This is a genomic window from Paeniglutamicibacter sp. ORCA_105 (assembly GCF_045798545.1).
In the GTDB taxonomy this organism is placed as follows: domain Bacteria; phylum Actinomycetota; class Actinomycetes; order Actinomycetales; family Micrococcaceae; genus Paeniglutamicibacter; species Paeniglutamicibacter sulfureus.
This window is the reverse complement of record NZ_JBIXLM010000002.1, coordinates 1-55875: the sequence shown is the minus strand read 5'-3', so window position 1 is coordinate 55875 and position 55875 is coordinate 1. Positions and strand designations below refer to the sequence as shown.

Here is a 55875-nt window from a genome sequence, read left to right as displayed (position 1 = left end):
GGGCTCGGCCGAAAGCACCGGGAGGGCCGAGACGCCGTATTCGTTCATGACGCCGATGGCGTCGCGGACGGTTTCATTCAGGTGCGTGTGCACCAGGTCGGGCAGGTCGCTGGGCTTGGCGGAGAGCAGCTGGCCCACGGTGTCTGCGGAGTCGTCGCGCAGGAACCCGTAGGAGCGCATCCAGGCGTCGTTGAAGATCTTGCCCAGGTAACCGCGGCCGCCGTCGGGCAGGATCACCACGACGATGGCTTCGGCGGGAAGGTCCTTCGCTGCCTGCAGCGCCGCGACCACTGCCATGCCGGAGGAGCCGCCGACCAGCAGGCCCTCTTCCTTGGCCAGGCGGCGGGTCATGGCGAACGCGTCGGCGTCGGTCACCGCGATGATCTCGTCGGGCACCGCCGGGTCGTAGTTGCCCGGCCACATGTCCTCGCCGACGCCCTCGACGAAGTAGGGGCGGCCGGTGCCGCCGGAGTAGACCGAGCCGTCGGGGTCCGCGCCGATGATCCTGACCGGGCCGGAGGCGCGGTCGGCGGAAACTTCCTTCAGGTAGCGGCCGGTGCCGGTGATGGTGCCGCCGGTGCCGGCGCTGATGACCACGTGGGTCAGCGTGCCGTCGGTGTCGTTCCAGATTTCCGGGCCGGTGGTCTCGTAGTGGCTCACCGGGGCGGCGGGGTTGGAGAACTGGTCTGGCTTGTACGCCCCGGGGATCTCGCGCACCAGGCGGTCGGAGACTCCGTAGTAGGACTCCGGGGAATCGGGGGCGACCGCGGTGGGGGTCACCACGACCTCGGCACCGTAGGCGCGCAGCACGTCGCGCTTCTCCTCGCCGACCTTGTCGGGGGTGACAAAGATGGTCTTGTAGCCCTTCAGCTGACCGACCATGGCCAGTCCGACCCCGGTGTTGCCGCTGGTGGGCTCAACGATCGTTCCGCCCGGGAGCAGCTTCCCGTCGGCCTCCGCGTTTTCCACCATTTTCAAGGCAATGCGGTCCTTGATGGACCCGCCGGGGTTCAGGTATTCGAGCTTGACGAGGATGGTTGCCTCGATGCCGTCCGTGACCGAATTGAGCTTGACCAGCGGGGTGTTCCCAATCAGGTCCAGGATTGTGCGCGCATACTTCATGGCGATCACTCTACCGGCGGCCCGTCACATTCCGGACGCCGTTCGTAGTGAATCTTCATGCGTTGGAGGCGGGGCGCCGATGAGAGTATTGAGGCATGCCCGATTCCCCTTCGACCCCGTTGCCGTCATGCGACGCACAGGCTGCATGGACGCCGCGCGGCCCGTATTCCCTGCGCCAGTCCCTGGGCATCCTGCAACGCGGAGCCCGCGACCCCGCCACCCGGGTCACGGAAAACGGCGCTTGGTTGTGCTTCCACACTCCGATCGGTCCCGTCACCCTGTTGGCCACCCGCACCGCCGGCATCGAAGCCGACGTCGTGCTCCGCGCCTGGGGACCGGGTGCCGCGCACGCGGTGGAGCGCGGACTGCATCTGTTGGGCGCGTACGACGACTGGAGTGCCTTCGACGCCGCGGAAACCCGGGTCTTGCTGCACCCGATCGTGCTCCGCAGCCGAAAGTCGAATCCCGGGCTGCGGTTCCCGTCCACCGGGCGTATCTTCGATGCCCTGTTTCCGGCGATTCTCGAGCAAAAGGTCACGGTGATCGAGGCAAACTACGCCTGGCGCCACCTTTGCCTCGCCGTCGGCGACGTGCCGCCGGGACCCGCGCCGGAGGGAATGCGCCTGCCGCCGACGCCGGCTGCAGTCCGTTCGCTGCAGCCGTGGCAATGGCACCAGGCGCGCGTGGATTCGAAGCGTTCCGCGACAGCACGCCGTGCGGCGGCCGCAGCCAATGCCCTGGAGCGCTGGGCGTTGATGGACTTGGGTGCCAGGCGGGAGAACGCCATGGGCACCGGGACCCTGCATGCTGCCCTTGAATCAATACCCGGAGTGGGCCCGTGGAGCATTGCCGAGGTGCTGCAGCGCACCCATGGGGCTGCCGACCATGTTTCGGTGGGCGATTTCCACCTGGCTGCTTTCGTCGGGCAGGTGCTCACCGGTCGCCGGGTCGACGATGCCGGGATGCTCGAATTGCTGGCGCCCTTCACCGGGCATCGCCAGCGCGTGGTGCGCCTCATCGGGCTTTCCGGGCAACGCAAGCAGGCGTTTGGCCCGCGCCTGGCGCCGATGGACCACCGGCGCCGCTAGGGCGCGGCGGAACCTACTGGGCCTGGGCCTCTTGCTCGGCGATCTGCGCGTGGACATGCTGCATGTCGATGCCCTTGACGGCCACGATGAGGTCGTCCAGCTGCGAGGCGTTCATTGCGCCGGGCTGCGAGAAGACCAGGACCTTGTCGCGGAAGGCCATCAACGTGGGGATGGAGGTGATGTTCGCAGCGCGTGCCAGTCCCTGCTCCGCCTCGGTGTCCACCTTGGCGAATTTAACGTCGGGGTACTTCTCGGATATCTCGTCATAAACCGGGGCAAACTGGCGGCACGGTCCACACCACTCCGCCCAGAAATCTACGAAGACAATGTCATTCTCATCCAGCGTCGTCGTGAACTCAGACTCGGTGATATTGATAGTAGCCATATACCAACGGTACCGCGAGATGCCGAAGTCGCCGCAGTCGGCACCCCGTTTTTGGCTTTCCCGTGCTGTTTTCACGCCTCCGGATCCAGGTTATCCACAAGTTTGTCGGCCGGCGCCCGGCCGTGCGCACGCGGCCGTATGCTCGAGGTAATGCCACGGCCAACCAAGGAGGCAACCATCCACCAAAGCATCGGGCGAAAGGCGGGCAGCTGTGCTCCCGCCCGGTTCGCCGGCCAGTCCCGGTGCCCCGATCGGCGCACCGGGTTCCACGGATAACAGGAAGGATGCATCCTGACCCGGACCGAGTAGACGCGTTGCGGGTCGGCTGCCAACACGGACATGACACGCTGCACCTTGTTGCTGATAACGACCGGGGAATCCGGGCGCAAGGCACTCTCCGAAGGAATGCTGCTGGCGGAGCGCTACGTCGACGCACTGCCCATGGATTTGGCCATCGTTGAATCCACGCCCTTCGCAGTTGCACCCGCGCTGCGGATCCAGGAAAAGGTTTCCCGTCCCGTCCCCTTGGAAGACACCACCTCTGCGGCAACGGCCGTTGGACCGCTACAGGCCATCTGGAACGGCACACGGTGGCTGACTCCCGGTTCGTGCCCTCCCAAGCCGCTGGAAGACCATGGAGCCACAGAATGGCAGTGGGCGCACTACCACGCAGTGCTGTCCGCCCCGAGGGATTCAATCATGTTGCTCTGGGACATCTACGTGGTCCCGATGAACGAAAAGTTGGCAGCTTGAAACTTGGGTGGCGGGAATTTTGCGCTGGATGTTGAGTGGGTCACGTCCAGGATGGAAGCCCCGCCGCCCGACCCCCTTGATTCGGTCGAGCAATGATGGTGCCACCTGCACTGTTGGGGGGGGCGGGGCACGAAAAAGCCCGTGTCCAAATCTCTTGGATTTGAACACGGGCTTCATTCATTCGGTGGCAGATACTGGATTCGAACCAGTGAAGGCGTTGCCAGCTGATTTACAGTCAGCCCCCTTTGGCCGCTCGGGTAATCTGCCGAATTGTTCCCTTCGGAACGAGTAGAAACTCTACATGACCTTTTCCCAAGAGTGCAAATCGAGGGTTTCCCGGCGCGTCAGACCCCGGGTTTTCCGGGGTTTTGCGGTGCCCCGGTAGTCTTGTAGGCAAAGCACAATCACCACCCAAGGAGGCTCACATGGCGAGCGATTCAACTTTTGATGTTGTCAGCAAGGTCGACAGCCAGGAAGTGTCCAATGCACTGAACCAGGCGCAGAAGGAAATTGTCCAGCGCTACGACTTCAAGGGCATTGGAGCCGAGATCGACTTCAGCGGCGAGAAGATCCTGATGAAGGCCAACTCCGAGGAGCGCGTCAAGGCGGTTCTCGACGTGTTCCAGTCCAAGCTGGTCAAGCGCAACATCTCGCTCAAGTCCCTGGAAGCGGGCGAACCCTTCGCCTCGGGCAAGGAATACCGCATCGAGGCCGAGATCGTTGAAGGCATCGCCCAGGATGTGGCAAAGAAGATCAACAAGTTGATCCGCGACGAGGCCCCCAAGGGCGTGAAGTCCACCATCCAGGGTGACGAACTTCGCGTGTCCTCCAAGTCCCGCGACGACCTGCAGGCCACCATGACTCTGCTGCGAGGGTTTGAGGAAGCAGACCTGCAGTTTGTGAACTTCCGCTAAACGGACTTCACTGCGGCGGGGTTCGGCCGCAGACAAAGGGAGGCTGTCAGTTCACCGCAAGGTGACGACAGCCTCCCTTTGCGTTGACGCCTTGTCTTGACGCCCCGCATGGGGAAGGAAGCGGGCGGTCGCTTAGTAGCCCAGCGAGCGGCCAGCCATCCTTTCCAGCCGGGCAACGCGGTCGTCCATCGGCGGGTGGGTGGCGAAGAGCTTCTTGGCCCCGCCGAGGAACGGGTTGGCGATCATGAGGTGCGAGGTGTTGACCAAGCGCTGGTCATCGGCCGGCAGCGGGGCGCGCTGCACCCCGCTCTCGAGCTTGCGCAATGCCGAGGCCAGCGCCAGTGGGTCGTTGGTCAGCTTGGCGCCGTCTTCGTCCGCGTCGTATTCGCGGGTTCGACTGATGGCCATCTGGATGACTGTGGAGGCCAAGGGCGCCAGCAATGCCAGGGCGATCATGGCGAGGGGGTTGGCATTACGGCGGTCGCCGCCGCCGAAGAAGAGCATCATCTGGGCCACGGACGTGATGACTCCGGCGACGGCCGCGGCCACCGAAGAGGTGAGGATGTCGCGGTTGTACACGTGCATGAGCTCGTGGCCCAGCACCCCGCGCAACTCGCGTTCGTTCAGCAGCTGCAAGATGCCCTCGGTGCAGCACACCGCGGCATTTTCCGGGTTGCGCCCGGTGGCGAAGGCGTTTGGCGCTTGGGTCGGCGAAACATAGAGGCGCGGCATGGGCTGTTGGGCGGCAATGGAGAGCTCGCGGACGATCCGGTGCATCTCGGGCTGTTCTGCCTCGGTGACCGGGTAAGCCTGCATCGAGCGGATCGCCAGCTTGTCGCTGTTCCAGTATCCGTAGGCGGTGGTCGCCACGCCGATAAGGGCGAAGATCCAGATAAAACTGCTGCTTCCGGTCCCCGAGGCCAGCAGGGCGCCAATGGCCAGCAGCAGCGCGAACATGCCGCCGAGCAACCCCGCCGTCTTCAGGCCGTTGTTGTGATTGTGCACCGTGGTTCTCTCCTTGGGGTACGGTCCGGCCGCCGGGGGCCGGGTCTGGCATTCAGTCTAGTAAACGCACCTGAGAGCGTGCTTTGTTCCCGCCGGGCATTCTCTCTCAGGGAGCTGGGTGCCGCGCGTCGTACCGCAGGAATCCCGGCTCCCAGCGCATCAAAGCGGCGGCTGCAACGATGCAGGCGATGCCGCCCGCCAGCAGGGTCCACCCCTCGCCGATGCCCCCTGCCACCGAACCGGAGAGCATTTCCCCCAGCCGCGGCCCGCCGGCGACCACCACGATGAATACACCCTGTAGGCGCCCGCGCAGGTGGTCGGGGGTGGCGGTCTGCAGGATGGTGGTGCGAAAGACCGAGGAAACGGCGTCGGCGACGCCGGCCAGCGCCATGCAGGCGGCCGCGGGCCAGAGCCAGGCACCAGCCGAACCGTCGGACGGAACCGGGCTGCGTGCGGCCAGGATGACGACCATGCCGAAAAGCCCGATGCTCGCACCCCACGCGCAGACACAGAGAAACACCGCCGCGCCCTGGCGGTGGATCCGTCCCACGGGCCCGGAAAACAGTCCCGCCAGGAACGCGCCCATGGCTGTTGCAGCCAGGAGAACGCCCATGGTCAGTTCGCCGCCGCCAATCAGCACTGCGCCAATGGCGGGAAGCAGTGCCCGGGGTGCGGCCAGGACCATGGCCGCGATGTCGATCAGGAAGGTCATGCGCACATTGGGCTGGGTGCCCAGGAACCTGAAGCCCTCGATGACCGAACGCAGCCCTGCCCTGGCCGGTGTGCCCTCCGGGGGCAGTGCCGGCAGCTTGTAGACGGACCACACCGCGGCGCCGTAGGTCAGCACGTCGATGGTGTAGGTCCAGCCGAAGCCAATCTGGGCCACCAGCAGCCCGCCGAGCAACGGGCCGATCATCTGGGCGATGCCAAAGGTGACCATGTTCAGCGAATTGGCCGCCGGCAGGAGCTTGAGCCCGACGATCGCCGGGATGATGGCTCCGCGGGTGGACTGGTTGATGCCCCCGGCCCCGGAGTGGATGGCCACCAGCCCGTACAGCACCCAGACGTTGTCCACGCCCAGCCATGCCTGGGCGGCAATGGCGGCGGTGGTTGCCCACAGGACCATGGCGGAGGCCAGCGCGACCTTGCGGCGATCGTGCGCATCGGCGATGGAGCCGCCGTACAGGCCCGTCAACACCAGCGGCACCAGCGCGAAGGCGCCCAGCAGGCCGACGTAGAGGCTGGAGCCCGTCAGCGCGTAGACCTCGAGGCTGACCGCCACGAGGGTGAGTTGTCCGCCGACCGCCGAAAGCGTGTTGCCGATCCACAACCGCTTGAAGGCCGGGCTTTGGCGCAAAGGTGTCAGGTCGGCAAGGAGTCGGGCCACGGATCGAGTCTAGCGACATGCTCGACGACTCTAGCGACATGCTCGACGACACGCTCCTCTTATCTTGACATATTCAAAATAAGACGGTGGAATAGATCACATGGACTATTCGGCACAGATGCGCGAGCTGGGGCTGCGGGTTACCCGCGGACGCCTTGCCGTGCTCGATGCCGTGGAGAGCCACCCGCACTCCTCGGCGGAGAGAGTTGTCGCCGCGGTCCACCAGGCGTTGCCGGATGTTTCCATCCAGTCCGTCTACAACGTGCTTAATGATCTGACGGAACAAGGCATATTGCGACGGTTCACCCCGCCGCACTCAGCGGCCCTCTACGAGACCCGCGTCAATGACAACCACCATCACGCCATTTGCACCAGTTGCGGCCGGATCGAAGACGTGGAATGCGCGGTGGGCCACGCCCCCTGCCTGACCCCTTCGGACAGCCACGGCATGGAAATCCAGATTGCCGATGTCCTTTACCAGGGCATCTGTGAAGACTGCAGGAAAACCGGCGCGGCCTAGCCGCCCGCCGGGGAATCCGGCAGAAGAGTTACCAACCCACATGAAGAAGGAGAATCTCTTGAGCGAGAACTTCACCACCACCCAGAGCGGCGCCCCCGTTGCCAGCGATGCCCATTCGCTGACCTCCGGCCCGGACGGCATCACCGCCCTCCACGACCGCTACCTCGTCGAGAAGCTTGCCGCGTTCAACCGCGAGCGCGTGCCGGAGCGCAACCCGCACGCCAAGGGCGGCGGAGCCTTCGGTGAATTCACCGTCACCGAAGACGTCTCGAAGTACACCCGTGCAGCCGTCTTCCAGCCGGGCGCCAAGTCCGAGACGCTCTTGCGCTTCTCCTCGGTCGCCGGCGAACAGGGCTCCCCCGACACCTGGCGCGACGTGCGCGGCTTCGCACTTCGCTTCTACACCACCGAGGGCAACTACGACGTCGTGGGCAACAACACCCCGGTGTTCTTCATCCGCGATGGTCTTAAGTTCCCGGACTTCATCCACTCGCAGAAGCGCCTGGGCGCCTCCGGCCTGCGCGACGCGGACATGCAGTGGGACTTCTGGACCCACTCCCCCGAGTCCGCACACCAGGTGACCTACCTGATGGGCGACCGCGGCCTGCCGACCTCCTGGCGCGAAATGAACGGCTACGGCTCGCACACCTACCAGTGGATCAACGCCGAGGGCGAGCGCTTCTGGGTGCAGTACCACTTCCACTCCCGCCAGGGCGTGCACAACATGTCCAACGAAGAGGCCGAGAAGCTTGCAGGCTCCGACGCCGACTTCTACCGCCGCGACCTGTTCGACAACATCGAGGCCGGCAACTTCCCGACCTGGGACGTCAAGGTCCAGATCATGCCGTACGAAGAGGGCAAGACCTACCGCTTCAACCCGTTCGACATGACCAAGGTCTGGCCGCACGCGGACTACCCGTTGATCCCGGTTGGCCACTTCACGCTGAACCGCAACCCCCGCAACTTCTTCGCCGAGATCGAGCAGGCAGCGTTCTCCCCGTCGAACCTGGTCCCGGGCATCGACATCAGCCCGGACAAGATGCTGATGGCCCGCGTGTTCTCCTACCCGGATGCACAGCGCAACCGCATCGGCACCAACTACAACCAGTTGCCGGTCAACCAGCCGCACGCGGCCACGGTCAACAACTACATGCATGAGGGTTCCATGCAGTACCACTTCAACGACGCAGACGCCCGCGTCTACACCCCGAACTCCTTCGGCGGCCCGGCTGCACAGCCCGAGCGCGCCGGCGAGGGCGGCTGGGAAACCGACGGCGAAATGGTCCGCTCCGCGCAGACCCTGCGTTCCGAGGACGACGACTTCGGCCAGGCAGGCACCCTGTACCGCGAGGTCTACGATGCAGCTGCCAAGGAGCGCTTCCACGCGACCCTGCTGGGCCAGTGCCAGGGCATCACCATCGAGTCCATCCGCGAAGGCTTCTTCCAGTACTGGACCAACGTCGATGCGAACCTCGGTTCGATCCTGCGCAACGCCTACGCTGCAGGCGTTGCCGGCTCCACCGACGGTGCCGCGGAAATGGCCGGCAAGGCCTAACCTGCCACCTTTGGCATCTCAACGCCGATCAAGCGGCCCGTCCTCCTTCGGGAGGGCGGGCCGCTTTGTCGTCGATCCGGGCCCGAAAGTCAAAAAGAACAGGGACCCGCATTTTCCGCTACTTCGAAAAATACGGGCCCCTGCCCAGGTACAGCTTAGCCCGGCGAACTAGTCCCGGGAGATCCTGACCATTTCCTCGCGCTCCACGACCTTGATTCGGGCCCGGTCGACCGGTCCGTTGGAGGTCTGCGTGGGGGTCGCTGCGGTGCCGAGGGAAATCTCGTGCGCGTCCAGCTTCTTCCAGCCGTCCCAGGTCGTGTATTGAACACCGCGGGACTCCAGCAACTTGATGATCGCGTCCTCGTCGGGGTTGCCGGCAACCGGCAACGACAGGCGGTCCTCCAACAGGTTCCCGATGGTCTCCAGGGCATCGCCCTTGGTGTGGCCGATCAGGCCCACGGGGCCCCGCTTGATCCAACCCGTGGCGTAGAGCCCCGGCACGTGGGAGCCGGCGGCGTCAAGCACCCGTCCGCCCTCGTTGGGGATGACTCCGCGCTTCTCGTCGAACTCGATCTCCGCCAGTTCGGAGCCGAGGTACCCGATGGCGCGGTAGACCGCCTGGACCGGGTACTCGACGATCTCGCCGGTGCCCCGCACATTGCCGGTGCCGTCGAGCTCCTGGCGCTCGAACTTGATGCCGGCGACCTTGCCGTCCTCGCCGAGCACCTCGATCGGGTTGTGCAGGAAGTGCAGGTGCAGGCGGCGCGAGGCGCCGGTGTCCTGTTCCTCCACGATCCAGTTGGTCAACGTGTTGACCATGGTCTTGACCTGGTTGTTGGACTTGATCAACGCGTCGGAAGCCTCGTCGAACTCGAAGTCCTCCGGGTAGAGCACGATGTCGACGTCGCGGCTGTGGCTCAGTTCGCGCAGCTCCAGCGGGGTGAACTTGACCTGGGCGGGGCCGCGGCGCCCGAAAATGTGGACATCGGTGACCGGCGAATCCTTCAGGCCCGCAAAGACGTTGTCCGGGATCTCGGTGACCAGGAGGTCCTCGGCGTGCTTGGAGAGCACGCGGGCCACGTCCAGGGCCACGTTGCCGTTGCCCAGGACGGCGATTTCCTTGGCCTCCAGCGGCCAGTTGCGCGGCACGTCGGGCTGCCCGTCGTACCAGGAGACGAAGTCCGCGGCCCCGAAGGACCCCTGGAGGTCGATGCCCGGGATGTCCATGCGGGCATCCTTGATGGCGCCGGTGGCGAAGATGACCGCGTCGTACATGTCGCGGATGTCGTGCAGCTTCAGGTCGCGTCCGTAGGTCACGTTCCCGAGGAAGCGGATGTCTCCGCGGTCCAGGACCTTGTGCAGCGCGTTGACGATTCCCTTGATGCGCGGGTGGTCCGGTGCCACGCCGTAGCGGATCAGGCCATAGGGCGCGGGGTAGGCATCGAGCAGGTCGATGCTGACCTCGAATTCGCGCTCCGCCTTGGTGAGAATGTCGGCAGCATAGACGCCAGCCGGCCCTGCCCCGATGATGGCGACACGGAGCGGGCGAACTGCTGAATCGGACACGAGGGGTTCCTTCCGGAGAATGATCATTGGGCGCACAAATAGCGCACGCCACGCTAGTCTAATTGGCCACGGCCGCTAAACGTGAACCGGTGTGCGCATGCTCACGCTCCCCGGGGCCGGATCCGCACGAAGCAGGCCCCCGGCGTGCCGGGCCCGACAGGCCCGTCGTCCGGGGAATTCGGTCCCGCGATAGGCTCGGTTCGGCGCGCAGGCTGCGCACCGATCCCCGACCAGCGTGCACGCGCACCCGGAATGGAAACCATGCAATCCCGGTTGAAGAGACCATGACCTCCACGCCCTCCCCGGCCACGACGACCACCGCGGCTTCGAGCGCCCCCGCAAACGAACGCAACGCGGGACTGCTCCAGGGCCTGGGCGCCTACGGCCTGTGGGGAATACTTCCGCTGTACTTCCTCACCATTGCCATCGCCTCCCCCGTGGAAATCGTCGCCGGCCGCATCGTCTTTTCGCTGGTCTTCTGCGCGATCCTGCTGCTGGTGACCAGGAACTGGCGTCGGTTCATCGCGCTGGGCCGCGACCGCCGGGCCATGGCCCGCCTGACCGTGGCTTCCGTCCTCATTGCGGTGAACTGGCTGACCTACACCTACGCGGTGCTCAACGGTCACGCGGCGGAAGCCGCGCTGGGGTACTTCATCAATCCCCTCGTGTCGATCGCCCTGGGCGTGCTCTTCCTGAAGGAAAGGCTGCGCCGGATGCAGTGGGTGGCCATCGGGTTCGGCCTTGCCGCCGTCACGACGCTGTCGTTCGCCTACGGCAACGTGCCCTGGGTTGCGCTGGTGCTGGCGTTCTCCTTCGGCCTGTACGGCTTCGTGAAGAACCGGGTGGGCCGCACCGCCACCGCGTTGACCTCGCTGAGCATGGAGACCGCGATCCTGGCCCTCCCGGCCCTCGGGTTCATGGCCTGGTTGGTTGCCACGAACACCGACACGGTGCTGTCCGCCGGACCTGCGCACTTTTGGCTGATGGCCTCCAGCGGGGTCATCACCGCTGTTCCGCTGCTGCTCTTCGGGGCTGCCGCTCGCCGCCTGCCCCTGACCGCCATCGGCACCTTGCAGTTCCTGGCCCCCATCCTGCAGTTCATCGTGGCGCTGGTGGTCTTCAAGGAACCCATGCCGCCGGAGCGCCTCATCGGCTTCTCGCTGGTCTGGGTCGCGGTGATCCTGCTGTGCATCGACATGGCGCGCCTGCCCCGTCGCATCGTGCCCGTCAAGGTGGCCTAGGGAGTCCATTCCCGTGAGCGTCGACGTCGCAAGACGCGCCGGTCGCCCGTCCGTTTCCGAGCCGCCTCGCTTGGTGCCAGCCGCGCCCGGGAACGAAGAAAGGAGCCGGTCAGTTGTCCAAATGAACTGGACAACTTTCCGGCTCCTTTCCCGGTCTTGCGCTAGCGCAAGGGCTAGACGTTGGCGCGGATCGCCTTTTCGAGCACCTCGAACGCCTCCGCCAGCAACTCGTCGCCGATGACCAAAGGGGGAAGCAGGCGGATGACGTTGCCGTAGGTGCCGCAGGTGAGGATCAGCACGCCCTCGGCAAGGCAGTCGGCGGCAATCTTCTTGGTGATCTCCGCGTCCGGCTCGGTGCCTCCGGCCTTGACAAGCTCGATGGCCACCATGGCACCGCGTCCGCGGACATCCCCGATGACCGATACCTCGGACTGGAGCTTGCGCATGCGGGTGAAGAACTGTTCCTCGATCTCGCGGGCACGGGAAGCCAGGTCATGCTCTTCCATGTAGCGGATGGTCTCCAGCGCCGCTGCCACGGCAACCGGGTTGCCGCCGTAGGTGCCGCCCAGGCCGCCCGGGTGGACCGAGTCCAGCAGGTCGGCGCGGCCCACGATTCCCGACAGCGGCATGCCGCCGGCGATGCCCTTTGCCACGGTGATGATGTCCGGGACGATGCCCTCGATGTCCGAGGCGAACCAGGCGCCGGCGCGGCAGAAGCCTGCCTGCACCTCGTCGGCGACGAAGACGATGCCCTGTTCCTTGGCCCATTCGGCCAGGCGGGGCAGGAAGCCCTCGGCCGGGACGATGAAGCCGCCCTCGCCCTGGATCGGCTCGATGATCATGGCCGCGATCTGGTCGCCGCCAATCTGCTTCTCCATGGCCAGTATGGCGCGTTCGGCGGCTTCCTTGCCGGAGATGTTCGGGTTTTCCTCGCGGAAGGGGTAGCTCATCGGCATGCGGTAGATTTCCGATGCCAGCGGGCCGAAGCCGCGCTTGTAGGGGGCTGCCTTGGCGGTCAGGCCCATCGTCAGGTTGGTGCGGCCGTGGTACGCGTGGTCGAAGGCGACCACCGCGGTGCGGCCGGTGGCCACGCGGGCCACCTTGATGGCGTTCTCCACGGCCTCGGAACCGGAGTTGAAGAAAACGGCCTTCTTGGCGTGGGTGCCCGGGCTGATCTCGGCAAGCTTTTCGGCCAGTTCCACGTAGCCCTCGTAGGGGGTGACCATGAAGCAGGTGTGGGTGAAGCGGGACGCCTGTGCGGCGACGGCTGCTGCGACCTTCTCGTTGGACGCTCCGACGGACGTCACCGCGATGCCCGAGCCCAGGTCGATGATCGCGTTGCCGTCGACGTCCACGATGATCCCGCCGTCGGCGTCCGCCACGTAGACGGGCATGGCCGATGCCACGCCCAGGGCGACGGCGTTGGTGCGGCGGGCCGCGAGCTCCACCGACTTGGGGCCGGGGAATGCGCCGTTGATGTGTCGCTTTTGCTCGATGCGGTAGGTGATGTCCATGAAGGTTCAGTCCTTTCCCGGACCTGGCTCCCGGTGCCGGGACCACTGCGGTCCCTGCACCGGGGGCACCATGGAACCCGGTGTCTTGGTGGTCTTTACTACCCAGTAGCCTATGCCGCGCGCCACAGCACCCGCCAGTGAATTTGGCACAGTCGGAATCCCGGCTTCCAGTGCAAATGCACAGGCGGGATCGGACTCTGCCCTTAAGCACGATCGGTCCGTTGCGGCTGCAGGAGAATCCTGCTGCCGCAACGGACCGATCAATGGGTTGACGTATGGCTACACGTCGGAGCCTTTAGAGTTCCGGCGCGTTTTCCTGGGGCAGGTGGCCCTCGTCCTCGGGGTGCCTGGCCAGGTTGACCAGGGCGAGCCCCAGCCCGCCCCACACGGTCAGGATGGAGATCACCAGAAAGGTGATTGCGATGGGAGTCATCGTCCTTCCTCCTTTTCTTCCGCGGCGATCAGGGCCGCATATTCGGGGTCGTGGTGCAGCTTGGATTTGGAGCTCCACGGGATGAGTGTGAGCACCACGGCCACGACAACCAGCGCGGCGGCCATGCCCCAGCCAAAGACGCCGACAAACCAGGCCGGGTAGTCCTCGTAGGTTGTCCCGATCTTCGAAATGAACTCGTTGATCAGGATGTAGCCCAGCACCACCGGGGCCACCACTGCGACCAAGGCGATCCAGACGGTGCGCATGCGCACCGAGGAGACCTTGTTCAGGTGGTCCGAGAGCATGGGCAGCTTGCGCAGGACCCAGGCAACCAGGATTACGGCAACCAGCGCGCCGGCCAGGATGCCGAAGCTGTTCACGAAGGCGTCAAAGGTGTCAAGCAGATACAGGCCGGTGGCGGTTGGGAAGAGCAGCAGCGAAATGAACGCCACCGGGATGCTCACCGCCAGGGAGGCCTTCACGCGCGGCCAGCCCATCTTGTCCTGCACCGCGGCGACAATGACTTCGAGGATGGAGATCAGCGAGGTGATCCCGGCGAAGACCAGGGAACCGAAGAAGAGCACGCCCATGAGCCCACCCAGCGGTGCCTCCGAGACGATTGTCGGGAAGGCGATGAAGGCGAGCCCGATGCCGGGCACCGCGACGTCGCCCACGGCCGAGCCGGCGGTGAACGCCATGAAGCCCAGCGCGGCGAAGACACCGATGCCGGCGAGGATCTCAAACGCCGAGTTGGAGAACGCGACGACCATGCCCGAACCGGTCAGGTCGGTCTTGCGCTTGAGGTAGGAGGAGTAGGTGACCATGATGCCGAAGGCCACCGAGAGCGAGAAGAAGATGTGGCCGTAGGCTGCCGCCCACACGCCCGGGTCACCCAGTGCGGTCCAGTCCGGGGTGAAGAAGGCGTTCAGTCCATCGATGGCACCAGGCAGGAACAGCGACTGGGCAACCAGCAACACGAACATCACGACGAGCAACGGCAGGAAGAAGCCGTTGGCCCGCGAGATGCCCTTGCGCACGCCGGCGACCATAATGCCGATGACGGCGATCCAGGTGATCAGCAGCGGCCAGAAGACACCGGGCACGAAGTTGAAGCCGACGTTGACCGTCTCGGAGACCCCGAGGAATTCGCCGGTGAAGAAGGAGCCTGGATCGTCGCCCCAGGCCTGCGTCACCGAGAACCAGGTGTACATCGCAGCCCAGGCAATGATGACCGCGTAGTAGATGGCGATGATGAAGCAGACGAGTACCTGCCACCATCCCAGGACCTCGGCGCCGCGGTGCATGCGTCGGTAGGCCAGCGGCGCGGAGCCGCGGAACTTGTGCCCGATCGCGTAGTCGAGGAAGAGCAGCGGGATGCCCGCGCTCAGCAGTGCGGCAAGGTACGGAATGAGGAAGGCGCCGCCGCCGTTTTCGTACGCGATGTACGGGAAACGCCAGATGTTCCCGAGGCCGACGGCCGAGCCGATGGCGGAAAGAATGAAGAGTTTTCGCGAGGAGAAGGTCTCCCTGCCCACGGGTGCCGCCAGTGGCGTCCCGCCCGAAGATGCTGTGGTCATGCACCAACGTTAACCCAAAACTCGACCTGACTATAGGTGTTTGCCGTTTTCTCATCCCGCTCCGGGTGCTGCCCGTCGTACTAATGCACAAAATGTTTCATAGTATTGGTGCATGGCCATCACGCTGCTGAAACTTCTTGAGTCCCAAAACCTGGGCCTCAGGGCCCACACGGACTTTTCCGGCGTGGGCCAAACCCCCATCGAATGGGCGGCCGTCACCGAACTGCGCGACCCCTCGCCGTTCCTGACCACCGGGGCCATCGTGCTCACCACTGGCCTGCGGCAAACCACGATCGCCAACCAGGAATCCTTCGTCCAGACGGTGCATGGCGCCGGTGCCCTCGCCCTGGGCTACGGCACCGGCCTGAGCCACCGCAGCGTGCCCGCGGCGGTGATCCGCAGGGCCACCGAGCTGGGGCTGCCGGTCTTTGAGGTCCCCTACGAAACCCCGTTCATGGCCATCACCAAGCTCATTGCCGATGCCCTGAACGAAGACCACCTACAGCGGCTGGAACAGCTCCTCAAGGGGCACCAGCGGCTGGCTTCCACGCTGCTCACCGGCGGGTTGCGGGCCATGTTGCGCGAGCTCTCCCGCATGCTGGGCACCGCGGTGGCACTGACGCAATTTGCCGCCCGGATCCACGGGCCGGAGCTGGGTGGCGAATCCTGGCACGAGGTGCCCATCGCGACCGGCCTGCGGGACAAGTGCACCCTGCACCTGGCCGAGCCCTGCGAACACGACGGACTCGTGGACTACGCCCAGGGCCTGATCGGGCTGGAACTGGCCAACCAGTCGCGGCTGCGCGAATCCACCCGGCTGGTCGCGGGGCTGGCGTTCTCGGACCTTTTGGCCGGAACCCTCACGGGTTCCGAGGCCAACGCCCGGCTGCAGGGCATCGGTATCGATCCCGGCCAGCCGCACTCGGTGGTGCTGGTGGCCGCGGCCCCGGGACAGGAAAAGACACTGCGCACCCTGCCCATTCCCCCGCAATTCGAGCATGTCGTCTCGGCCGTCGTCGATGGCCGGCTTGCGCTTGTGGTGGCACTGCAGGACGGCGCCGAGCTGGCCGACGGGATCGATAGGTACCTCCAAGGTGCCGGCATCGGGGCGCGCGTGGGCTTCGGCGGCGGTTACGCCCAACCCAACGGCCTGCGCTGGAGCTTTTTCGAGGCCATTGAGGCCCTGCGCCACGGCGAACGCATCAACACCCCCTCCAAGCTCTCGCTGACGTCCCTGCTGCTCGCTGCCCGCGACGTCCCGCTGCATGCCCTGGCGCAGGAAGCCCTGGAACCGCTGCAGGTCTTCGACAAGAAGCATTCGGCCGAGTTGTTGGGCACATTGCGCAGCTACCTGGAACTCGACGGAAGCGTCGGGGCAGTGGCCGATGCCCTGGGTTTGCACCGCAATACCGTCCGATACCGGCTGCAGCAGATCAGTGAGCTCTCCGGCTACGATCCAACGACCACCGCCGACCGCGTGCAATTGTGGCTCGCGCTCACTGCCATGGACTTGAACTAGCGGACCGCCAGATAGTATGGATGGCATGGCTGAAATGTTCCTTGAGAAGTTCCGTTCGCTGGTTCCGCTGTACCTTGAGGACGAGTGGCAAGTTGAGGACGGGCTGACCGAGCCCGAGCTCGATGACGCACTGTCCGGGGTCTCCTCCCCGATCCCTCTGGTGCTGCGCGAGTTCTATCTGGCCCTGGGCGGCTGCGAGGACCTCATGGAGGCCTACCACTACTTCTTTGACCCGGATGAGCTGGAGATCGAGGACGGCTACCTCTTGTTCCTTGAGGACGAAGAGGAAAAATACGTGTGGGGCATCCGCGTGGACCAGCTCGAGGTCCCGGACCCGATCGTGTACCGCCGCCAGAACGCCCGCGGCATCTGGAAGTCCGAAGAAGGCACCTTCAGCGAATACGTCCTGGACATGTTCAGCTGGGTCTTTGACGAACTTTCCCCCGAGCTGAACAACTAACGCCGGTTTAATGGACGGGTTGTGGAAGTCGCACGCTCCGCAGGACTACCTCTGCCCGTTTTGCGAGCTGCTTGCCGGCGGCGACCTCTCCCCCGGCAACCGCTGCGTTCCAAGTGACCTGATCTACCGCACCGAGGCCGTCGCCGTCATCATGGCGTGCGACGGCTTCGGGCCCTACGGGGGCCACGCGATGGTCATCCCGGCGGACCACCATGAGGCGCTCTACGACCTTCCCGACGAGGTTGCAGCACAGATCATGTTAGAAACCAGGCGCATTGCCCTGGCCATGAAGCTGGCGTGGAACCCCGAGGGAACCAGCACCCGGCAGCACAATGAACCTGCCGGGAACCAGCATGTGTGGCACTACCACCAGCACGTCTTCCCGCGCTTCCCTGACGACAACCTCTACGGCCACCTGCGCCACCCCGTCCCGCCGGCCGAACGCGCACAAAAGGCCGCCCAGTTGCGGGCGGCCCTTGGCGAGGGAAACCTGTGGGGCCAGGGCCCCGAACGGTTCCGTTTCTAGGTTTTTTGTGCGCTTGCCCTAGAGCTCGCGCGTCACCACGGCATCGGCAAACGCCGCCAGGGATTCCTTGACGGTACCCTCGGGCAACGGGGCCAAGGCCTCGATGGCGGCATCCGCCCACTGTCGGGCCACGCCCCACGCCTGGTTCGTGGCCGGATTGCCGGCAACGGCTTCCACTGCACGGGCCAAGGCCGCGTCCTCGGCCAGGTCGCCGTCAACCAGCTCCAGCACGGCGGCAGCATCCTTGTCGCCGGCGGCTGCTGCATCCCGCATGAGCAGGATCGGCAACGTCGGCACGCCCTCGCGCAGGTCGGTTCCCGGCGTCTTGCCGGAACGAATCTGCGCGCCAGTGACATCGATGACGTCGTCCGCCACCTGGAAAGCCACGCCTACCTTCTCGCCGTAGGAACGCAGCACCTCCACGAAGTTCTCCACCCCGCCGAAGAGCGCACCGAAGGCACCGGAGGTCGCCAGCAGCGAGGCGGTCTTGTCGGAAATAACGTTCAGGTGGTGTTCGATCGGGTCTTCACCCTCACGCGGTCCAACTGACTCGTGCAGCTGGCCCAGGCACAGGCGTTCGAAGGTGCGTGCCTGCATGTGCACGGCCTCGGGGCCCAGCTCCGCGCCGAGCACAGAGGCGCGGGCAAAGATCAGGTCGCCGGTGAGGATCGCCACCGAGTTGCCCCAGACCTCGTGGGCCGTCGGTGCCCCGCGGCGCAGCGGCGCAGAATCCATGACGTCGTCGTGGTAAAGCGTGGCCAGGTGGGTCAATTCCACGATGGCCGCGGCCTTGATGACCTCCTCGGTGACGCCGTCGCCCAGCAAGGACGTGAGGATCACCAGCAGGGGCCGGATTCGCTTGCCGCCGGCCTCGACGAGGTGGCGGCTGGTGGCATCGATCAGCGGATCGGAGTTGGCGATGGCATCGCGCAGCAGCTTTTCGACCTTGGCCAGGCCGGTGGCGATGGCCGGGCCGAACTCGGGATCCTGGGCAATCAGCCCAAAGCCGCCGGGGAGGTTGACGGCCGCAGCCAGCACGCCCGTCTCGGGGTTCAAATCAAAGGAGTCGTGCACGCCGTGTCCGGCAGCTGTCCAGTTTGTCTGGGAATCGGTCACTGTTCTAAGACTTACTATCTCTCGACGGTCGGCTCCAGCCGCGGCATGTGGCCGAATCTGGGTGCTGGTCGGTTGGCACCAGCTGCTCTAGTACATGGATCACTCTATCGCCATTCACTGCCCGGACGGCCTTTCCGCCCGGTGGTGGCAGGTCGGATGCCCCGTGCGGCGGCCCGGAGCGCGGGACTAGGCCAGTGGTTTGGTGGCCCGGTGCACTGCCACGATACCCCCGGAGAGGTTGCGGTAGCGGCAGGCTTCCCAGCCGGCGTCCTCGATCCACGAAGCCAGCCCATCCTGGGCTGGCCAGGCGCGAATGGATTCCGCCAGGTAGACGTAGGCGGTGGGGTTCGAGGAGATCTTCTTGGCCACCGGCGGAAGCGCACGCATCAGGTATTCGGTGTACACGGTGCGGAACGGCGCAAAGGTGGGGTGCGAGAACTCGGCAATGACCAGGGTGCCTCCGGGCTTGGTCACGCGCAGCATCTCCGCCAGGGCCTTCTTGGGATCATTGACGTTGCGCAGGCCAAAGCTGATGGTGGAGGCATCGAAGCTGTTGTCCGCGAAGGGGAGGTTGGTGGCGTCCCCTGCCACGAAGTCGATGTCGGGGCGGCGGCGCTTGCCGACCTTGAGCATGCCCTGGGAGAAGTCGCACGCGACAACGCCGATTCCCGCGTCCGCATAGGGTTCGGAGGAAGTACCGGTTCCGGCGGCCAGGTCAAGGACCCGCTGGCCGCGCTTGGCACCCACCGCGTCGACGACGGTTTTCCGCCAGCGGCGGGTCTGGCCCATGGACAGGATGTCGTTCATCACGTCATAACGTGCGGCAACATCATCAAACATGGCTTGGACTTCTTCGGGGCGCTTTTCCAGCGATGCACGGCTCACCGTTTCATTGTCGCAAAGTTCGGCGGATAGGGGAAAACGCTCCTTCGCGCGCCATCCGCGTGAGCAGCGACACGGTGCCTGCATGGAGGTCGTTTCCCGGCGGTAAGCTAGGCAGATCATGACTTCCCAACTTTCCGCCGTTTTGGGGGCACCTGCTCCGGGCGCAGTCCCGCAGTTGCGCTCGATCACCATCCAGCGACCGGCGATGAGCGAACACGGCCTGCTCGACTACGTCATCCGCGACGATTCCCTGGTGTGGTCCCGCCGTGGCGAGGGAACCGTTGGCTTCGGCCAGGTCGCGCGTTTTGAGGCCTCCGGTCCCGAGCGCTTCGCCGAGGCACGTGCTTGGTGGGACGCCGTCGCGGTGGCCTCCGAGGTCGAGGACAATGTGAACCAGGCCGGCACCGGGTTGATTGCCTATGGCACCTTCGCCTTCTCGTTCAGCAGTTCCTACGTCTCCCGCCTGATCGTTCCCAGGATCGTGGTGGGCCGCAACGATGCCTGCAGCTGGATCACCTACACGGTTTCCGACCCCGCGGCCGAATTGAGCGTGGAAGCGGCCGAGGCGGAACTTGCGGCGCTGTTGGAGGACTACTCCCCGGAACACGAACTGGGCACCGGCATCGACCGGCTCGTGGCCGGCCAGATTTCCGAGGAATCGTACTTGGAATCGGTGCGCAAGGGCGTCTCGGTCATCGAATCCGGCAGCATCACCAAGCTGGTCCTTGCCCGCGACGCCGTCGCCGACCTTGGCTCGCCGATCGCCGTCGCCCAGGTATTGCGCCAACTGGCCCTTCGCTACAGCGATTGCTGGACCTATTCAGTGGACGGGCTCATTGGCGCGACACCGGAAATGCTGGTCCGGGTGCGCGGGGACATCGCCGAGGCCCGCGTGCTGGCCGGCACCCTGGATCGCGCCACCGCGCCGAGCGGGGACGCCGATTACGCCCACCGCATGCTCCTCGAGGACGAGAAGCAGCGCCACGAGCACCAGCTAGCCATCGACTCGCTGACCGAACAGCTTGGCCCGCTGTCCTCCGGCATGGACGCACCGGACGAGCCCTTCGTCCTGCAGCTTCCCAACGTCTGGCACCTGGCCTCGGATGTGAAGGCAACCCTGGCCGCCCGGGCGGACGGTTCGGTGCCGAGCATGCTGGATCTGGCGGAGGTCTTCCATCCCACCGCGGCGGTGTGCGGCACCCCCACTAAGGCAGCCGGGGTGATCCTGCGTGAACTTGAAGGCATGGACCGGGGACCGTATGCCGGCCCCGTTGGCTGGATCGACACGCGCGGCAACGGCGAATTCGGCATCGCCCTGCGTGGCGGGGTGATTGAATCCCCGACTTCCATCCGCCTCTATGCGGGTTGCGGCATCGTGGCTGCCTCGGATCCGGCGGCCGAGCTTGCCGAGTCCTGGGCCAAGATGCGTCCAATGCGCGAGGCCTTGGGCATCTAGGAAGTCCGGGACGCCCAAGACAACAATTGCACAACGGCGCTTGTTTACCCACAGAAAAAGAATGTAGCCTGTGAGGCACATCTCATGGGTCTGCGCTTGCGGTTAGAATGATCTCCAACGCAAACCCTGCGAGCGATCACCTAGAGAAGGATCACACTCCAATGCGGATTTCATCAACCGTACTCAAGTCCCTGGCCGTGGCGGCAGTGGGCGCACTTGCCCTGACCGCCTGCGGCGGCAGCGAGACCCCCGCTGCTTCATCGGACGCCAACGCCCTGACCGTCCTCAACGCCGGCAAGCTGACCGTTTGCTCGGACATCCCCTACGAGCCATTCGAGTTCGTCAAAGACGGCAAGAACGTCGGCTTCGACATGGATATTGCCGCGGAAATCGCCAAGGACATGGACCTCGAACTTAATGTGATCGATTCCGGCTTCGACGCCATTGAATCGGGACTCTTCAGGACGCAGTGCGATATCGCGATTTCCTCGGTCTCCATCACCGATGCCCGCAAGGGAAACATGGATTTCTCCACCCCCTACATGGATGACGATCTGACTCTCGTCGCCAAAGAAGGCTCCGGCGTCACCGACCTGGAGTCCGCCAAGGGCAAGCAGATCGGCGTGCAGCAGGCCACCACGGGCGCCAAGTTCGCCCAGGAAAACGGTCTTGATGCCATCGGCTACGAAGACTCGGGTCTCCAGCTCGCTTCCCTGAAGGCCGGAACGACGGTTGCGACCTTGGGAAACCAGTCGGTACTTGGCTACGCCATCAAGGACGATCCGACGCTCAAGCGCGTTGCAGACTTCAAGACCGGCGAACAGCTGGGCATTGCAGTACCGAAGGGCTCGGCTGCCATGCTGGAGCAAGTCAACACCTCGCTCAAGCGCCTGACTGATGACGGTTCGCTCGCCAAGTTCACCGAAACCTGGTTCGGCGCGACCAGCTAACGTAACCCTCATTTGATGCAAGCACTCAGGCGAGGCCCTGGCTCCCGATCGGAACCGGGGCCTCGCTCTCTTTCACGAAAGGCTTCAATCCCATGGCCATGACTACTCGTCAACGCGCCCGATTAAGCAAAATCATCCAGATCGTCATCTTCGTCGGCGTCATCATTGCGGTGGTGCTCCAGGTCGACTGGAAGATCCTCGGCGACAATTTCTTCGCGTTCGACAAGCTTGGCCCCATCTTCCCCGAACTGATCACCGTCGGACTGAAGAACACCCTGTACTACACGGTCATTTCCTTTGCCTTCGGGCTGGCCCTCGGTCTGCTCCTCGCGCTGATGAAGATGGCCAGCTTCGCACCGTATCGATGGTTCGCCACCGGTTTCATTGAATTCTTCCGCGGCGTACCGGCAATCCTGGTCCTGATCGCCTTGGGCTTTGGCGTGCCCACCGCGTTCCCCGGCACCAGCTGGCCGCAACCAGTGGTGGTCATGGTTGCCCTCGGTCTGGTGTCATCGGCCTACATCGCCGAGACGTTGCGGGCGGGTCTGCAAGCCGTTCCCAAGGGGCAGATCGAGGCCGCCAGATCGCTCGGCATGCCCGCGTGGCGCGCCATGGTCACCATCGTGATCCCCCAGGCGTTCAAGATCGTCCTCCCTCCGATGACCAACGAAGTCATCCTGTTGACCAAGGACTCGTCCTTGGCCTTTATCTTGGGTGCGAGCATGGCACAGTACGAAATGACCAAGATCGGGCGCGACGGCATCACGTCCCTCGGGGCCGGAATCACGCCGTTGATTGTGGCCGGCGCCCTTTACCTGGTGATCACCATTCCTTTGAGCCTGATCGCTCGAAAGTTTGAATCCCGTTCTGCACGGACGAAGCGATAGGGGAATTACCTCATGACTGACAACAACACCCAAACCGCGTTCAAGGCATCGGGCGTGGACATCCGCGGCCTGCGCAAGTCCTACGGCGACAACGAAGTCCTCAAGGGCATCGACCTCGAGGTCAAGCCCGGCGAGGTCGTGTGCCTCATCGGCCCCTCGGGCTCGGGGAAGTCGACCTTGCTGCGCTGTGTCAACCTCCTGGAGCAGCCCAACGCCGGGATCATCCACGTGGGCGGATTCGAGGCCACCGACCTGGACGTGGACCTTGACACGATGCGCCAAAAGGTCGGTATGGTTTTCCAGCAGTTCAACCTGTTCCCGCACCTGACCGTGATGCAGAACTGCACGGTGGCACAGACCAAGGTCCTCAAGCGTTCCGCTTCAAAGGCGAAGGATACCGCCCAGAAGAACCTCACCCGTGTGGGTCTCGGGGACTATGGCGATCGTTACCCCGACCAGCTCTCCGGCGGCCAGCAGCAGCGCGTGGCCATTGCCCGGGCACTGTCCATGGACCCGACGCTAATGCTCTTTGACGAGCCCACCTCGGCGCTCGACCCTGAGACGGTCGGCGAGGTGCTTGCCATCATGCGTTCGCTGGCCAAGGCCGGCATGACCATGCTGGTGGTGACCCACGAGATGTCCTTCGCCAAGGAGGTCGCGGACCGCGTGGTGTTCATGGACGGCGGCGTCGTGGTCGAAGAAGGCCCGGCCAAGGACGTCATCGGCAACCCGCAGCAGCCGCGCACCCAGGACTTCCTCAGGCGCGTGCTTGATCCCACCCACGTGGAGATCGCAGAGTAGGTCCTGCAGCGTCCGGGGGGCGGTTGGCATCCACATGGATGCCAGCCGCCCCCCGGTCGTTAACGCCCACCGTGCGGGACCGTGCGGCGTGGCTTGCACCGTGCGCCGGGTCCGGAACCCCGTCCCCGGGGGGCCGGAGCCTGCTGGGATGCCTTAGTGTGTTTCAGGCCAGTCCAGTTCGTTGATTCGTGCGGCAATGCCCGCGTGCATGGCGCGCAGGCCCGCACGTGGCACGGCGACCTCGATGATGCGCCGGATGCCGGGGCCCTGCAGCGCGTCCCTGAGTTCCTCGACGGTGTCCACTGACAGGTATTCCCAACCGTAGGCAGCGGCCAAGGGCTGGATCCGGACCCGGTGCGGGGTGGCAAAGAGCCGTTCGACAGCATTGGCATAGCGTCCGGATTCCTCGACTGCACCGTGTTCGAGAGTCGAGAAGATGGCTCCGCCGGAGTCATTCAGGATCACCACGTCCATCTCTGGTTCGGGTTCACCCTCGCCGATCAGCAGACCTCCGACATCATGCAGGAACGTCACGTCCCCGACCAGTAGCGTGGTCTTTCGGCCCCCACGCGCCAGGGCGATACCCGTGGCGGTGGCAACGGTGCCGTCGATCCCGGCCAGGCCGCGATTCGCATAGACCGTGGCCGCGGCACCCTCCGCCGGTGATCCGCAGAGGTCTGCGTCGCGGATGACATTGGAGGAGCCCAGAACCAGGTTCCCGCGGGACAGGTCCCAGACCACGCCGGCGACCAGGGGGCCGTTCAGCCCGCCGGTTGCGTCGATGGACTCACTGATCCTTTCTTCCGCCTGCCGTCCCAGCTGCTGCCATTGCCCCAACCAGTTCGCGGGAGGGAACCCGGCGAACTCCACCAGTTCGGCGGGGTCGGCGATGGGCTGCTCGCGCCTGCGCCCCGCTTCAAACCACGGGGCGGGGGCCGGCGACCACAGTGCCGAGGCGATGTCCGGGTTGCCCAGAAGCAGGCCCACCGGCCGGCTCAGCGTCGGTCGGCCGAAGAGGACCACGCGTTCGATGCGTGCCAGGTGTTTGGCCAGCAGCGTTCGGTAGGGGCCAATGGCGTTGGGGCCGAAGCGTGCGTTGGAACTCGGCTCGGCAAAAAGCGGCAGGCCCAGGGCGCGTGCGAAGTCCTCGGCCCCTGCTCCTGCGCCGTGGCCCGCAACCACCACGGTTCGATGTTCGGCCGCCGGCGCGTGGTTCCTCCATCCGAGGTCCGCATTCGCGGTGATGGCGACGGGCGGACGGGACACATTGGCACCGAAATCCGGCAGCTTGTCCCCCGGGGCCGGAACCAGCGGATCGCGGAAAGCGACATTGATCTGCACCGGGCCAGGGGCAGCCGTGTCGGATCCGCGCGCGGAAGCCAGGGCGGCCGCGACCAGGGATTCCGGGTTCGCACCGGCCGGGATGGTGACGCTTCCGCGGACGTGGGCTCCGAACAGGTCTACCTGGTTGGTGGTCTGGTTGGCGCCGGTTCCATGCAATTCGGTGGGCCGGTCGGCCGAAAGCACCAGCAGCCTGGCTCCGACGTGGTTTGCCTCCATGACTGAGGGCAGCAGCTCCCCCACGGCGGTTCCCGAGGTTGTCACCACCGGCACCGGGGCACCGCTTGCCAGGCTGAGCCCCAGCGCAGTGAATCCTGCCCCCCGTTCGTCGATGCGCACATGCAGCCGAATGGTGCCCGCTGCCTCGGCCTCGGCAAGGGCGTAGGCCAGCGGGGCGCTGCGCGATCCGGGGCAGATCACCACATCGCGAACCCCGTGGTTCTGGAGTGCGGCCAGCAACAGGCGGGCAACGTCCATGGAGGCGAGTTCGGGGACGGAATCAGTTGGCATGCCTTCCATCCTAATTCCGTCCCCGACCGGGCCTCGACCGGCCGGGGACGTCGGGCAAGAAAAAAGGCCCTCGGTCCAAACGGCGGCAAACCGCTGGACCGAGAGCCTTTTGGGCCGAAGGGCTTCAGCCAGCTACTTTTGCTTGGGCCCGTTCCCCTTGGCCGAGGAGAAGACCTGGACCACCGAGGGACGCGGACCGTAGACCTCGCCGCGCTTGGCCTTGGAAGGGCTGAGCACGTAGTCGGGGAAGAAGGACGTCGGGTCCTGGTAGGTGCCGTTTTCACCCGGGTGCTGTACCGCAACGAAGACCGAACCGTCGCGGTCGTGGATCAGCGGCCCACAGGTTTCCGCACCGGCCGGGACGGCCAGGAACTGTTCGACGCGTCCGCGGTCGTTGCCGGTCAGCGTGACCTTGTGCAGGGCGTCGCAGTACCCGATCGTGCCGGGCTGCCCGTCGGTGGAGATCCAAAGGTTGCCCTTGGAGTCGAACGCCAGGTTGTCCGGGCAGGAGATCGGCGAGACCTTGTCCTTCGGGTAGCCCGAGAAGTAGGTGCTTTCGTCCTTGGACGGGTCACCGGCCACCAACAGGATGTTCCAGGCGAATTCGGTGGCCGTCGCGTCGTTGTTGCGCTCGGTCAGTTCGATGACGTGGCCGTCGCGGTTCTTGGTGCGCGGGTTCGCCTCGTCGACTGTCGCCTTGCCGGTGGTGTCGCGCTGGGTGTTGTTGGTCAGCGCGATGTACAGCTTTCCGGTGACCGGGTTCGGCTCGACGTCCTCGGGACGGTCCATCTTGGTGGCACCGACCTTGTCGCCCGCCAGGCGGGTGTAGACGAGCACTTCCTCAACGCCCATGCCCGGAACCATGGAGGCACCGTCCTTGACCAGCGGAATCCAGCTGCCCGAGCCGTCGAAGGCGCCATCGGTTGGCACTGCCGCCGAGCCGTCGATCTGGGAAGCCGGGGAATTTCCGGAGAACTTGGCAACGTAGAGGTCGCCCTCGGAGAGCAGCGTCATGTTGTGCTTGCGGTCCCCGCGGCGGTACTTGGCCTTGGAAACGAACTTGTAGACATAGTCGAAGCGCTCGTCGTCGCCCGAGTAGGCGACCACGCGTCCGTCATCGGCGATCCGCACGTTGGCGCCCTCGTGCTTGAAGCGGCCCAGCGCGGTGTGCTTCACCGGGGCGGAGGTGGGGTTCTGCGGGTCGATCTCCACGATCCAGCCGAAGCGGTTGATCTCGTTCTCGTAGCCCGGGTTGCGGGCCGAGAAGCGAGGGTCCACGTCTTCCCAGCCGCGTTCGGTCGCCACATCGGACAGCCCGTAGCGCGCATCGGAAGCCGAACCGGTGCCGCGGAAGTACTGGTTGAAGTTCTCTTCGCCGGAGAGCACCGTTCCCCACGGGGTGGTGCCGCCGGCGCAGTTGTTCAGGGTGCCCAGCACCGTGCGTCCCTCCGGGTCCGCGACGGTCTTGAGCAGGTCCGAGCCGGCGGCCGGGCCGTCGACCGCAAAGGGCGTGGTGGCGGTGATGCGGCGGTTGCGCTCGCCCCCGCGGACGTAGCTCCAGGGCGTGCCGCTCTTGACGCGCTTGACCTCGACCACGGAGAAGCCGTGTGCGGCCATGGCGATCTTCGCGGCCTCGGCCTTGTTGGCCGCGAACCAGGCGGGGTCGAACATCAGGTCTTCATTGGTGTATTCGTGGTTGGCCACCAGCACGCCGGAGCGTCCGGAGTACTTGTCCACGATGATGTTCAGGTAGTCGTTGTTGTAGCCGAACTGGCCGGCCTGGCGCTTTTCGCTCTGTGCGTTGATGTCGAATTGCGCGGTGTTGTTGAACAGCGGGTCGCCCCAGCGGATGATCGTCGCCCAGTCGTAGCCCTCGGGAACGGTTACGGCATCGACGGTGCGCGGCACCGGGGCAATGGCCTTGAATGCCAGCTTGCCGCCGCCCTTCGGGGCAACCAGGGTGTCGGCCTGGGCGGCGGTTGCGCCAACCGTTTCGACGCCGACGACCAACGCAGCAGACGCCACGGCCCCAAGACCCAAGATGGAGCGGCGGCTCAGTGCGGCATCGGCAATGTCCCGGAAGTAGCTGTTGTCGCTGGTGTTGCAGACGTCCTTGGCGCACGCGTTGCCGCACTTGAAGTGGCAGGTTGCGGCATCGCGGTTGCCGCGGGTGTGGCCGAGCATGGGAAGGAAAGTACGTGTGAGGCTCATGGTTTTCTCCGTGCAACGCTATCGAGTGGATTACTTCGATTCCAGCGTTCCAGCGCCCGGTGAGCGGCTGGCCGCCGAAAGGTTAACGGCGGGCAACGGGCAGGCGTCGACTTCGACCCCTTGGGCCGAATTGTGAGGTGCGTCTCGCCGAGGAGCCCTTGCCGGGCCGCGTCCACGCGTGGTCCGGTGCCGTGGCTAGTCGGCGCTCCGCTGCAGTTCCTCGAGGCAGCCGGCCAGCCGCTGGCGCCACCAGGTACGGCGTTCGGTCCCGACCGCGTGCCTGCGCAGCAGCTGGGGGTCGGCGGCGATGTCCCGCAACTGCAGGGATCCGTTGACGGCGATGAACCTGTCGGTGGTGATGTCGGAGGAAAAGAGCGAGCCGGTTGCCAGCCCGCAGGCATAGGGCAGCTCCGGAAGCGCGGCCGCCAGGGCGGCACCCTGGCGCAATCCGATGGAAGTGTCCAGTGCCGAGGAAACCACCGCCGGCAGTCCGGCGTCCCGCACGATGTCGATGGCCCGGCGGACCCCGCCCAGCGGCTGCGCCTTGATGACGATCAGGTCCGCGGCCCCCGCCCGGGCCACCGCCAGCGGGTCGGATTCCTTGCGCACCGATTCATCCGCGGCAATCAGGATCCCGAGTCCGCGTCGCTGCACTTCTGCGCGCACGCGTGCCAATCCCGCGATGCCGGGAACCGGCTGCTCGGCGTATTGCAGCGAGAAGCCGGCCAGCGCCTCCAGCGCCTCCATCGCCGCTTCATGGTCCCACCCGGCGTTGGCATCGATGCGGATTGCCGCCTCGGGCAGCAACCGGCGGACCTCCGCCACGCGCGCCACATCCTGGGCGAGGTCCTGGCCCTTTTCGGCGACCTTGACCTTGATGGTGTGCGTTGCGTCGTAGGAGGCCAGGACGGCCTGGACCCGTTCCGGGCCCACTGCCGGAAGCGTGGCGTTGACCGGAACGCTTCCGCGCACCGGTTCCGGATAGCCCTCCCAAGCCGCTTCGATGGCCGAGCGCAGCCATGAGGATGCCTCCGGGGCACCGTATTCCAGGAAGGGCGAGAACTCGCCCCAGCCGGCTGGCCCCTCAAACAGCATGGCCTCGCGGTGCCGCACCCCGCGGAATTGCACGGTCATGGGCAGTGACACCACGTGCGAGGCGTCGATGAGTTCGTCAAGGTCGGGCAGCTGGTTCATGGTTTCCAGCCTATCCGGCGCAGCACCCGGGCATTTCGCCGCCGTTTGCGTCCTCAGCCCTGGAGCCCGGGCACCTGACCGGCCGATTTGCCCCGGCGTCACGGTGGGACAAAGCCCACGTTCCGGACCCACAGCGAGGAAATTGTGAAATCCTAATGACAATGAATCCCACCGTCCAGCAATCACCGACAGCCGCTCCGGGCCGTGCCTTGTGGCCCTGGTATGGCGCCCTGCTGCTTCTGGCTGCCGCATTTTGGGCGTGCTACAGCTTCTTCGTCAATACTAAACTGGGGCAGTGGATCGACGAGGCAGCGCTCCGGGGCGGAGAGGCATTCCTGGCTGCGGACAAGACCCGCGGCCCGGCACTGGCGTTCCTGGACCACATGCCCGCGGCATCGGCCCTTCTGGCCGCCGGGTTCATCCTCTTTGCCCTGGTGCGCCGGCACGACTCCGTCCGTCCGATCGTGGCCGGGGCGTTGTTGCTGGGCGCCGCAGGATCCACCCAGCTGCTCAAGCATGTGGTGCTGGAGCGGCCGGACCTGAACATCTCGGAGGCGTCGATGAATTCGTTCCCCTCCGGCCACACCACCTTTGCCGCCGCCGCCATGGCCACGATCTTCATTGTCACCCCGGTCGCGCACCGACCCCTGCTGGCCTTGCTGGGATGGGGCTATGCCGCGGTTGCCGGGGCCTCGACCTTGGTGCTGGGCTGGCACCGTCCCAGCGACGTGATTGCGGCCTACCTGGTGGTGGCCTGGTGGAGCGTGCTGGCGGGATTGTTCCTGCGCCACGCGCACGGCAGTTCCGCGGCACCGGCGACGACCGGCAGCCAGACGCGTGCGGCACCGGAGAGAATACTGCGCTTCCTGGCGATCCTCGGGGCACCAATGGCAGCAGGTGCCCTGGCCCTTGCGGTGGCGATGCCGCACCCGGCCATCGGCACCGTGGGCAATGTGCAGCTACTGCTGTTCCTGGCTGTGGGCCTGGCCCTGGTTCTGGGCACCGCCATGGTTGCGGGCCAGTTCGTCCACGTGCTCTTTGCGCGTTACGGGGCACCCATTCGCCGGCGGTTCGTGCGCGGGATGAAGTAGCCGAAGATCCCTGCCCCCAGCAGCGCAACCCCGCCAATGGCCCAGATCCCGGCACCCAAGGTAGCCGAGGCCACGAGGGCCGCAAGCACCACCGGCCCGGCCATCGCCCCGGAGTCCGACATCAGTCGCCACAGCCCCAGGAACTTCGCCCTGCCGGCCACCGGAGAATAGTCGGCGCCGAGGGTCATGACGATGCCCGAACCGATCCCGTTGCCGAAACCCAGCAGCATGGCCACCGCCATCATGGCCGGCACGCCGTTGGTCATCGGCAGCAGGAACAAGGCCACTCCCATCACCACCATGCACGGCACCGCGATCCACACACGGCCTCGCTTGTCCATGACCTTGCCCGCGGGGTAGAAGATCAGCATGTCGATGGCTCCGGAGACCCCGTAGATCAGGGAGATGGTGGCGGCGTCCAACCCGAGGTTTTCGCCCCACAGCGGGAGGACTACCTGGCGGGTTGAGCGCACCGCGGTGATGCACACGATGCCCAGCCCGATCCCCAACAGGATCCTCCATTGGTCCTTGGCGATGCTCCACATGGATCCGCCGGCGCGGCTTTGGCCGGCTTCCAACGGAGCGCGTGATGCCAGCTCCGGGATCCGGAAGCACACGACCATGGCGATGAACATCGCTGCCATGCCCACCCAGTAGGCCCCCGCGATCCCCAGCCATTTCATGGCCAGCGTCGCAGCAAAGGGCCCGATGAACACACCGATGCGCATCACCCCGCCCAGTGTCGACATGGCCCTGGCCCGGAATGCCAAAGGGACCGCTTCGGCCAGATACGTTTGCCTGGCCAGGTTAAAGACGGCACCGGCCATGCCCAGCATGGTGACGCCCACGGCAAACAGGCCGAGGTTGGAGGGCACGATGCCCAACACCATGCCCAGGGATGCCCAGCCTGCGGCAAAGACCATGGCCAGGCGCTCGCCGAATCTCGTCGTCAGCATCGCGGCCGGGATGTTGGAGAGCAGGGCTCCGACACCCACAAGGGTGACGATCAGGGCGGCAGTGGCCAGGTTGGCCCCGCGGTCCAGGGCCGACAACGCAATGATGGGCGTGACGGCACCGAGTCCCAGCCCGTACAGCAGGGAAGGTGAGTACACTTTCACCGCGATCCGACGCAGGTTGAAAGGTTCCTCACTCATGCATTCATCCTACGCAACCGGCTATGGCAATAATTCACGCAGTCGTTGCAGGAAGATCGACGATTGTTCAGGTCCGTAGGGCATCCATTCCAACTGGAACGCGGTGGGATCAACCCGACCGGCCGGCCAGGACGCCACGATTTCCTCGCCCTCCCGTAGCGCGGCCCGCATTTCCCGGAGTTGCCTGCCGATGAAGTCCACGTCCACCACATTGCCGTGGCCCGGAACGACCACCGTGTCTGGTCGGCATTCCAGCTCGAGCCGTTCCAGCAGCTCCGCCCAGAGAAAGGGATCGGCGTCCTCGAAGTTTGGCGGGCCTCCCTCCTCCACCAGGTCGCCAGTGAACAGGATCCGGCCGCAGCGCACCAGCAGGTCCCCGGCGGTATGCCCGCGCCCCAGCCCGAAGACCTCCAGGCTCGTGCCGCCAAGATCCAGTGTTGCACCGGCTTCCCCGATGATCCGGGAGGGCACCACGATGTTTGAGTAGGGCCCTTGGCGCAGGGCCATTTCCGGTTCCAGGAAGCGCACCAGCTGGCGTTCCTCGTCGCCGTGTCCGCGCAAGTGCTCCGCCGCAGCTGCACTGGCGTGGAAATCCTCCACGCCGTGGGCGGCAAAGTAGTTGTTTCCGAAGACGTGGTCGCCGTGGGCATGGGTGTTGACCACCAGCAGCGGAAGGTCGGTGATCCGGCGAATCGCGGCATACAGCCCTGCGGCCTCGCGCGGACCGGAACCGGTGTCAATGACTACTGCCCGCGCCTCCCCCACGATGAGCCCGGAGTTCATGGAGAAGCCGTGGTTGAGCATCCGCCAGCAATGTGGATCGAGTTGTTCCACCTTGGGCGCTAGTGGTTTCATCATGGCGGGATCCCACTTTCTCGGTGCCGGTCACAGCCGGTGTTTCGGTGCTATCCACATTCTGCACGAAAAGGCACCCGAGCAAAATCAAGTCCCCGGGGACCGATTGCCGGTTCCCGGGGAACTCTGTTGCATGGCCCAAAGGGGCCGGTGCTAGGGGACGGTGATCTTGATCTTGCCGAACGGGACGCTCTCGTCCACGAAGGCTTGTTCCGAGTGGCCCCCTAGCCCGCGGATGTGAACGCCGTATTTGCCTTCGGCGATTGATTCCTTGAAGATCGGCATCACGGTTTCCACGTGGAGTTCGTCTTTGCCTACAAGGTAGTGCTCGTATTCAGCAGGTAGCTTGTCCATGGCATCAGGATAGTAGGTCGACGCCCCTTTCAATAGGGGGGCGGGGAAACAGAACAACACGTCAGCCAGCCAAAGCGGGATCGGGAAACCATTGCTTCCCCCGGCATCCGCTTCCACTGGAGCAGCTGCACATGCACGAGTGCCCGCGGCAACAGGTTTATCAAGATCCTGTTGCCGCGGGCCCTCGTTTCGCCGCAGGTTGCTGCACTCCCCCCTTACAGGTCGGCGAGCACCGATGCCGGGTTTTCCATGGCGTCGGCTACGAAGCGCAGGAATCCTGCCGCAGTGCCCCCGTCACAGACCCGGTGGTCGAAGGCCAGCGTGAGCTCGGTGACCTTGCGAACCGCCAGCTCGCCGTCAACTACCCACGGCTTGTCGATGATCCGTCCGACCCCCAGGATCGCGACCTCCGGGTAGTTGATGATGGCGGCCGAACCGTCGACCCCGAAGACCCCGTAGTTGTTGAGGGTGAACGTGCCGCTGGTGAGCTCGGCGACCGTGGCCTTGCCCGAACGGGTGACCTCGGTGAGCCGGGCCAGTTCGGCATGCAGGCCGCGGGCACTGAGCTGCTGGGCATTGCGGATGGCCGGAACCATCAGACCACGATCTGTCTGCGCGGCGATGCCCAGGTTGATCCCGTCAAAGCCGATGATCTCGGCGTCCCCTTGGGCGTTGTGCTCAAGACGGGTGTTCAGCGCAGGATACTTTTGCAGTCCCGCCACCACGAAACGGGCAATGAATGCCAGGATCCCCGGCGTGTTCTCCATGTCGGTGGACTTCATCGCCGCACGCATCTGCAGCAGGTTCGTCGCATCCACGTCCACCCACACCGTCGCCTCGGGAATTTCGCTCCGGGATCGGGCCATGGCCTGGGCGATGGTCTTGCGCACGCCGCTGATCGGGGTCCTGGAGGAAATTGCCAGGCCCGACCGCGCGTCGAGTTCGCCCCGCGTCGCGCGGGCGGCAGGAGCGGCCGCCACCGGTGCAGCGGCGGGCTCAGGAGTGGAGCCGGGTTCCGGCACTGGCGCGGCCACGCCGGCTGCCTCGATGTCGGAGCGCAGGATCAGGCCGTTGGCACCGCTGCCGGTGACCGTGGCTATGTCGATGCCGCGGTCCCTTGCGAGCTTGCGGACCAAGGGTGAGATGACCAGCGGGGCGATTCTTGGCTCGGCAACCTCGGGCCGTTCCGGGATCGCAGGGGCGGTGGCTTCGGCCGGGCCGGAGCGCGGGCGGCGTTTGCGCGCCTTGGCGGAGAGTCCGTCGGGGGTTCCGTAGCCGATGAGCACGTTGCCCGAGCCTTCGGCCGCAGGCTCCTTGGCGCCTGCCTGTTCCTCGTCCCTATAGCTCTGGGCGACTTCGCGCACCGGCGTGGTGGGCCGGGGCGCAGGGACAGCGGCCGGCGCCGTGGCGCCTTCCTCGAGCACAGAGAACAGCGGGGCGTCGACCAAGACCATCTCGCCGACACGGCCATGGAGCTCATGCACGATTCCGGCGTACGGGCTGGGCACCTCCACCATGGACTTCGCGGTTTCGACTTCCGCGATGGGCTGGTCGATGACGATGGTGTCTCCGACGGCGACCAGCCACTTCACCAGCTCGGCCTCGGCCAGGCCCTCGCCGAGGTCCGGCAGCAAAAAGGTTTTCACGCTCATGCCTTTTCCTCCCATTGCAACGCATCCACGGCATCCAGGATGCGGTCCACGGATGGCAAGTAGTACTTTTCGAGTTTTGGTGCAGGGTACGGGGTGTCGAACCCGGTCACGCGCAGCACCGGTGCCGCGAGCGAGTGGAAGCACCGTTCCTGGATCCGGGCGACGATTTCGCTGGATACGGAGGCGAAACCAGGTGCCTCGGCGATGACCACCGCCCGTCCGGTCTTGCGCACCGATGCGCAGATCGTTGCGTCATCCAGCGGCACGATGGTGCGCACGTCGATGACCTCGAGGCTGCGGCCCTCCAGCGCGGCGGCCTCCGCGGCGGCCATGGCGGTGGACACCGAGGGACCGTAGGCAATCAGCGTGGCGTCGGTGCCGGTGCGCGCGATGGCTGCCCGTCCCTCGGTCGGGGGTACTGCGGCGGTCTCATGCGAGAGCCGCAGGGCGTCCAGGTCGACCTGTTCCTTGGTCCAGTACAGCTTCTTGGGTTCCATGAAGATGACCGGGTCCGGGGAGTCGATGGCTTCGCGCAGCATCAGGTACGCGTCCCCGACGGTGGCCGGGGTGAACACCTTCAGTCCAGGGGTGTGCGCGTAGTAGCTTTCGGAGGAGTCGCAGTGGTGCTCCACCCCGCCGATGCCGCCGGCATACGGGATGCGGATGACCATCGGCAGCGCCATCCTGCCCTTGGTCCGGTTGTGCATCTTGGCCACGTGAGAGGCGATCTGCTCGAAGGCCGGGTAGGCAAAGGCATCGAACTGCATCTCGATGACCGGGCGCATGCCGTTCATGGCCATTCCGATGGCCATGCCGACGATGCCCGATTCGGCTAGGGGCGTGTCGAAGCAGCGGTCGGTGCCGAAGCGCTTGGTCAGCCCGTCGGTGATGCGGAAGACCCCGCCGAGGACCCCGACGTCCTCGCCGAAGACCAGGACCGAATCCTCCAGTGCCATGGAGTCAGCCAGTGCGGTGTTCAGCGCCTTGGCGAAGGTCACCGGCTGGGTTCCGGTCTCTGCGGTGCGTGCAGCGGCGGCTGCCGTGGCAGCACTGACGTTGGCGGCCGAAGCCGTGGTTGCCGTGGCGCTCATTTTGCGTCCTCCTCGCGGGCGAGTTCGTCGGCGAGCAGTGCTGCCTGCTCGGACAATTGGGTGGTGGGCCTGGAATAGACATGGGCGAAGAGGTCGGCCGGGTCCGGGGTGTTTTCCGAGTTCATGCCGTCGCGCAGCGACTGCGCCACCGCTTCGGCACTTGCGGTGATCCGGGCTTCGGTGGCCTCGGGCAGCAGGCCTGCCTCCTGGAGGTAGCTGCGCATCCTGGTGACCGGGTCCTTGGCCATCCAGCCCTGCACCTCCGCGTCCTCGCGGTAGCGGGTGGCGTCGTCGGCGTTGGTGTGTGCCTGCATCCGGTAGGTGTGGGCCTCGACCAGCAGCGGGCCGTTGCCCTCGCGGGCCAGGCGCACCGCGCGGCCCAGGACCGCCAACAGCGCCACCAGGTCGTTGCCGTCGACGCGCTCGCCGGCCATGCCGTAGCCGACGGCCTTGTGGGCCAGGGACGGCGCCACCGATTGCTGAGAGAGCGGAACGGAGATCGCGTATTGGTTGTTCTGCACGAAGAAGATGACGGGCAGGTTGAAGACCGCGGCAAAGTTCAGTGCCTCGTGGAAGTCGCCTTCGCTGGTTGCCCCGTCGCCGCACATGGCCATGACGACGGTGTCCTCGCCGCGCAGCTTGGCGGCGTGGGCGACGCCCACCGCGTGCAACAGCTGCGTGGTTAGCGGGGTGGACTGGATGGAGACCTTGTACTGCTTGGGGTCGTATCCGCTGTGCCAGTCCCCGCGGAACCCTGCCATCACCTCCATGGGCGCCACTCCCTTGGCCATGACGGCCACGGTGTCCCGGTAGGTGGGGAACATCCAGTCGTCCTCCCCCAGGCACAAGGCGGCGGCAACCTGGGCGGCTTCCTGACCGTGGCTGGAAGGATAGACGGCCATGCGGCCTTGGCGCACCAGGGCGGAGTTCTGGTCATTGACGCGGCGGCCGATGACCAATTGTTCGTACGCATCCACCAGGGCCTTGGGGCTGGGCAACGGGTATTCGTGACCGGGCTCCGCACCCTGCTCCCCGGCCGGATGTAGCTTGCCGTTGATGTCAAGCATGTGGATTTCGGTTCGCGCGGGCAGCATGTAGTCCTCGGGTGTGATCCCGAACTTGCTGCTCACCTGCTCAATTGCTTCGCGCGCTTCGGTGTTTGTCACGGGTCACGCCTTTCTGGTGTGCGGTGGGACGCGGGCGTCGGGCCGGCCCGACGTTGCGTCAGTTCTTACCTTAAGTATCGGTATTTTCGATGAAATGTATCCAGCTTCTTGGACTATTCTGGAAAACTGCGCATGGGATCGTTATTCTTGGAGACGGATTGAAAGTGTGACCGTCGCTACATGCCGGTTTTTGGACAAAGTGGAAAGAGGCATTTGATGGAGACTCCCTCGGTTCGTCTGGATGAGGTGGATCGGCGCATCCTGGAGGAGCTCACCAAGGACGGCCGCCAATCGGTGACCACTGTCGCGCAAAAGGTCCACGTCTCCCGCGCGCACGCCTATTCCCGAATCAACCGCCTGCAGGACGAGGGGGTCATCACCCGGTACACCGCGGTCGTCGACCCGCTTCGCGCGGGCCTGCGCGCCAGCGCCTACGTGACCCTGAAACTGCGCCAGCACTCTTGGCGGGAGATGCGCGAGCGGCTCGCCGCCATGCCCGAAGTGCACCATGTGGGCCTGGTCGGCGGCAACTTCGACGTGATTCTCCTGGTCAGGGCGCGGGACAATGTCGATCTGCGCCGGGTCATCTTCGACCAGCTGCAATCCATGCCAGGAGTGCTGGACACCCAGACCTTCCTGATCTTCGAGGACGTCGACACCCGCTGATCCGCCCCGGGCACAAATTCCGGCCACCGGCCGATCCCCGCGCCCTGCGCCGGTGGTACGTTCGATATGTCGGCTGCGACCGGCGCCGGACTGCGCCTCGGGAAGCAGCAAGGCAGCCGTTCCCCTTCCCGCCAAGGAGTGCGCCGTGCCCAGTCTTTCCAGCCGGATGATGCCGTCGATCTTGACCGCGCTCGGATACCGGCGCCGGTTCGCCAGTGCCCAAGCCACCGCGGAACTCGTGGAGGCGCGGCGCTTGCGCCCCCGGCCCTATGGACCCCCGCGCCTGCTGCCCCGAGGCGTGGGCGTCAGCGTGGACCAAGACCGCGGATGGCCCCTATACGAGGTGGTGGGCTACGGGGCGGTTGCGCATAGGAGGATCGTCTATATCCACGGTGGGGCGTGGATCAACCAAATCTCCCTACCGCATTGGCAGCTTGTCGCCGAGCTTGCCGCAGCCACCGGTTCCCGGGTGCTGGTCCCCATCTACCCGCTTGCACCGCAGGGAACCGCCGCGACGGTGGTCCCGCAGGTCGCCGACCTGCTCAAGCGCCTCGCGGCCAAATACGGAGCGGAAAACGTGTCGGTTGTCGGCGACTCTGCCGGGGGCCAAATTGCGCTTGCCGCCGCACTGCTGCTCCGCGATGCCCACGTGGTCCTCGCCCACACGGTGTTGATTTCCCCCGCACTTGACCTGAGCCTGGGCAATCCATCCATTGACTCGGTCGAACCAAACGACAAGAGGCCGGTCCGGCCCGGCCTGCTGGCCGCAGCGGATCTCTGGCGAGACGGGCTCGCGCTGGATGACCCGATCGCGTCTCCGCTATTCGGCGAGATGGCCGGACTCGGTCCGCTCGCAGTATTCGCCGGCACCCGCGACATCACCCATCCGGACTGCGAACTCCTGGTTTCCAAGGCCCGCACGGCCGGGGTGCCCACCGTGTTCCACGAGGCCCCGGGCATGGTGCACGGCTTCCCCCTGTTGCCGATCCCGGAGGGACGGCAGGCCAGGCGGATCATGGCACGGCTGTTGCGCGGCGGACAGGACATCCTCGCGGCACCCGGGAGCGTTCCGCCGGCCGACTGACATCGGGATTCACGACGCCCTGCCCGCCGCGGCGGCGGAAGTGCAAGGATGAAGCGATGGAACCAAACATTGACTCGGTTCTTGGCGGACCGAGGGCCAGACGCATGTGTCTCGAACTCGCGATGGAACTTGACCCGGAGATCCGGAGTGCCGTGTTCGAGCTGGCCAATGCTCTTGACCCAGGGCGAGGGACTTCGTGGGTGATGTTGGCGAATGGTTCCAACGACACTGTCGTTCCTCCTTCTCCCGCCTCGCCAACTCGGCTGGCAGCAGCAATTGCCACCCTGAACCTCACCGATCTCGACGAGGCCCGGATGCAGGCCGCCCTTGAGCGGGCGGTAGCCAACGCCAGGTACTGGCAGGAACCAGACGGGGAAGACATGCTCGCCGCCCTTCCAACCGTCCGAGCCGCCTTCGAATCCCTCGCGGAGCATGTCATGAGGGCACTGGCGCTGCAGTCCAACGGAGGACTTCGCCGGCGGGAACAGTGGGCCATCGACTGGCGCTCGCCGGATGACCCCGCCCCGCTGGATAAGGACCCGCGCCAAGCCCTGGCAAAGTGGGCCTGCAACGCACGCGCCGAGGAGGAACGGGCCGCGCGCGTACGCCCGAGCGACCCGCACGCCAACTGGTCTGGTGAGTGGTGGTCGATCCCGCAGGGGCTTGTCCACACCATCGGGCAGGTCCCGGCGGGGTTGAACCTCGTGGAGGACTACTTTGGATGGGACGAGGCGACAGCCATCCCGGTTCGCGGAGTAGGGCGCACCTTCGAGATCCGCACCGCGGATGACTGGGTGTCCCTGTGTCGCATCTATCCACTCGAGGTCACCGCCTCCCGACGGCACGACTGGTTCCGCTGCACCGGACGCGACGGGCCCTGGGTGATCCCGGACTGGGAACGAGTGGCGCTGGAGTGGGACGCCGTGCACCTGACGACCCAGGGCTACCTCGGCCTTGCGGGCCGTGCCCTGGACGTGGACACCGACACGGCGTCGGTCATCGCCGGTTGGGACCCCGACAGCACCTTCTGGCTCACGGATGTAGCGCGTGAATGGGAGGGCCCACGGCAGTCGTGGCACCGCGCACCCGGCGGCGCCGACTGGATCCGCGTGCCATAGCGGGCCGGCTTTGCCACGCCCGCGGGTCTCGACACCCATTGCCATACGTTCCGGCACCATGGCGTCTGCTGCCGGGAGCATGGAGGACGGAACGGTGCCGCCCACGGCGCGATTGCTGCGCGGCGGGCATGGGTTCGCTGTACCCGGCAGGTAGCATCTGCGATAAGAGAGCCTGCGAACGAAGGACGGTCCCCATGAGTGAGCGGCAGGTCCCGGAGACGGCCGCGGCGTCGCCGTCCCGATTGCGGAACAAGCCCGGCTTTGGCCCGCTGATGCGTTCGGTGGCGTTCGGCGCGTTCGCCACCGGCATCCTCAATGTCGCCGACGACCTGGTCGCCATTTACGCACTGAATGCCACGGCAACCCAGATCGGCCTGCTCAATGCCGCGGGGGCCGCCGCCTTTTTGTTCCTGGCCATCCCGGCCGGGATCATGCTCGATCGCCTGGATCGGATCAAGACCATGATGTGGGCCCAGTTGACGGCGGGGCTGGCGATTTTCTCGGTGCCGCTCACCTGGTCGTTGGGTGCGTTGACCTACCCACAGCTGGTGCTGGTTTCATTCCTTGTCGGAGTGGCGGGCATGTTGTGGGGCATGGGTGCGGGCTCGGCTCTGCCGGGCATCGTGGGGCGCGACCTGGCATCAACGGCCTTTGCCCGCAAGGAAACCGTTGAAACCTCGATGGGGATTATTTCCCCCGGGTTGGCCGGTCTTCTGGTCGCCGTCATATCCGCACCGTTCACCCTGATCGTGGCCGGGGCGGCAAACCTGCTCGCCGCGGGAACCTTGCTTTGGGGCTTTCGCAAGAAGACGGGGAATGCCTCTCCCCTTGCCGAAACGGCGGCACGGATCGGCTTCAGGGAATCCTTCGGCGAGGGGCTTCACTTCACCCTCAAACACCCCACCATACGTGCCCTGGTTGCCTCTTCCGCGATCAGCAGCATGGGCTTGGCGTTCGGGTCGGCGTTGGAAACGCTGTACTTCGTCAAGGTCCTGGGCTTCAGCCCCCAAACTATTGGGCTGGTCATCTCAACCATTGCCGTCGGCGGGTTGCTGGGTTCCCTGGTGGTTCCCGTGCTCGTGGAAAAGCTGGGCGAGAACAGGGTCTTGGCGCTGTCCATCCTGTTCCTGCCGCTGGCCGTCGCCTTGATTCCCCTGGCTGGGCTTGCCCCTGCCGGAGCCATCGTGCTGGTTATTTGCCACTCGGTGCTCTACAACGCGCTGATGGTTTCCTACAACGCAACCGCCTATGGCCTGCTGGCCAAGTTCACGCCGGAGGAGATGATGGGGCGACAGCAGGGATTCCGGCTGGTGTTCACCATGGGTCCGGTGCCGGTCCTTGGCATCGTAGGCGGTTTGGCGGGCGATGCCATCGGGCTTCAGCCGGCCATGTGGATCTGGGTGGGGCTGACGGCGTGTGCCGGCCTGCCGTTGCTCTTATTCTTGAAGAATCCGGGCCGACGGAACCATGGGTCGTCCTAGCCGGCTTCCCCGGTCAGTTCGAACGCGGTCTCGATCAATCTGGTGGAAGGTTTCGCCCGAATGCAGGTTGGAACCCACGCACGCGTTGGGCGTCCCCGCCTGGTGGGGACGCCCAACGAAGCATCAACGCGCATTTAGCCCTTGAAGGACGGCTTCCGCTTTTCCTGGAAGGCCAGGAATCCCTCGGCATAGTCCTCCGTCGCGCACAGATCCGCCTGGGCCTGGTTCTCATCGGCCATTGATTCCCACAATCCCAGACGGGCGTCGCGGATCTGGGCGACGAGTTCCTTGGAGGCCCGGAAGGCGCCGGTGGCACCGGAGGCCACCGGCGCGACGATGCCGCGCGTGGTCTCCAGCAGTTCGTCGGCGGGCATGGCACGCGAGAAGAGTCCGGAGGCCACCGCATCGGCGCCGCTGATCAGCTCGGCGGTGTAGATCAGGTCCAGCGTGCGGTGCGTACCCAGGCGTTCGGTGAACAGCCAGTGCCCGCCCGAGTCCAGGGTTGCCCCCAGGTTGGCGAAGGGCGAACCGATCTTGGCGTTCTGCGCCACGTAGACCACGTCGGTGGCAATGGCCAGGCCCAGCCCGACCCCGAGGCAGGGCCCCTGCACCGCGGCAAAGGTGGGAGCGGGGAAGGAGGACATCTTGGCCAGCAGCGGCTGCACCTTGCCCCCGAGGTATCCCATGACATCGTCGTCTGCCGGAACCACGCCGGCGATGTCGCGCCCGGCGCAGAAGCCGCGGCCCTCGCCGCGCAGCAACAGGGCGCGCACCTCGCCTGTTTCCACGGCCTCGGCGGCCTTGTCGTAGGCTGCCCCGAGTTCCTCGAGCGCGGCCTCGTTCAGCGCATTCATCTTCTCCGGGGCGTTGAGCACGATTTCTGCCACGCCGTCGGTGATGTTCAGTTCAATCATGTCGGTCCGTGTCTCTCCGTTTTGAGGTCCTATGCCAAGGATCCACCCGCCGGGGCGGATGGATCCTTGGCTGCTGGTTGGTGCCTAGGCGTCGTAGTCGACCAGGACGCGATCGGTGGTGGGCCGTGACTGGCAGGTGAGCACGTAGCCCCTTTCGATCTCGTCCGGTTCCAGGGCGTAGTTCTCGTCCATGTCCACGCTACCCTCGACGACCTTGGCGCGGCAGGTGCCGCACACCCCTCCGGCGCAGGCGAACGGGACATCCGGGCGCACGCGCAAGGCAGCGTTGAGGATGGTCTCCCGGGCGTTGACCGGGCTCTTGACCTCGCCCTGCAGGCCATCGAGCTTGAACTCGATCTGGTAGGTCTCGTCGGATTCGTCGATGACGACCGGGCGGCCGATGTTGCCTTCGGGGCGGGTGGGCTCCCCGGTGGTGAACAGCTCAAAGCGGACCTTATCCGCCGAGACGCCCTGGGCGGCCAGGTTGTCGCGCACCAGCTGAACCAGCTCGAAGGGGCCACAGAGGAACCATTCGTCGACCTGGTCGGTGCGGATGACCGAGCCCAGCAGCTTGTTCAGCTTCTCGGCGTCGATGCGGCCCGAAAGCAGCGGGGAGATCCGTTGTTCGCGGCTCAGCACGTGGTGCAGGGCAAAGCGTGCCGGGTAGCGGTCCTTGAGGTCCGCCAGTTCCTCCAGGAACATCACGTCCATGGCTGCCTTGTTCGCATAGACAAGGTCGAAGTGGACGTTCTTGTTCGCGGCCAGGACCGTGCGGGCGATGGCCATGACCGGGGTGATTCCCGATCCGGCCGCCACGGCCACGAAGGTGTCCTCGGTTTCCACGTCGATGTCTTCGGGGTCGTTCAACCCGTTCATCTTGTGCTTGGAGATGAAGCCTCCGGTGGGGCTCATGACATCCATGGTGTCCCCGGCGGCCAGGGACTCGTTGGCCCAGGTGGAGAAGATGCCGCCGATGTCGCGCTTGATCGCGACGCGGATTTCCCCGGCGGTCGGTTCGGCGCAAATGGAGTAGCTGCGGCGCAGTTCCACGAGGTTGCCCTCGGCGTCCTCCAGTTCCTTGCGCAGGGCCACATACTGGCCCGGGACGTAGTCGTATTGGCCGGCCAGTTCTGACGGGACCTCAAAGGTCACCTCGATGGCGTCGGCGGTGAGCCGGCGGACCTCGGAGACCGCCAGGGTGTGGAATGTGGTCCGGCGGCGGCCCGGGACCTCGGGGTCGATGCCCTCAGGGCTTTGCAGGGAGGCAGTCGTGTCTGTCATGAGAGCACCTTGAAGTAGTCGAAGGGTTCCAGGCAGTCCTTGCATTGGTACATGGACTTGCACGAGGTGGAACCAAAGCGGGAAAGTTCCTTGGTATTCAGCGAGTGGCATTGCGGGCATTTCACGCCCAGTCCCAGGGTCACCGGCCCTCGGTGGCCGGTGCCCGTGGGCGGGGCGATGCCGTAGGCCTGGAGCTTGGCCTTGCCCGACTCGGTCATCCAGTCGGTGCTCCAGGCCGGGGAAAGGACCAGGTTGACGCGGACCGAGTCGAATCCGGAGTCCTTGAATACGGTTCCGAGGTCCTCGGTGATTGCGTCCATCGCCGGGCAGCCCGAATACGTGGGGGTGATGGTGACGACCACGGTGTCGCCCTGAAGCTCCACGTCCCGCAGGATCCCGAGGTCCGCGATGGTGAGCACCGGGATCTCGGGGTCGGTCACCCGTGCGGCGATCTCGCGCAGCTCGGTGATGGTGGCAATCATTTTCTCTCGTCCTTTGCTTACCAGGTGGCGCCGGGGTGCTTGCGCGCCAGGACCTGCATTTCGGCCAGAATGAAGCCGAGGTGTTCGGAGTGTTCGCCGCGCCGGCCGCGGGCCATGGCGAAGGGAACCGTGGGGAGCTCGAGTTCGGCGTCCTTCAACACGGCGGTGATTTCTTCTTCCCACGCGGCGCGCAGCGAAGAGGGTGCCACGGCGACATCGCCCAGGGCTGCGTGCAGTTCCTCGTCCTCGAACATCTCCCCCACGTAGGGCCACAGCACGTCCAGCGCGTGGCGCATGCGGCGTGCCGATTCCTCGGTGCCGATGCCCAGGCGCAGGGTCCAGGCGATGGCGTGGTCGCGGTGGTAGTCGACCTCCTTGACGGCCTTGGCGCTGATTGCGGCGATCGTCGGATCGGCCGAGTCCAGCAGAGCCGTGTAGAGCAGGTGCTGGTAGATGGAGATGATCAGCTGGCGGACGATGGTCACGCCGAAGTCGCCGTTGGGTTGCTCTACGATGTGCAGCGAGCGGAAGTCCTCTTCCTCGCGCCAGTAGGCCAGGTCGTCCTCGGTCTTGTCCCACGCCTTGGCCGCGTAGGAGAGGAAGGAACGGGCGTGGCCCAGCTGGTCCAGCGCGATGTTGCCCAGGGCGATGTCCTCCTCGATCTCCGGTCCGCGGGAGATCCAGTGCGAAAGGCGCTGGGCGAGGATCAGGGCGTCGTCGCCCAGCCGCAGGGCGTACTCGGCAACTTCTTCGCCGGGCTTGGCCTGCTGGATGGCGATGTCCTCGGGGCGCAGGGCGTTGCCCGGGGTGACGCGGGTGGCCGAGGCCGAGGTGTCGCCGAAGCTGTCCAGGGAGTGGTCTGTCTCGTGTGCGCTCACAGGTGCTTCACGCCCTCGGACTTGGTGTAGTACGTGGCATGGCGGTAGTCCTTGCCCTGCGGGGACTCGAAGTACATGCCCTTGGCATCCGGGTCGGAGGCAATGATGTCGGTGCTGGCCACGACCCACAGGGAAATGCCTTCGTTGCGGCGGGTGTACAGGTCCCTGGCGTTCTTCAGCGCCATCTCGGCATCCGGTGCATGCAGGGATCCTGCATGGACGTGCGAGAGCCCGCGGGAGGAGCGGACAAATACTTCCCAGAGCGGCCAAGTGCCTTCTGCTTTGGACATAACCTATGCAACCTCAGTCTTTCGAGCCATCTTTGCCGCGTATGCAGCGGCAGCTTCGCGCACCCAGGCGCCTTCGTCGTGTGCATCGCGGCGGCGCTGCAGGCGCTGCGCGTTGCAGGGCCCATTGCCGGCGATGACCGCCTTGAACTCGACCCAGTCCAGGTCCATGTGCTTCCAAGTCCCGGATTCCTCGTCGAAGCGCAGCTCGGGGTCCGGCAGGGTCAGACCCAGCACCTTGACCTGCTCGACGATCATGCCGACGAAGCGCTGGCGCAATTCGTCGTTGGAGAACCGCTTGATCTTCCAGGCGGTTGACTGGCCCGAGTTTGGTGAATCCGAATCCGGCGGGCCGAACATCATCAGGGAGGGGGCGTAGAAGCGGTTGATTGCGTCCTGCGCCATCTTCTTCTGTGCTTCGGTGCCGTTGGCAAGCTCCAGCAGGATCTCAAAACCCTGGCGCTGGTGGAAGGATTCCTCCTTGCAGATGCGCACCATCGCCCGGCCGTAGGGTCCGTAGGATGCGCGGCACAGCGGGACCTGGTTGGCGATGGCGGCGCCGTCGACCAGCCAGCCGATGGCGCCCATGTCGGCCCACGAACGTGCCGGGTAGTTGAAGATCGAGGAGTACTTGGCCTTGCCCGTCATCAACTGGTCGTTGAGAACGTCGCGCGGGGTGCCGAGCGTCTCGGTGCCCGAATACAGGTAGAGGCCGTGTCCGGCTTCGTCTTGCACCTTGGCCATGAGAATGGCCTTGCGTTTGAGCGAAGGGGCCCTGGTGATCCAGTTGGCCTCCGGCTGCATGCCGATGATTTCGGAGTGGGCGTGCTGTGACATCTGCCGCGTCAGGGTCTTGCGGTATGCCTCGGGCATCCAGTCGCGCGGTTCGATGCGGGAATCCTCGGCAATGATCGCGTTGAAGCGATCCTGCCCTGCTTGCTCCTCAGGAGAAAGAACTGCGGATAGCGATCCGCTGCTTTCTTGCTGTGCAGCCATAGTGCTCACCTCACTGTGACAAAAGATTATTTACTGACCGTTCGTTCAGGATATGCGGACGAATGCCTTTTCGTCAATCGCCGCAGGACCGGAAGACGACGCCGCAGCTCCCCGCAATGCCCGCGGCTCAGCGGACACCCCCTTACACGCCGAGGACCGCCACCGATCGACCACGGGAAGGCCGATCGGCCGGAAAAGAGGTTTTCGGCCCACGGAGCTCCCGAACCGGCCAGCGTCACGTTTGTGACGCGACAAGTCGCCGGCGCCGTTTCACGCGTCATGAAACGCAATGGACGACGCGCCGGGGCCCTCCTGCGTGACGCAACAAGTCGTTGCGTGCACCGCCGTGACGGACCCATGGCCAGGGGCTCCTCCCTCGGCGCAGAATTGACCATCCCCGGAACCCCTTCCCCCTGGCGGGGCAGGAAAACAGCGGCACCAGCAGGTGCCACGCCAGCACGGAAAGCCATCGCATGATCAGCCTGAAAAACCTCACCAAGGTCTACGGACACGGAGACACGTCCGTCACCGTCCTGGACAACCTGGAGATCGACGTTGCCACCGGTGAAATCCTCGCCATCGTGGGCCCCTCGGGCGCAGGAAAATCCACCCTGGCCCAGTGCATCAATCTCCTGGAACGCCCCACCTCCGGACAGGTCATCGTCAACGGCGAAGACCTGGCCCGGCTTTCGGAACGCAAGCTACGGGTCGCCCGGCGCCGCATCGGCACCATCTTCCAGTCCGCGAGCCTGCTTTCCCGCCGCACCGCCGCGGAGAACATTGCCCTGCCGTTGCAGTACCTGGGCGTGACCCCGGCCGAGACGAAGGCCCGGGTCGCCGAATTGCTCGAACGCGTCGGCCTCTCCCACCGCGCCAACCACTACCCCTTCGAACTTTCCGGCGGCCAGCTCCAGCGCGTGGGCATTGCCCGTGCGCTGGCCCTGCGTCCCTCTGTATTGCTCTCCGACGAGGCGACCTCCGGGCTGGACCCGGAAACCACGCGCTCGGTCGTCTCGCTCCTGCGCCAGCTGCGCGACGACCTGGACCTGGCGGTTGTGTTCATCACCCATGAAATGGACACCGTGCTGCACGTGGCCGATTCCGCTGCCCGGCTGGAAAACGGCCGCATCACCGAACAAGGGTCACTGGTGGACCTGCTGACCGACCACGACTCGGCCCTGGGCCGGGCGCTGCAGCCGCGGCTGTCCCCTGCCGATCCAGGTGCAGGTTCGCGGGCCTGGCACGTGACCTACGATTCACGCACCGTCCCGGCGGATTGGCTGCAACGTGTCTCCGCCGACCTCGGCGAGCCGGTGGCCTTGCTGGCCGCCACCATCCAAAGCATCGACGGAACCAGCACCGGCAACGCCACCGTGGGGCTGCGCGCCCCCGAGCCGCTGGCAGCCGCGGCGTTTGCCCGCCACGGCCTGCGCGCGGTTCCCCGCGAAGCCACCGCCCCCGCGGTCCAGCCCGCACCACGAATCACGGAGGAGCTCCAATGGGCCTAGGCATTCCTGCCGCGGTGCAGATCCGCGCACTGTCCGACACTCCCCTGCCCGAGCTTCCGGCGCTGCTGGTGCCGGCACTCGGCGAGACCCTGGCCATGGTCGGCATCGTCATGCTCATCGTCGTCGCCCTGGGCACCCCGATCGCCGTGGCGCTGCACAACATGGCACCCGGCGGGCTCTACGAGCACCGGGGCACCTACTCGGTGCTGAGCTGGATCGTGAACATCGGCAGGTCGCTGCCGTTCCTGGTGCTGATGGCCGCGATCGTCCCGTTCACCCGTTTTGTCACCGGCACCAACATCGGCATTGCCGCCGCCGTGGTGCCCATGTCATTGGCCGGCATCCCGTTCTTCGCCAGGCTCGTGGAGAACTGTTTGCGCGACGTCCCGCGCTCTGTCACCGCCGCGGCGCGCGCCTCGGGCGGCTCGCCGCTGCAGATCATCCGCAGCGCGCAGCTGGGCGAAGCCGTTCCCGCCATCCTGGGCGGGCTGACCATCAACACCATCGCCATGATCGAATACTCGGCCATCGCCGGGACCATCGGCGCCGGCGGGATTGGCTACGTCGCGGTCACCTATGGTTACCAGCGCTTCGACCAGACCGTCATGCTCGCCACGGTGATCCTGCTGATCGCGCTGGTCACCATCGTCCAGCTCACCGGCGACGCCCTGGTGCGGGCGACGACCCCGCACCTGCGCCGCCGAGCCTAGCCAACACGGCGCCCACCCACGCATTCCCCCTTTGTCTCCTCTAGCAGCACCCATCCGTTCACTTCCGTGCCCGAAAGGCAGTTCCCCATGACCATCACCGACCCCAAGACCGCCACCGGGCCCGAGTCCCACGGCTTCACCATCCAAAAGAAAAAGAAGTGGCCCTGGACCCTTGGTGCCATCGCCCTCGCCGGAGCCATCGCTGCGGCAGCGATCATCAGTTCCAACGCCGGGGACAAGTCGCCGAACACCGTTGCCGGAGCCACGCTGACGGTGGTCACCGCGGAAGGCAACCACGCCGAGCAGGCGCTGGTGAACTTCGTGGCGGAGGAAATCGCCCCCAAGTACGGCATCAAGGTGGCCTTCAAGGGATTGGCCGATTCGACCACGCTGAACCGCGCGGTATCCACCGGCGAGGTCGCCGGAACGATTTACCAGCACAAGCTTTGGCTCTCCCAGGTGCTCGAGGCCAATCCCGACTTCAAGCTCGCAGCGGCCACGCCGGTCTTCCGCTGGGGCTTCGGGATCTGGAGCGCGAAGTACCAGTCGATCGACGAGATCCCCAACGGGGCAACCATCTCCCTGTATTCCGACCCGGCCAACGAGGCCCAGGGCCTGTGGCTGCTGGAGCGGGCAGGGCTGATCAAGCTGGCCGACGGCGTGGACAAGTGGAAGGCAACCCAGAAGGACATTGCCGAAAACCCCAAGGACCTGAAGTTCAAGCTGCTCGACTTCGCCGCGCAGTCCCGCTCCCTGCCGGACCTGGATGCCGCGGTGGGCTACACCGAGTACTACGTCGCGGCCAAGGTTCCGCTGGAGCAGCAGATCTACGCTCCGGCGGCCCCCGACGAATTCGCCGGGCAACTGACCATCGGCACCGACTTCCAGGACACCGAAAACGTGAAGAACCTCGTCAAGGCGTTCCAGGACCCCGCCGTGCAGGAATTCCTTCGCACCGATCCGGCCGTGAAGGACCTGCTGGTGCCCATCGCCGCCGAATAGAACTCGCGGGAAAATGAGCAAACCCCCGTGGGCGCCGGATTCAACCGGTGCCCACGGGGGTTTGCTTCGTTGGTGCCCTGGAGACTAGGCGGCGATGCGGCCCGGGATGAAGCGGTCCACGGAGATGCGTCCGGCACCCAGCAGTGCGATGGCTGCTGCACCTGCGGCCAGTGCCAGCACCAGCTCGTAGCCACCGGCTTCAACGAAGACGCCGGCTGAGATGTGCACCAGGAAGATTGCGCCGAGCATGTTCGCGGTCAGCAGGACGGCGAAGATTCGGGTGAGTACACCGAGGATCAAGGCGATGCCGCCAACGATTTCCAGCGTTGCAACCACGGGGGCCACCAGCCCGGCCGCGGGAATGCCCATCTGGCCAAATGCTGCGGTGGTGCCATCGAGTGTGAACTGGAAGAACTTCTGCCAGCCGTGGGCGGCGAAGAGGAAGCCGATGACGACGCGCAGCGTGGTCTGTGCGGCGGTTGCCAATGCGGGGTTCTTGATTGCGCTGTCCATGAAAAATCCTTTGGTCGTTTCGTCACGATGCCCCATCCGCTGGGGGGGCTGGGGTCGTGGCGGGCCGGTTCATCCGTTCCGCAAGTTCCCCTTAACCATGACACATCTTTAGTTGAATCTTCAAGTGATGTGAGCTATGCCTCGCGTCACAGAAGGAAACACCCCCAACTTTCTCGGTGCTGGACATCCCCCGGGAAACCGCAGTATCGCGGCCCGGTGCAGCGGCCATTGAGCTTTCTCGCAGGTTGGCTTGAGACGATGGCCAGCATGGTTTCCCGCTCCACGCTTCTTCGTTTCATTGCTGTCCCGGCTCTCGCCCTCCCCCTGGCAGGCTGCGGCGTTCCGCTGAGCGCGCACTGGCAGGGGTACCCGGTGAATTCAAAGGCGGAGTCGCAGGACGCGCCAAGCGCCACGCCCGGCCCCACAGGCCCCGACTGTGCCAAGGTCAAGTGCGTGGCGCTGACCTTTGACGACGGGCCCGGACCCCACACGGAGGCGCTGCTCGACATCCTCGATGAGCAAAACGCCAAGGCAACGTTCTTCCTCATCGGCAAGGACGTCGCAAAGCATCCGGAAATCGTGCGTGACGAATTGGCCAGGGGGCATGAAATCGGTAACCACACCTGGTCCCACCAAGACCTCGCGAAAATCTCCCCGGCCGCCGCCCAACGCGAATTGCACAAGGGCAGCGAGGCCATCGAGAAGGCCACCGGAGCCGCCCCGACGGTGATGCGTCCCCCCTACGGCACGATCACGGAAAGCCTTAAAAAGGCGCAGACCGTACCCGTGGCCCTGTGGAGCGACGACACCCTGGACTGGAAGACGCGTGACGCCAAAAAAACCATCAAGGCGGCCGAAAGCATCAAGCCCGGATCCATCGTCCTGATGCACGACATCCACAAATCCACCATCGATGCCATGCCGAAGATCCTTGAGGACCTCGATTCCCAGGGCTACCATTTCGTCACCGTCAGTGATCTTGTCGGCAAGCCCAAGCCGGGGGTCGGATACAAGACCGGCCAGCAACCGCCGACGAAGGATTGACCCCTCCGGCCAACCGCGGTGAAAACACGAAAGCCCGCCTTGCCTCGCAGGACCCCGGGACGGGGACCTGCGAGGCAAAGCGGGCTTTCGCTGTAGTCGGGGAAACTTCACCCCTTAAAGGACCTTCGAGAGGAACTCCTTGGTGCGGTCCTGCTGCGGGTTGCCAAAGAGCTCGGCAGGCGGCCCCGACTCGCAGACGACGCCGGCGTCCATGAAGATCACCCGATCCCCGATTTCCTTGGCGAAGCCCATTTCGTGGGTCACCAGGACCATGGTCATGCCCTCCTTGGCCAGGTCGCGGATGACCTGCAGCACCTCACCGACCATCTCCGGGTCCAGGGCGCTGGTTGCCTCGTCGAAGAGCATGATGCCGGGGTTCATGGCCAGCGCGCGGGCAATGGCCACGCGCTGCTTCTGGCCGCCGGAGAGGGACGCCGGACGGGCGTCGGCCTTTTCCCGCAAGCCCACGCGGTCAAGCAACTTCAGTGCCTGCTCACGGGCCTCGGCCTTGGTCGCCTTCTTCAGTTCCACCGGCGCCAGCATGATGTTCTCGGCCACCGTCATGTGCGGGAAGAGGTTGAAGTGCTGGAAGACCATGCCCACATGGCGGCGCACCTCGTTGATGTCGACCTTCGGGTCGGTCACATCGAAGCCATCCACGATGACATGGCCGCCCGAGATTTCCTCGAGCTTGTTCAGGCAGCGCAGCAGCGTTGACTTTCCCGAGCCCGAGGGCCCGATCACGCAGACGACCTCGCCCTCGGCGATGTCCACGTCGATGCCCTTGAGCACCTCGTTGTTGCCGAAGGACTTGCGCAGCCCCTTGACCACGATCTTCGCCTCGCGCGGCGAGGCAACGGTTGCTTCACTCATTTGTTGAACTTCCTATCCGCGAAGTTGGCCAGTTTGGTCAGCGCCATGATGGCGACGAAGTAGATGACGCCCACGATCAGCAGCGTCTCGGTGACCCTGAAGTTGGACGCGTAGATCTGCTGGCCCTGGTAGAGCAGCTCGGTGAAGCCGATGGCCAGCAGCAGCGAGGAGTCCTTGAGCATGATGATCAACTGGTTGATCAGCGACGGGGTCATCATCTTGAAGGCCTGCGGGACCACGACCTTCTGCATGGACTTGCCGTAGCCCAGACCCAGCGAGCGGGACGCTTCCAGCTGTCCGGGATCCACGGACTGGATGCCGCCACGCACGATCTCCGCCACGTAGGCGCCGGAGTTCAGCGACAGGGTCAGCACGCCGGCAACCCAGATGCTGATCGGCTGACCGGTCAGCTGCGGGATGCCGAAGTAGAACATGAAGGCCCACAGCAGCAGCGGGGTTCCGCGGAAGACGTTCACGAACGTGGTGGCGATGCCGCGCAGCACGATGTTGTGAGAGATCTTCATGAATCCGGCCAGCAGGCCCAGGACCATGGCGACGGCGAAGGAAATGGCAGTCACCAGAATGGTGTTGCCAAGGCCTTGCATCAAAGCGGGGAAGGACTCGGTGAGCAGCTCCCAGAACGTGGTGGGAACCGCTGCGGTGGGATCGGCGAGGTACTTGTCCAGGATCTGGTCGTACTCGCCGCTGGCCTGCAGCTCGGCCAGGCCGTCGTTGAAGGCGGCCAGCAGGGCGGCGTTCTTGCCCTTGTCCACCGCGAAGCCGTAGGAGCCGCCGGGAACCTTGTCGGTCACGGTGGTCAGCCCGTTGTTCTGCGCCACGCCGTAGGCGAGCACCGGGTAGTCGTCGAAGACGGCCACGGCGGAACCTGACTTCACCGATTCGTACATGGTGGCCGACTGGTCCAGCGACTTGACGGTGAAGCCGTACTGGTCGGCAATCGACTTGGCGTAGGTTTCGCCCTCGGACCCGGTCTTGGCGACCACGGTCTTGCCCTCAAGATCCTCATAGCCCTTGATGGATTCATCGTTCTTGGCGATCGCCATCTGGATGCCCGACTCGAAGTACGGCTCGGAGAAGTCGTAGATGTTCTTGCGTTCGTCGGTGATCGACATGCCGGCAATGACGCCGTCGACCTGGTCCGAGGACAGTGCCTGCAAGGCGGCATTGAACCCGAGGGAACGGATTTCGACCTCGAAGCCTTCCTTTTCGGCAATGGCGCGGATCAGGTCCATGTCGATGCCGGTCAGTTCGCCGTCTGCCCGGAACTCGAACGGGGCGAAGGTGGTGTCGGTGCCGATGACGAAGGTCTTGCCTTCGACTCCCGAATCGGCGGGCGTTGCCAGGGCGGCGCCGGCGCCCCCCAGCAGCAGGAACATGCCCGCGAGCCCGGCAATCACCGCCCTGAACCAGGTCCGTGGACCTCGAGTCTTACTGGACGTCTTCAAGGGTCGTTCACTCTCCTTATGTTTGTAGTCTCCGCCCTCGGTGTATGAGGGCGCTAACACGGGTCATAGCCTAGGTGCTTGTGACCACCGGCGATACCACCCACGCGGCGCGGTGGCCACGTGGGTCGGGCATCGCGCGATGTGGGTTACATCGCGGCAATGCACAAAACCACACATCATATCGGTGCCCGCAGCACTCGCGGAATCCGGAAGTCCTCCCACCGCGTGAAGAGCATGCCTCCGGGCCCGCGCACGGACGCCGCCCCGCGCTCATCGATTTCGAAGTACATCTTTTCGCCGTACCCGGCGAAGCCGTTGGTGTCGGCGGACTTCAGGGTGTTCGAGTCCACGTATTCCAGCGGCCGTGCCGTCGCCGGCTTGGGTGTCTGGCCGGGGGTGAGCCAATAGAGCTTGCCACCAAGTTCGGCGATGTCCACCACTTCCCAGAGCGAAGCGAACCGTCCGGTGAAGCGCCGAAGCTTCGCAGGTTCGACCCCCGCCCAGGAATCCGGCACCGGAGCCTCTGCGAGCGCCGCGAGGGCAAAGAGCGCTTCGCCCCAGGCAGCGGCCGTGCCGTCGACGGCGTTGGTGAGCATGCTGAGCACCACCCCGGTCTTGGGCACCGCCCAGGAACGGGTGATGTGCCCCGGGTAGCCGCCGCTGTGGCCGAAGGACTGGCGTCCGGCGACCTGCTGCACGATGAAGCCCAGGCCGTAGCCGCGCCCCGGCGCCCCGGATTCCTCGGCCTTGCGCTGCATGCGGCGCTTGGAGTCGTTGTCCAGCACGCTCGGGCTGGCGTCCAGGAGATGGGAGCCGAGGTAGGCGGCCAGGTCCCTGGCTGTGGAATAGAAGCCGGTGGCCGGCGCGAGTGCATGGGTGGCGATGTGTTCGATTTCGGTTCGGTCCGCCAGCTCGTGGCTGCTTCCGGCGAGCGCCAGCGGCCCGTAGCCGGCGGCGAGCCCGGGTACCCGTGCGTCGAGGTCGACGCCGGTGTCCAAAAGCCCCAGGGGTGCAAGGATGCGCTCGCCCACGACATCGGCGTAGCACTGTCCCGCTGCCGCCTCGATGACCAGTCCCAGCAGCCCGTAGCCGATGTTGCTGTACTTGAAGTGTTCGTTGCGTTCGAGCACCTTGCCCCGCCGGGCGATCTCCAGCACCTCCGATGTGCCGGGAAAGGGGCGGTCGAGGGTCCAGAAGTCTGCGTTGTCCCCGTCGCGGACGATGCCGGCGGAGTGGGAAAGCAATTCACCCACCGTCACCTCTGCCACGTCGCTCCCGGCCAGGTCGGCGAGCCATGTACCCAGCCGGTCTTCCAGCGAGAGCTTCCCCTCCTGCTGCAGGATCATCACCGCGGTGGCGGTGAAGGTCTTGGAATGGGAGGCGACCCTGAACAGGTGCCCGTCGGTCATGGGTTCCGGCGGGGAAAGCCGTGCGTAGCCGCCGCTGAAGGAACCCACCAGTTCCCCGTGGACCGCCACTGCCGCCTGGTATCCGGGCTGCCGGGACAGCGCGCGGTCGAACTCCAGGAAGTCCGGTGCGTATCCCAGCACGGATTCCCAGGTCTCCCTGGTCGACGGTGTCTCCCGCGCCGCATGCACTGTGCCCATGAAGCCATCCTGCCACCCCGTGCCAAGTGGCCGGTGCATTGACTCCCCGCTCTCCCCTGGCGCAGGCGCCGCCGCCCGCGGCCAACGGTTGGGCAGCCGTTAACCGCGTCGCAATGTTCCCGTTCCCGGGGTGGGCTTGGCTGGGTCCCATGGATATCTCCCCGCCCCGTCCCGATCGCCGCTCGCTGCTGAAGGGCGCAGCCGCGCTCTCCGCCCTCGCGGCGACAACCCTGGCAGCCCCTTCCGCCCTGGCCGTTCCGCGGCCGTCGGCCGTGCCCCTGGCAACCCGCCGGCTGGTGCTGCCCTCGGGCATCTCCACCGGGGACGTCTCCACCAACTCCGCCGTCCTGTGGTCGCGCGCCTCCGGGCCGGGGCGCCTGCACGCCGTCCTGCGAGCCGCGGACGGGCAGGGCAATCCGCTGAAGGGGCGCTTCGCCCGGAAGGTGGAGTTCATCGGTTCGCAGGCGCATGCGGGCACCGATTTCACGGCCAAGATCCATGCCCGGGGGCTGCCCGCGGGCACGCGCTTTGACCTGGAGCTGTACTTTGAGGACGAAGCGGGCCGCCGCAGTGAACGCGGCAACGGTTCCTTCACCACCGCCCCGGCCCCCGGCAAGGGCAGGAACCGCGAAAGCGCGGCGCAGAGCTTCGTGTGGACAGCCGACACCGCGGGCCAGGGCTACGGCATCAACGAGGAGATCGGCGGGATGCGCGGCTATGCCGCCATGCACGCGACCAAGCCGGACTTCTTCCTGCACTCGGGCGACACCATCTACGCAGACGGGCCCATGTCCGCCGAGATGACGGAGCCGGACGGGAACATCTGGCGCAACGTCATGACGGAGGAGGTCTCCAAGGTCGCCGAGACTCTCAATGAGTACCGCGGCCGCCACCGCTACAACATGATGGACGCCAACCTGCGCACCATGTACGCGCACGTCCCGGTGATCGCCCAGTGGGACGACCACGAGACCGTGAACAACTGGTACCCGGGCGAGAGGATCGACGATCCGCGCTACACGGTGCGCGACGTCGACACCCTGGCGGCCCGCGGCCGCCAGGCGTGGCAGGAGTACATGCCGATCGCCGACGCGCGCGCAATGCGCCCGGGCACCGGGTTCGAACCGGCGCGCATCTACCGTCACGTCCCGCGCGGCCCGCACCTGGATGTGTTCGCCCTGGACATGCGCTCGCACAAGGGACCGAACACCGCCGGCCTGGAAACCGAACCGACGTCGCTGTTGGGCGAGGAACAGCTGGCCTGGCTCATCCGTTCGCTGCGCGCCTCCGAGGCGACGTGGAAAGTCATCGGCAACGACCTGCCGCTGGGGCTCATCGTGCCCGACGGCAAGGCCCAGGAGTCGATCTCCAATGCCGAGCACGGCGCACCGCTGGGCCGCGAGCTTGAACTGGCCCGACTGCTCTCGGCGATCAAGGAACACGACATCAAGAACGTGGTGTTCCTGACCGGAGACGTGCACTATTGCGCGGCGCACCACTATTCCCCCGAGCGCGCCGCATTCTCCGACTTCAACGAGTTCTGGGAATTCGTGGCCGGTCCCATCAACGCCGGCTCTTTTGGCCCCAATGCCCTGGATGGGACCTTCGGCCCGCGGGTCGACTTCCAGCAGGCAGGCCCGACCATGGCTTCCCCGCGTTCGGGCGAGCACCAGTACTTCGGCCACG

General features: G+C 65.5%; 52 protein-coding genes and 1 tRNA gene (1 of these 53 only partly in view). 23 read left to right on the top strand and 30 right to left on the bottom strand.

What is annotated here, in order from left to right; genetic code table 11:
• Window positions 1–1122, bottom strand: the 5' portion of a protein-coding gene (locus ACIPUB_RS01335) for a cystathionine beta-synthase (protein WP_407605783.1). It extends 255 nt beyond the left edge of the window; only the first 1122 of its 1377 coding nucleotides appear in the window; the start codon lies at window positions 1120–1122; its stop codon lies off the left edge, out of view.
• Window positions 1123–1217: 95 nt separating this feature from the next.
• Here ACIPUB_RS01335 and ACIPUB_RS01330 point away from each other — a divergent pair, with 95 nt between their 5' ends.
• Complete coding sequence (locus tag ACIPUB_RS01330; RefSeq protein WP_407605782.1) at window positions 1218–2210, top strand: DNA-3-methyladenine glycosylase family protein; 993 nt, start codon at window positions 1218–1220, stop codon at window positions 2208–2210.
• Window positions 2211–2223: 13 nt separating this feature from the next.
• On the opposite strand, the gene trxA is transcribed toward ACIPUB_RS01330, so the two are convergent.
• A complete protein-coding gene (gene trxA / locus ACIPUB_RS01325; protein WP_264271433.1) occupies window positions 2224–2595 on the bottom strand; it encodes a thioredoxin in 372 nt (123 codons plus the stop codon).
• 339 nt (window positions 2596–2934) lie between these two features.
• Between trxA and ACIPUB_RS01320 the strand changes: the two genes are divergently transcribed.
• On the top strand, window positions 2935–3348 hold the full coding sequence (locus tag ACIPUB_RS01320) for a hypothetical protein (RefSeq protein ID WP_407605781.1): 414 nt from the start codon (window positions 2935–2937) through the stop codon (window positions 3346–3348).
• 185 nt (window positions 3349–3533) lie between these two features.
• On the opposite strand, the gene ACIPUB_RS01315 is transcribed toward ACIPUB_RS01320, so the two are convergent.
• Window positions 3534–3615: transfer RNA gene (locus tag ACIPUB_RS01315), tRNA-Tyr, on the bottom strand.
• A 158-nt stretch (window positions 3616–3773) separates the two neighbouring features.
• On the opposite strand from ACIPUB_RS01315, the gene ACIPUB_RS01310 reads away from it, so the two are divergent.
• The gene (locus tag ACIPUB_RS01310; protein ID WP_217389369.1) at window positions 3774–4262 is read left to right on the top strand and encodes a YajQ family cyclic di-GMP-binding protein; all 489 of its coding nucleotides are present in this window, start codon (window positions 3774–3776) and stop codon (window positions 4260–4262) included.
• Window positions 4263–4394: 132 nt separating this feature from the next.
• Here ACIPUB_RS01310 and htpX read toward each other — a convergent pair whose 3' ends face one another.
• Both htpX and ACIPUB_RS01300 read right to left on the bottom strand, forming a co-directional pair.
• Entirely contained in the window at window positions 4395–5267 is an 873-nt protein-coding gene (htpX, locus tag ACIPUB_RS01305) for a zinc metalloprotease HtpX (RefSeq protein WP_264271430.1), read from the bottom strand.
• A gap of 106 nt (window positions 5268–5373) precedes the next feature.
• The gene (locus tag ACIPUB_RS01300) at window positions 5374–6654 is read right to left on the bottom strand and encodes an MFS transporter (protein ID WP_407605780.1); all 1281 of its coding nucleotides are present in this window, start codon (window positions 6652–6654) and stop codon (window positions 5374–5376) included.
• Between the two features lie 100 nt (window positions 6655–6754).
• Here ACIPUB_RS01300 and ACIPUB_RS01295 point away from each other — a divergent pair, with 100 nt between their 5' ends.
• Complete coding sequence (locus ACIPUB_RS01295; protein ID WP_407605779.1) at window positions 6755–7174, top strand: Fur family transcriptional regulator; 420 nt, start codon at window positions 6755–6757, stop codon at window positions 7172–7174.
• Between the two features lie 40 nt (window positions 7175–7214).
• The gene (locus ACIPUB_RS01290) at window positions 7215–8729 is read left to right on the top strand and encodes a catalase (protein WP_407605778.1); all 1515 of its coding nucleotides are present in this window, start codon (window positions 7215–7217) and stop codon (window positions 8727–8729) included.
• Between the two features lie 168 nt (window positions 8730–8897).
• On the opposite strand, the gene ACIPUB_RS01285 is transcribed toward ACIPUB_RS01290, so the two are convergent.
• Window positions 8898–10295 (bottom strand): FAD-dependent oxidoreductase, encoded by a 1398-nt coding sequence (locus ACIPUB_RS01285; protein WP_407605777.1) that lies wholly within the window; start codon window positions 10293–10295, stop codon window positions 8898–8900.
• Between the two features lie 284 nt (window positions 10296–10579).
• On the opposite strand from ACIPUB_RS01285, the gene rarD reads away from it, so the two are divergent.
• A complete protein-coding gene (gene rarD / locus ACIPUB_RS01280) occupies window positions 10580–11536 on the top strand; it encodes an EamA family transporter RarD (RefSeq protein ID WP_407605776.1) in 957 nt (318 codons plus the stop codon).
• A gap of 173 nt (window positions 11537–11709) precedes the next feature.
• Here rarD and gabT read toward each other — a convergent pair whose 3' ends face one another.
• From gabT to ACIPUB_RS01265, 3 genes are all read right to left on the bottom strand, one after another.
• Window positions 11710–13050 carry a 4-aminobutyrate--2-oxoglutarate transaminase gene (gene gabT / locus ACIPUB_RS01275; protein ID WP_407605775.1) on the bottom strand — a complete coding sequence of 447 codons (1341 nt, stop codon included), beginning with the start codon at window positions 13048–13050 and terminating at the stop codon, window positions 11710–11712.
• 295 nt (window positions 13051–13345) lie between these two features.
• Window positions 13346–13483, bottom strand: coding sequence for a methionine/alanine import family NSS transporter small subunit (locus ACIPUB_RS01270; protein ID WP_264271423.1), 138 nt, complete (start codon window positions 13481–13483; stop codon window positions 13346–13348).
• The gene (locus ACIPUB_RS01265; RefSeq protein WP_407605774.1) at window positions 13480–15060 is read right to left on the bottom strand and encodes a sodium-dependent transporter; all 1581 of its coding nucleotides are present in this window, start codon (window positions 15058–15060) and stop codon (window positions 13480–13482) included. Before ACIPUB_RS01265 ends, ACIPUB_RS01270 begins: the two co-directional genes overlap by 4 nt.
• A gap of 112 nt (window positions 15061–15172) precedes the next feature.
• Here ACIPUB_RS01265 and ACIPUB_RS01260 point away from each other — a divergent pair, with 112 nt between their 5' ends.
• From ACIPUB_RS01260 to ACIPUB_RS01250, 3 genes are read left to right on the top strand one after another with little or no spacing between them, the layout of a single operon-like run.
• Window positions 15173–16579 carry a PucR family transcriptional regulator gene (locus ACIPUB_RS01260; RefSeq protein ID WP_407605773.1) on the top strand — a complete coding sequence of 469 codons (1407 nt, stop codon included), beginning with the start codon at window positions 15173–15175 and terminating at the stop codon, window positions 16577–16579.
• Window positions 16580–16604: 25 nt separating this feature from the next.
• Window positions 16605–17039 carry a hypothetical protein gene (locus ACIPUB_RS01255; protein WP_407605772.1) on the top strand — a complete coding sequence of 145 codons (435 nt, stop codon included), beginning with the start codon at window positions 16605–16607 and terminating at the stop codon, window positions 17037–17039.
• A 10-nt stretch (window positions 17040–17049) separates the two neighbouring features.
• Window positions 17050–17565 carry an HIT family protein gene (locus ACIPUB_RS01250; protein WP_407605771.1) on the top strand — a complete coding sequence of 172 codons (516 nt, stop codon included), beginning with the start codon at window positions 17050–17052 and terminating at the stop codon, window positions 17563–17565.
• 18 nt (window positions 17566–17583) lie between these two features.
• On the opposite strand, the gene ACIPUB_RS01245 is transcribed toward ACIPUB_RS01250, so the two are convergent.
• Both ACIPUB_RS01245 and ACIPUB_RS01240 read right to left on the bottom strand, forming a co-directional pair.
• Window positions 17584–18681, bottom strand: coding sequence for a polyprenyl synthetase family protein (locus tag ACIPUB_RS01245; RefSeq protein WP_407605770.1), 1098 nt, complete (start codon window positions 18679–18681; stop codon window positions 17584–17586).
• A gap of 186 nt (window positions 18682–18867) precedes the next feature.
• Window positions 18868–19566 (bottom strand): demethylmenaquinone methyltransferase, encoded by a 699-nt coding sequence (locus ACIPUB_RS01240; RefSeq protein WP_407605769.1) that lies wholly within the window; start codon window positions 19564–19566, stop codon window positions 18868–18870.
• A gap of 118 nt (window positions 19567–19684) precedes the next feature.
• On the opposite strand from ACIPUB_RS01240, the gene ACIPUB_RS01235 reads away from it, so the two are divergent.
• The 4 genes from ACIPUB_RS01235 to ACIPUB_RS01220 all read left to right on the top strand — a co-directional run bounded on the left by ACIPUB_RS01235 (window position 19685) and on the right by ACIPUB_RS01220 (window position 23660).
• Window positions 19685–21022 (top strand): isochorismate synthase MenF, encoded by a 1338-nt coding sequence (locus ACIPUB_RS01235; protein ID WP_407605768.1) that lies wholly within the window; start codon window positions 19685–19687, stop codon window positions 21020–21022.
• A 161-nt stretch (window positions 21023–21183) separates the two neighbouring features.
• Window positions 21184–21972, top strand: coding sequence for an ABC transporter substrate-binding protein (locus ACIPUB_RS01230; protein WP_264271415.1), 789 nt, complete (start codon window positions 21184–21186; stop codon window positions 21970–21972).
• A gap of 92 nt (window positions 21973–22064) precedes the next feature.
• Window positions 22065–22859: an amino acid ABC transporter permease gene (locus ACIPUB_RS01225; RefSeq protein ID WP_264271414.1), complete on the top strand. Its 795-nt coding sequence runs from the start codon at window positions 22065–22067 to the stop codon at window positions 22857–22859.
• 12 nt (window positions 22860–22871) lie between these two features.
• Entirely contained in the window at window positions 22872–23660 is a 789-nt protein-coding gene (locus tag ACIPUB_RS01220) for an amino acid ABC transporter ATP-binding protein (protein ID WP_407605767.1), read from the top strand.
• Between the two features lie 153 nt (window positions 23661–23813).
• On the opposite strand, the gene menD is transcribed toward ACIPUB_RS01220, so the two are convergent.
• The 3 genes from menD to ACIPUB_RS01205 form a co-directional block, all read right to left on the bottom strand.
• On the bottom strand, window positions 23814–25511 hold the full coding sequence (gene menD, locus ACIPUB_RS01215; RefSeq protein ID WP_407605766.1) for a 2-succinyl-5-enolpyruvyl-6-hydroxy-3-cyclohexene-1-carboxylic-acid synthase: 1698 nt from the start codon (window positions 25509–25511) through the stop codon (window positions 23814–23816).
• A 132-nt stretch (window positions 25512–25643) separates the two neighbouring features.
• The gene (locus tag ACIPUB_RS01210; RefSeq protein WP_407605765.1) at window positions 25644–27722 is read right to left on the bottom strand and encodes a PhoX family protein; all 2079 of its coding nucleotides are present in this window, start codon (window positions 27720–27722) and stop codon (window positions 25644–25646) included.
• Between the two features lie 195 nt (window positions 27723–27917).
• Window positions 27918–28916: an o-succinylbenzoate synthase gene (locus ACIPUB_RS01205; RefSeq protein WP_407605764.1), complete on the bottom strand. Its 999-nt coding sequence runs from the start codon at window positions 28914–28916 to the stop codon at window positions 27918–27920.
• Between the two features lie 155 nt (window positions 28917–29071).
• Here ACIPUB_RS01205 and ACIPUB_RS01200 point away from each other — a divergent pair, with 155 nt between their 5' ends.
• Window positions 29072–30007 carry a phosphatase PAP2 family protein gene (locus ACIPUB_RS01200; RefSeq protein WP_407605763.1) on the top strand — a complete coding sequence of 312 codons (936 nt, stop codon included), beginning with the start codon at window positions 29072–29074 and terminating at the stop codon, window positions 30005–30007.
• Here the strand turns inward: ACIPUB_RS01200 and ACIPUB_RS01195 are convergent.
• From ACIPUB_RS01195 to ACIPUB_RS01170, 6 genes are all read right to left on the bottom strand, one after another.
• Window positions 29962–31161, bottom strand: a complete 1200-nt coding sequence (locus ACIPUB_RS01195; protein ID WP_407605762.1) for an MFS transporter — start codon at window positions 31159–31161, stop codon at window positions 29962–29964. The genes ACIPUB_RS01200 and ACIPUB_RS01195 overlap by 46 nt on opposite strands.
• Before the next feature lie 21 nt (window positions 31162–31182).
• Window positions 31183–32019 (bottom strand): MBL fold metallo-hydrolase, encoded by an 837-nt coding sequence (locus tag ACIPUB_RS01190; protein WP_407605761.1) that lies wholly within the window; start codon window positions 32017–32019, stop codon window positions 31183–31185.
• A gap of 150 nt (window positions 32020–32169) precedes the next feature.
• Window positions 32170–32370, bottom strand: coding sequence for a hypothetical protein (locus tag ACIPUB_RS01185; RefSeq protein ID WP_407605760.1), 201 nt, complete (start codon window positions 32368–32370; stop codon window positions 32170–32172).
• Between the two features lie 215 nt (window positions 32371–32585).
• Entirely contained in the window at window positions 32586–34022 is a 1437-nt protein-coding gene (locus ACIPUB_RS01180; protein ID WP_407605759.1) for a dihydrolipoamide acetyltransferase family protein, read from the bottom strand.
• Window positions 34019–35113, bottom strand: a complete 1095-nt coding sequence (locus ACIPUB_RS01175; protein WP_407605758.1) for an alpha-ketoacid dehydrogenase subunit beta — start codon at window positions 35111–35113, stop codon at window positions 34019–34021. Before ACIPUB_RS01175 ends, ACIPUB_RS01180 begins: the two co-directional genes overlap by 4 nt.
• On the bottom strand, window positions 35110–36279 hold the full coding sequence (locus ACIPUB_RS01170; protein WP_407605757.1) for a thiamine pyrophosphate-dependent enzyme: 1170 nt from the start codon (window positions 36277–36279) through the stop codon (window positions 35110–35112). The genes ACIPUB_RS01175 and ACIPUB_RS01170 overlap by 4 nt, the downstream gene beginning before the upstream one ends.
• 216 nt (window positions 36280–36495) lie before the next feature.
• On the opposite strand from ACIPUB_RS01170, the gene ACIPUB_RS01165 reads away from it, so the two are divergent.
• The 4 genes from ACIPUB_RS01165 (at window position 36496) to ACIPUB_RS01150 (ending at window position 40628) form a co-directional block, all read left to right on the top strand.
• Entirely contained in the window at window positions 36496–36945 is a 450-nt protein-coding gene (locus ACIPUB_RS01165) for an Lrp/AsnC family transcriptional regulator (protein ID WP_264271401.1), read from the top strand.
• A 145-nt stretch (window positions 36946–37090) separates the two neighbouring features.
• The gene (locus ACIPUB_RS01160; protein WP_407605756.1) at window positions 37091–38029 is read left to right on the top strand and encodes an alpha/beta hydrolase fold domain-containing protein; all 939 of its coding nucleotides are present in this window, start codon (window positions 37091–37093) and stop codon (window positions 38027–38029) included.
• 56 nt (window positions 38030–38085) lie between these two features.
• Complete coding sequence (locus tag ACIPUB_RS01155; RefSeq protein ID WP_407605755.1) at window positions 38086–39147, top strand: hypothetical protein; 1062 nt, start codon at window positions 38086–38088, stop codon at window positions 39145–39147.
• A 194-nt stretch (window positions 39148–39341) separates the two neighbouring features.
• Window positions 39342–40628, top strand: a complete 1287-nt coding sequence (locus ACIPUB_RS01150) for an MFS transporter (RefSeq protein ID WP_407605754.1) — start codon at window positions 39342–39344, stop codon at window positions 40626–40628.
• Window positions 40629–40762: 134 nt separating this feature from the next.
• Here the strand turns inward: ACIPUB_RS01150 and ACIPUB_RS01145 are convergent, their stop codons facing one another.
• The 6 genes from ACIPUB_RS01145 to paaA form a co-directional block, all read right to left on the bottom strand.
• On the bottom strand, window positions 40763–41542 hold the full coding sequence (locus ACIPUB_RS01145; protein ID WP_407605753.1) for an enoyl-CoA hydratase/isomerase family protein: 780 nt from the start codon (window positions 41540–41542) through the stop codon (window positions 40763–40765).
• Window positions 41543–41626: 84 nt separating this feature from the next.
• Window positions 41627–42823 carry a 1,2-phenylacetyl-CoA epoxidase subunit PaaE gene (gene paaE, locus ACIPUB_RS01140; RefSeq protein ID WP_407605752.1) on the bottom strand — a complete coding sequence of 399 codons (1197 nt, stop codon included), beginning with the start codon at window positions 42821–42823 and terminating at the stop codon, window positions 41627–41629.
• Complete coding sequence (gene paaD, locus ACIPUB_RS01135; RefSeq protein WP_264271393.1) at window positions 42820–43305, bottom strand: 1,2-phenylacetyl-CoA epoxidase subunit PaaD; 486 nt, start codon at window positions 43303–43305, stop codon at window positions 42820–42822. Before paaD ends, paaE begins: the two co-directional genes overlap by 4 nt.
• A gap of 17 nt (window positions 43306–43322) precedes the next feature.
• Entirely contained in the window at window positions 43323–44183 is an 861-nt protein-coding gene (gene paaC / locus ACIPUB_RS01130; RefSeq protein WP_407605751.1) for a 1,2-phenylacetyl-CoA epoxidase subunit PaaC, read from the bottom strand.
• Window positions 44180–44473: a 1,2-phenylacetyl-CoA epoxidase subunit PaaB gene (gene paaB / locus ACIPUB_RS01125; RefSeq protein WP_407605750.1), complete on the bottom strand. Its 294-nt coding sequence runs from the start codon at window positions 44471–44473 to the stop codon at window positions 44180–44182. The genes paaC and paaB overlap by 4 nt, the downstream gene beginning before the upstream one ends.
• A 3-nt stretch (window positions 44474–44476) precedes the next feature.
• Window positions 44477–45466: a 1,2-phenylacetyl-CoA epoxidase subunit PaaA gene (paaA, locus tag ACIPUB_RS01120; protein ID WP_407605749.1), complete on the bottom strand. Its 990-nt coding sequence runs from the start codon at window positions 45464–45466 to the stop codon at window positions 44477–44479.
• A 473-nt stretch (window positions 45467–45939) separates the two neighbouring features.
• On the opposite strand from paaA, the gene ACIPUB_RS01115 reads away from it, so the two are divergent.
• From ACIPUB_RS01115 to ACIPUB_RS01105, 3 genes are all read left to right on the top strand, one after another.
• Window positions 45940–46974, top strand: a complete 1035-nt coding sequence (locus ACIPUB_RS01115; RefSeq protein ID WP_407605748.1) for a methionine ABC transporter ATP-binding protein — start codon at window positions 45940–45942, stop codon at window positions 46972–46974.
• Window positions 46965–47684 (top strand): methionine ABC transporter permease, encoded by a 720-nt coding sequence (locus tag ACIPUB_RS01110; RefSeq protein WP_264271388.1) that lies wholly within the window; start codon window positions 46965–46967, stop codon window positions 47682–47684. Before ACIPUB_RS01115 ends, ACIPUB_RS01110 begins: the two co-directional genes overlap by 10 nt.
• Before the next feature lie 87 nt (window positions 47685–47771).
• Window positions 47772–48686, top strand: coding sequence for a MetQ/NlpA family ABC transporter substrate-binding protein (locus ACIPUB_RS01105; RefSeq protein WP_264271387.1), 915 nt, complete (start codon window positions 47772–47774; stop codon window positions 48684–48686).
• An 84-nt stretch (window positions 48687–48770) separates the two neighbouring features.
• Here the strand turns inward: ACIPUB_RS01105 and ACIPUB_RS01100 are convergent, their stop codons facing one another.
• Window positions 48771–49199 (bottom strand): DoxX family protein, encoded by a 429-nt coding sequence (locus ACIPUB_RS01100; protein WP_407605747.1) that lies wholly within the window; start codon window positions 49197–49199, stop codon window positions 48771–48773.
• 258 nt (window positions 49200–49457) lie between these two features.
• Here ACIPUB_RS01100 and ACIPUB_RS01095 point away from each other — a divergent pair, with 258 nt between their 5' ends.
• Window positions 49458–50243, top strand: coding sequence for a polysaccharide deacetylase family protein (locus ACIPUB_RS01095; protein WP_407605746.1), 786 nt, complete (start codon window positions 49458–49460; stop codon window positions 50241–50243).
• Between the two features lie 114 nt (window positions 50244–50357).
• Here the strand turns inward: ACIPUB_RS01095 and ACIPUB_RS01090 are convergent, their stop codons facing one another.
• The 3 genes from ACIPUB_RS01090 to ACIPUB_RS01080 form a co-directional block, all read right to left on the bottom strand.
• The gene (locus ACIPUB_RS01090) at window positions 50358–51116 is read right to left on the bottom strand and encodes an amino acid ABC transporter ATP-binding protein (protein ID WP_407605745.1); all 759 of its coding nucleotides are present in this window, start codon (window positions 51114–51116) and stop codon (window positions 50358–50360) included.
• On the bottom strand, window positions 51113–52513 hold the full coding sequence (locus tag ACIPUB_RS01085; RefSeq protein WP_407605863.1) for an amino acid ABC transporter substrate-binding protein/permease: 1401 nt from the start codon (window positions 52511–52513) through the stop codon (window positions 51113–51115). Before ACIPUB_RS01085 ends, ACIPUB_RS01090 begins: the two co-directional genes overlap by 4 nt.
• Before the next feature lie 245 nt (window positions 52514–52758).
• The gene (locus tag ACIPUB_RS01080) at window positions 52759–54189 is read right to left on the bottom strand and encodes a serine hydrolase domain-containing protein (RefSeq protein WP_407605744.1); all 1431 of its coding nucleotides are present in this window, start codon (window positions 54187–54189) and stop codon (window positions 52759–52761) included.
• 149 nt (window positions 54190–54338) lie between these two features.
• Here ACIPUB_RS01080 and ACIPUB_RS01075 point away from each other — a divergent pair.
• A partial coding sequence (locus ACIPUB_RS01075; RefSeq protein ID WP_407605743.1) for an alkaline phosphatase D family protein occupies window positions 54339–55875 on the top strand: 1537 nt, incomplete at its 3' end.

What these genes read in the sequence shown, in the direction of transcription:
- ACIPUB_RS01330 (WP_407605782.1), top strand. Translation starts at nt 1,218, where the DNA reads ATGCCCGATTCCCCTTCGACCCCGTTGCCGTCATGCGACGCACAGGCT.
- trxA (WP_264271433.1), bottom strand. Translation starts at nt 2,595, where the DNA reads ATGGCTACTATCAATATCACCGAGTCTGAGTTCACGACGACGCTGGAT.
- ACIPUB_RS01320 (WP_407605781.1), top strand. Translation starts at nt 2,935, where the DNA reads ATGACACGCTGCACCTTGTTGCTGATAACGACCGGGGAATCCGGGCGC.
- ACIPUB_RS01310 (WP_217389369.1), top strand. Translation starts at nt 3,774, where the DNA reads ATGGCGAGCGATTCAACTTTTGATGTTGTCAGCAAGGTCGACAGCCAG.
- ACIPUB_RS01295 (WP_407605779.1), top strand. Translation starts at nt 6,755, where the DNA reads ATGGACTATTCGGCACAGATGCGCGAGCTGGGGCTGCGGGTTACCCGC.
- ACIPUB_RS01290 (WP_407605778.1), top strand. Translation starts at nt 7,215, where the DNA reads ATGAAGAAGGAGAATCTCTTGAGCGAGAACTTCACCACCACCCAGAGC.
- rarD (WP_407605776.1), top strand. Translation starts at nt 10,580, where the DNA reads ATGACCTCCACGCCCTCCCCGGCCACGACGACCACCGCGGCTTCGAGC.
- gabT (WP_407605775.1), bottom strand. Translation starts at nt 13,050, where the DNA reads ATGGACATCACCTACCGCATCGAGCAAAAGCGACACATCAACGGCGCA.
- ACIPUB_RS01270 (WP_264271423.1), bottom strand. Translation starts at nt 13,483, where the DNA reads ATGACTCCCATCGCAATCACCTTTCTGGTGATCTCCATCCTGACCGTG.
- ACIPUB_RS01265 (WP_407605774.1), bottom strand. Translation starts at nt 15,060, where the DNA reads ATGACCACAGCATCTTCGGGCGGGACGCCACTGGCGGCACCCGTGGGC.
- ACIPUB_RS01260 (WP_407605773.1), top strand. Translation starts at nt 15,173, where the DNA reads ATGGCCATCACGCTGCTGAAACTTCTTGAGTCCCAAAACCTGGGCCTC.
- ACIPUB_RS01255 (WP_407605772.1), top strand. Translation starts at nt 16,605, where the DNA reads ATGGCTGAAATGTTCCTTGAGAAGTTCCGTTCGCTGGTTCCGCTGTAC.
- ACIPUB_RS01250 (WP_407605771.1), top strand. Translation starts at nt 17,050, where the DNA reads ATGGACGGGTTGTGGAAGTCGCACGCTCCGCAGGACTACCTCTGCCCG.
- ACIPUB_RS01235 (WP_407605768.1), top strand. Translation starts at nt 19,685, where the DNA reads ATGACTTCCCAACTTTCCGCCGTTTTGGGGGCACCTGCTCCGGGCGCA.
- ACIPUB_RS01230 (WP_264271415.1), top strand. Translation starts at nt 21,184, where the DNA reads ATGCGGATTTCATCAACCGTACTCAAGTCCCTGGCCGTGGCGGCAGTG.
- ACIPUB_RS01225 (WP_264271414.1), top strand. Translation starts at nt 22,065, where the DNA reads ATGGCCATGACTACTCGTCAACGCGCCCGATTAAGCAAAATCATCCAG.
- ACIPUB_RS01220 (WP_407605767.1), top strand. Translation starts at nt 22,872, where the DNA reads ATGACTGACAACAACACCCAAACCGCGTTCAAGGCATCGGGCGTGGAC.
- menD (WP_407605766.1), bottom strand. Translation starts at nt 25,511, where the DNA reads ATGCCAACTGATTCCGTCCCCGAACTCGCCTCCATGGACGTTGCCCGC.
- ACIPUB_RS01210 (WP_407605765.1), bottom strand. Translation starts at nt 27,722, where the DNA reads ATGAGCCTCACACGTACTTTCCTTCCCATGCTCGGCCACACCCGCGGC.
- ACIPUB_RS01205 (WP_407605764.1), bottom strand. Translation starts at nt 28,916, where the DNA reads ATGAACCAGCTGCCCGACCTTGACGAACTCATCGACGCCTCGCACGTG.
- ACIPUB_RS01200 (WP_407605763.1), top strand. Translation starts at nt 29,072, where the DNA reads ATGACAATGAATCCCACCGTCCAGCAATCACCGACAGCCGCTCCGGGC.
- ACIPUB_RS01195 (WP_407605762.1), bottom strand. Translation starts at nt 31,161, where the DNA reads ATGAGTGAGGAACCTTTCAACCTGCGTCGGATCGCGGTGAAAGTGTAC.
- ACIPUB_RS01190 (WP_407605761.1), bottom strand. Translation starts at nt 32,019, where the DNA reads ATGATGAAACCACTAGCGCCCAAGGTGGAACAACTCGATCCACATTGC.
- ACIPUB_RS01185 (WP_407605760.1), bottom strand. Translation starts at nt 32,370, where the DNA reads ATGGACAAGCTACCTGCTGAATACGAGCACTACCTTGTAGGCAAAGAC.
- ACIPUB_RS01180 (WP_407605759.1), bottom strand. Translation starts at nt 34,022, where the DNA reads ATGAGCGTGAAAACCTTTTTGCTGCCGGACCTCGGCGAGGGCCTGGCC.
- ACIPUB_RS01175 (WP_407605758.1), bottom strand. Translation starts at nt 35,113, where the DNA reads ATGAGCGCCACGGCAACCACGGCTTCGGCCGCCAACGTCAGTGCTGCC.
- ACIPUB_RS01165 (WP_264271401.1), top strand. Translation starts at nt 36,496, where the DNA reads ATGGAGACTCCCTCGGTTCGTCTGGATGAGGTGGATCGGCGCATCCTG.
- ACIPUB_RS01155 (WP_407605755.1), top strand. Translation starts at nt 38,086, where the DNA reads ATGGAACCAAACATTGACTCGGTTCTTGGCGGACCGAGGGCCAGACGC.
- ACIPUB_RS01150 (WP_407605754.1), top strand. Translation starts at nt 39,342, where the DNA reads ATGAGTGAGCGGCAGGTCCCGGAGACGGCCGCGGCGTCGCCGTCCCGA.
- ACIPUB_RS01145 (WP_407605753.1), bottom strand. Translation starts at nt 41,542, where the DNA reads ATGATTGAACTGAACATCACCGACGGCGTGGCAGAAATCGTGCTCAAC.
- paaE (WP_407605752.1), bottom strand. Translation starts at nt 42,823, where the DNA reads ATGACAGACACGACTGCCTCCCTGCAAAGCCCTGAGGGCATCGACCCC.
- paaD (WP_264271393.1), bottom strand. Translation starts at nt 43,305, where the DNA reads ATGATTGCCACCATCACCGAGCTGCGCGAGATCGCCGCACGGGTGACC.
- paaB (WP_407605750.1), bottom strand. Translation starts at nt 44,473, where the DNA reads ATGTCCAAAGCAGAAGGCACTTGGCCGCTCTGGGAAGTATTTGTCCGC.
- paaA (WP_407605749.1), bottom strand. Translation starts at nt 45,466, where the DNA reads ATGGCTGCACAGCAAGAAAGCAGCGGATCGCTATCCGCAGTTCTTTCT.
- ACIPUB_RS01115 (WP_407605748.1), top strand. Translation starts at nt 45,940, where the DNA reads ATGATCAGCCTGAAAAACCTCACCAAGGTCTACGGACACGGAGACACG.
- ACIPUB_RS01110 (WP_264271388.1), top strand. Translation starts at nt 46,965, where the DNA reads ATGGGCCTAGGCATTCCTGCCGCGGTGCAGATCCGCGCACTGTCCGAC.
- ACIPUB_RS01105 (WP_264271387.1), top strand. Translation starts at nt 47,772, where the DNA reads ATGACCATCACCGACCCCAAGACCGCCACCGGGCCCGAGTCCCACGGC.
- ACIPUB_RS01100 (WP_407605747.1), bottom strand. Translation starts at nt 49,199, where the DNA reads ATGGACAGCGCAATCAAGAACCCCGCATTGGCAACCGCCGCACAGACC.
- ACIPUB_RS01095 (WP_407605746.1), top strand. Translation starts at nt 49,458, where the DNA reads ATGGCCAGCATGGTTTCCCGCTCCACGCTTCTTCGTTTCATTGCTGTC.
- ACIPUB_RS01090 (WP_407605745.1), bottom strand. Translation starts at nt 51,116, where the DNA reads ATGAGTGAAGCAACCGTTGCCTCGCCGCGCGAGGCGAAGATCGTGGTC.
- ACIPUB_RS01085 (WP_407605863.1), bottom strand. Translation starts at nt 52,513, where the DNA reads ATGTTCCTGCTGCTGGGGGGCGCCGGCGCCGCCCTGGCAACGCCCGCC.
- ACIPUB_RS01080 (WP_407605744.1), bottom strand. Translation starts at nt 54,189, where the DNA reads ATGGGCACAGTGCATGCGGCGCGGGAGACACCGTCGACCAGGGAGACC.